Source organism: Streptomyces sp. NPDC050145, from assembly GCF_044460245.1.
In the GTDB taxonomy this organism is placed as follows: domain Bacteria; phylum Actinomycetota; class Actinomycetes; order Streptomycetales; family Streptomycetaceae; genus Streptomyces.
Genome location: NZ_JBITJS010000012.1, coordinates 152,418 through 209,853, shown reverse-complemented (window position 1 = coordinate 209,853; position 57,436 = coordinate 152,418). Strand labels below are relative to the sequence as shown.

Genomic DNA, 57,436 nt, shown 5'->3' with positions numbered 1-57,436 from the left:
CCAGGAGATGACGTCGGTGACGACCTCGATCGGGATGTCCTGCGGGATGACGACCAGTCCGCCGCGGCGGGCCATGGTCTCGGCCATCCGGCGCCCGGCGATCGCCGTCATGTTGGCGACGACGAGCGGGATGGTGGTGCCCGTGCCGTCCGGCGCGGAGAGGTCCACGGCCTGGCGGGAGCCGACTGCGCTCCGGCTCGGCACCATGAAGACGTCGTCGTACGTCAGGTCGTACGCGGGCTTGATGTCATTGAGGAAACGCACGTGCGGACATCCCAGTCGGTAGAAGGGGGCTCCGGAAGGTTGCCGCCGGAGCGCAAAGCACGTACTTCATTTTCCCACGCGGGCCCGCGGCACGTCTCCGGGCCGAACGTCCCAAGGTCAGGGGCCCTGCCTTGGATGATCGTCCGAGCCGCCGAGGGACAGCAGTACGGTGATCGCCGCGGCCTGGTCGAAGACCTCGACGGCGGTCGCCCACTCCCCCGCGTTGCGTGCCTCGAAGTCCCGCCAGCCGGACACGACGAGGACGGCCGCGCCCTCGGGCATCAGCTGGTGGTCGCCGAGGACGTCGGCGAGGGCGTCCCAGTTCCGGCCGAACCAGGAGGGCAGCGCGAGCGCCCCGGCGATCCGGTCCATGAGCCCGGCCTTGTCCGCCACGCCGCCGAGGTCGAGGGCGCGCACGGTCCAGTCGGCCGGGGACGCGGGGAGCCCGCTCATCGCAGCACCGCCTTGAACGACTCGTAGTGGTCATCGGTGTAGTACGTCTCGCCGCCGTCCCCGGTGACGATGCGCCGGGCGCCGCGGTCGCGCTCGCCCGGGGTGCGCACGGTGTACTCGTGGTAGTAGCCGCGCCGCTCCTTGGGCAGCTCCCCCTCGAAGTTCCCGAAGACGGTCCCGTCCTTCTCGTACGGGAAGGGACCGCCGGCGTCGATCAGCCGCAGAGTGGAGCGTGCCTCGGCGGGCAGGTCCGCCTCCCGCACGGTCGCCATGCCGGCGGCCCAGGCGGGCGCGGACGCCTTCGACGGGGCGGAGGGGTCCGCCGCGGTCGTGTCCGTGCCGGACGAGCAGCCGGAGACGAACAGACCGAGGCAGACGAGGAGCACGCCGAGCATCCGGGACAGCATGGTCCGATGCTGCCACGGAGCGGGCGGGCCCGCCGGGATGCGGCCCCGGTCAGACCCCGTCGGGATCGGCGCGCTGCAGTGCGGGCCGCGGCGCGGGTCCTGCGGTCAGCAGGAAGTCCGCGGCGGCGGTGTCGGTGACCAGGCTCGTGACCAGGCCCGAACGGAGCACGGCGTCGATGGCGGAAGCCTTGCGCTGGCCGCCCGCGATCGCCACGACCTCGGGTATACGGCGCAGCCGGTCGGCCTCGACCGTGATGCAGCGCTCGCCGAGGTCCCGGCCGACGCGCCGGCCCTGTGCGTCGAAGAGGTGCGCGGACATCTCGGCGGCGACACCGAGCGAGGCGTAGTGCGCGCGCTCCTCGTCGCTGAGCATGTCGTGCACGGTCGAGATGCCGGGCTCCCAGGAGCCGATCGACACACAGGCGACGGTGACCTTGTCGAAGTACTCGAAGGCGCGGGCGATGCCCGTCTGGTTGCGCAGCGCCGCGGCGGTCGCGGCGTCGGGCAGCAGCATCGGGGCGTAGATGGGGTGGGCGTCGCCGCCGGAGACCTGCGCGGCACGGCGCACGGCCTCCACGGAGCCGCGCTCCGCGGTCCCGGCGTCGTAGACACCGGTCAGCTGCACGACGGTGCACGGCGGCAGCCGGTCGAGGGCGGCGGCCATGTGGATCGTGGAGCGGCCCCAGGCCAGGCCCAGGACGTCGCCCTCGGTCACGAGCTCGCCGAGCAGGTCGGCGGCGACCTCGCCCAGGTTCTCCGGGTCGGTGGACTCCTCGGCCTCGGCCGGGGACTCGACCACGACCGCGTGCCGCAGCCCGTAGCGGGCACGCAGCGCGTCGGAGCGCTCCGCGTCCAGCTCGGCCGGCACCCGGATCTCGATGCGCACGAGGTCCCGCTCCAGGGCGGTTTCGAGGACGCGGGCCACCTTGAAGCGGCTCACGCCGAACTCCTCGGCGATCTGGATCTTGGACTTGCCCTCGAGGTAGAAGCGACGGGCCATGGCCGCCGCCTGCACCAGCTCCGCGGGTCCCATCCGCAGGGCTGCGCGTCCTGCCGATGATGCGGACACGGCGATCTCCTCACTGCTCTTCTTCACGAATTGCACGTCTTCACGACTCGCACGGCACACGCTGCTGTTCACAACTGGATTTGCTGTTCATCCTTGCAGATCCAGAGCGGTCGATCAGCCCCGATGGCCGCCGTTCACGTATCCGTGGCTCAGTGGCCGCACGCCCAGGCCGCGGAAGCGGTGGCGGTGTCCGCCTGGCTGCGCAGTGCACGGACCGCCTCCGCCGGATCCTCTGCGCCGTATACCGCCGAACCGGCGACGAACACGTCCGCGCCCGCCTCCGCGCACCGCTCGATCGTCGAGGCCGACACCCCTCCGTCCACCTGCAGCCACAGCTCGAGCCCGTGCTTCGCGATCAGCTCACGGGTGCGGCGGATCTTCGGCAGCATGATGTCCAGGAACGCCTGCCCGCCGAAGCCCGGCTCAACCGTCATGATCAGCAGCATGTCGAGCTCGGGCAGCAGATCCTCGTACGGCTCGATCGGCGTCGCCGGCTTGAGGGCCATGGAGGCGCGGGCGCCCTTGGCCCGGATCTCGCGGGCGAGGCGGACCGGCGCCTGCGCGGCCTCCGCGTGGAAGGTGACCGAACCGGCGCCCGCCTCCACGTACTGCGGAGCCCAGCGGTCCGGGTTCTCGATCATCAGGTGGCAGTCCAGCGGGGTCGAGGTCGCCTTGGCCAGCGACTCGACGATCGGAACGCCCAGGGTCAGGTTCGGGACGAAATGGTTGTCCATGACGTCGACGTGGAGCCAGTCGGCGCCCTGGACCGCCTTCGCCTCGTCGGCGAGACGGGCGAAGTCGGCGGACAGGATGCTGGGGTTGATCTGCGCGGCCATGCCCCAAGACTGCCATGCCCGGAGGCCGTTGCCCGCCCCGGTCCAGACCACATCCGGATCCGGAACCTTACGAAACGATCACGAGGTGCGACGGATCAGCGCCAGGTACATCGCGTCGGTCCCGTGCAGGTGCGGCCACAGCTGGACGTCCGGGCCCTCACCGAGCCCCGGGACGCCCTCCAGCATCGGGCGCGCGTCGATCAGCTCGGCCCCGGCGAAGCCCTTCAGGACGTCGTCCACGACGGCCCGGGTCTCGGCCAGGTGCGGGGAGCAGGTCGCGTAGCCGACGACGCCGCCGACCCGCACCGACTCCAGGGCGGTGCGCAGCAGGGAGCGCTGCAGCGGGCCGAAGCCGTCCAGGTCCTCGGGGCGGCGGCGCCAGCGGGCCTCCGGGCGGCGGCGCAGGGCGCCGAGTCCGGTGCAGGGGACGTCCATCAGGACCCGGTCGAAGACTCCGGGGCGCCACGGCGGGCGGGTGCCGTCGGCGGCGATCACCTGGTACGGGCCCGGGTTGCCGTCGAGGGCCTTGGCGACGAGACCGGCGCGGTGCGGCTGCTTCTCGGAGGCGAGCAGTGTCGCGCCGCGCTGCGAGGCGAGCCCCGCGAGCATGGCGGCCTTGCCGCCGGGACCCGCGCAGCCGTCCAGCCACTTCTCGTCGGGGCCGTCCAGCGGCGCGTTCGCGAGTGCGAGGGCGACCAGCTGGCTGCCCTCGTCCTGGACGCCGGCCCGCCCGGACCGCACCACGTCGAACGAGCCCGGCTCGCCGCCCTCGGCGAGGCGCACGGCGTACGGGGACCAGCGGCCCGGGAGCCCGGACTCCTCTCCGACCTCGGCGAGGATCGCCTCGGCGGTGGTCCGGCCGGGGCGCGCGACGAGGGTCACCTCGGGCCGCTCGTTGTCCGCCTCGAGCAGGTCCTCGATCCCGGCCCGGCCGCCGCCGAGGGAGTCCCACAGCGCCGAGACGACCCATCGCGGATGCGAATGGACGACGGCGAGATGGTCCTCGGGGTCCTCGTCGTACGGCGGCGCGACGCGCTCCACCCAGGCGTCGAGATCGTGCTGCGAGACCTTGCGCAGCACGGCGTTGACGAACTTGGCGCGGCCGTCGCCGAGCACGACGCGGGCCAGCTCGACGGAGGCGGAGACGGCGGCGTGCGTCGGGATCCGGGTGCCGAGCAGCTGGTGCACGCCCAGGTTCAGCACGTCGAGCACCGGAGGGTCGACCTCGCGCAGCGGCCGGTCGATGCAGGCCGCCACGATCGCGTCGTACGTGCCCTGGCGGCGCAGCGTCCCGTACACCAGCTCGGTCGCGAGCGCCGCGTCGCGGTTGTCGAAGTCGCCCTTCGCGCGGGCCTTGCGCAGGAGCGGGGGCAGCACGAGGTTCGCGTACGCGTCCCGCTCGTCGACCGCGCGCAGCGCCTCGAAGGCGAGGATCCGTACGGGGTCCTTCTTCGGGCGGCGGTGCGGCTTGCCCGGCTTGCCCTGGGTGCCCTTGGTGCGGGGGCTGTTGCTCGACGAGGCCGGCTGGTCGTTCAAAGGTGCTCCGCTGATGCGAGGGGTGACGATCGCTTCCAGCGTACGTGGGGCGCGGGTCCGCCTTCGCCGTGGGGGCGAAGGTCGTATCGCGGCCCCGGCCCGGTGGGGCTTCTCGCGCCCCGCGGCGGAGCCGCTGATGACACAGCCCCGCGCCCCTGAAATGCACGCCCTGCGGGCGGCATTTCCCCGATGAGGCGCAGCCTCATCAGGGGCGCGGGGAACTGCGCGGCCAGCCCCCACCGGACCCGGACCCGGCGACGAACCGGACCGGCCGAGCTGGAAGCCGGATCAGCCCAGCCGCTCGCCCTCGGCGATGCGGACACCCCGGGCCCAATCGGCGGCAGCCATCGGCTTCTTGCCCTGGGCCTGGACCCAGAGCAGCTCGACGGCGAACGACCCCGTCCCGACGTACAGGTTCTTCTTGCCGACGCTCAGCTCACCCGGCGCCAGATCCGTACGGTCCGGGACCGGCACGGCCGACCGCACCTTGAGCCGCTCGCCCCGGAACTCCGTCCAGGCCCCCGGCGCCGGAGTGCATCCGCGCACCACCCGGTCGACGCGGAGCGCGGGCGCCGCCCAGTCGATCCGCGCGTCCTCCACCGTGATCTTCGGGGCGAGCGAGATCCCGTCGGCCGGCTGCGGAACGGCCGTCAGCGCACCGTCCTCGATGCCGTCCATGGTCGCGGCGAGCAGCCCCGCCCCCGCGAAGGCGAGCCGGGTCAGCAGGTCGCCGCTGGTGTCGGCGGGACGGATCGCCTCGGTCACCGTGCCGTACACCGGGCCCGAGTCGAGCCCCTCCTCGATGAGGAAGGTGGACGCGCCGGTGATCTCGTCACCGGCCATCAGCGCGTGCTGGACGGGCGCGGCACCGCGCCAGGCGGGCAGCAGCGAGAAGTGCAGGTTGACCCAGCCGCGGGCCGGCACGTCGAGGGCGATCTTGGGGAGCAGCGCGCCGTAGGCGACGACGGGGCAGCAGTCCGGCGCGATCTCGCGCAGCCGGGCCAGGAAGTCCTCGTCACGGGGCCGGACCGGCTTGAGCACCTCGATGCCGGCCTCGGCGGCGCGCTCGGCGACGGGGCTCGCGACCATGTGACGGCCGCGCCCGGCAGGGGCGTCGGGCCGGGTCACGACGGCGGCGACCTCGTGCCGGTCGGAGGCGATCAGGGCGTCCAGAGCGGGAACGGCGACCTCGGGGGTGCCGGCGAAGACGAGCTTCATCAGTGGCTAACGGCCTCTCGGGGCGGGGTCACGGGCGACACACCAGTCTATGGGCGGCGGATGACGCCCGCGCATGGGGCGCACGTCCCGCCGTGCGCCCCGCGCATATGCGGATACGCCGGATCAGCGTGACCCCTCACCGGATGGCGCGTTGGTCAAGAAAGAGTTGACCAATCCACGGGCCGGGATCACTCGCGATCGTCACCGGTGAGTCGCCTGAATCGCCGTTCGGCGTGAGCTCGGCCCGATCCTTCTTCATCGCCGGTTCGAGAGGCTTGTAAATGGCCGACCACGCAACCCACGACGCCCAGGCACGGGCCAGCCTGCACCTCCTTGTGCGGGACATCGAGCGGGTCCGGCGGCAGGTGGACGCACTGCGCACCCTCACCGCACAGCTCGGCAACGTCTACCGTCCGCGCCGCTCCGGCCCCTCCGCCGGCTTCGTCGTCTACGGGCGGGCCCCCGCCCCGACCGTCCGTCTGGCCCAGGAGCTGCGCGACAGCGTCGAGACCCTGGTGACCGCCGCAGTGGACTTCGACCGCTCCCTGGGCTTCTCGTGGGACGCGGTGGGCTCCGCGCTCGGCGTGACCAAGCAGGCGGTGCACCGCCGGTACGGGGCGCGCCGGGCGGCCGCGCAGGCCGCCGCCGACGCGGAGCGGGCCGGTGACACCTCGGCCCGGCCGCCGGTGCCGCTCGGAGCGGGTCCGCTGCCCTCGGTGCCGGCCGCGCGGTCCATGCCGACGCAGCCGACCGCGGGCAGCGCGGGCCTGCGCGAAGAGCCCCGCCCCGGGGTCTTCCCCGGTCCCCGCAACGGCTGAGGCCGGCCACGCGGTTCCCCGCGCCCGACGAAGGCTGAGCAGCATTGCTGCTCAGCCTTCGTCTATGAGGTGCGCCCGAAGGGCATGCACCTCAGGGGCGCGGGGCTGTGTCTGTCAGCGGCTCCGCCGCGGGGCGCGACGAGACCCCACCGGGCCCGCAGCAGAAATGCGTCCGCACCGCCCGCTCACCCGATGTCCGGCGGATCGATCCGCACCCGCACCGGATCCGTCCCGGCCCCCCGGGCCATCCGCGCCGCCTGAGCCCGCTTCAGGGCCCCCGCCAGGGCCGCCCCGCTCCCCGGCGGCACCCGGACGAGCGCCCGCTCCCCCGCAGGCTCGGCGCCCCGCCGCGGCCCACCGGGCTCGACGATGGGCACCGGCCCCAACACCTCCGCGTCGCCCGGCAGTTCCACGGCCCGCAGGAAGTCGGCGAGGGCCTCCGGCGCACCGCTGACCGAGGCCATCCGGGACACCGGTGGAAAGCCCAGCTCGGCCCGGTCCGCGAGCTCCCGCACCGCGTGCCCGACCGGGTCCCAGCGGACCAGCGCCTGCACGGGCCGCAGCGTGGGCTCGGCCACGACGACGACCGTGCCGCCCGCCTCCTGCGGCCGCACGAGCGCGGACGCGGCGATCCAGCGCCGCAGCGCGTCCTCGCCCGCGCGCAGATCGGGCCGCCCGAGCATGGCCCAGCCGTCGAGCAGCAGCGCGGCCGCGTACCCGCCCTCGGCGACGGGCTCCGCGCCGGGCGTGCTGACGACGAGCGCGGGCCCGCCGGACACCGTGTCGAGCACCTGCTCCCGCCCCGAGGTCCGCACGGGCACGGCGGGGAACGCTCGGCCCAACTCCTCAGCGGTGCGCCGCGCGCCGACCACCTGGGCCCGCAGCCGGTTGCCGCCGCACTCGCCGCAGTGCCAGTCGGCCTCCTCCCGGCCGCACCACGAGCAGGCCAGGACCCCGGCCGCCTCCCGCGCCTCCAGCGGGCCCGCGCAGTGCCGGCAGCGGGCCGGCTCCCGGCAGCGCTGGCAGGCGAGCCGGGGCACGTATCCGCGGCGGGGCACCTGGACCAGCACCGGTCCGTCCCGCAGCGCCGTCCGCGCCACCTCCCACGCGACGCTCGGCAGCCGCGCCGCGCGCGCCGCCTCGTCCCGCGCGAGGTCCAGGTCGCCGACGGTCCGCACCCGGGGAGCCGTCCGCCGCACCTGCTCGCGCGGGGCCGCGATCGCCGCCGCCCAGCCACTGCGCACCAGCTGCGCCGCCTCGACCGTGCAGCTCCAACTCCCGAGCAGGAAAGCGCACTTGTCCCGCCCCGCCCGCAGTTCGAGCACCTCCCGCACATGCGGGAACGGCGCGTGGTCGTCGCTGTGGTGCGCGTCCCCGTCGTCCCAGACCACGACCAGGCCGGGATCGCGTACGGGGGCGAACATCGCGGCCCGGGTCCCGACCACGGCCCGCACCGCGCCACGGCGGACGGCGAGCCATTCCGAGTAGCGCCGCTGCTGGCCCGCCTCGGCGGTCAGCAGCGCGTGCTGCCCTTCGCCCAACTGCTCGCGCAGCGCCGCGTCGACGCGCGCGGCGAGCCGCACGGTGGGCACGACGACGAGCGCGCCGCGCCCCGACGCGAGGGTCGCGCGGACGGCCCGGGCGATCTCGTCGGCCCACTCGGGCCCGGGCAGCGCGGTCCACACGGCGCGCGGGGCGCCGCCCGCCGCGAGCGAGCCGAGAAAGCCCGCCCCGCGCTCGTACCGCTGCCAGGACCCGGGCTCGGGCGCGGTCGGCGGGGCGGGCGGCTCGGGGAACGCCCGGGCCTCCGCCTTGGCGTGCCGGGGCGGTATCGCGAGCTGCAGCACGTCGGCGAGGCTGCCCGCGTACCGGTCGGCGACGGCGCGGGTCAGTCCGAGGAGCTCCTCGTCGAGCACCGGCTCCGGCGACAGGACCTGGGCGAGCGCGGCCAGCGGCCCCTGGTACTCGGCCTCGGCGACGCGCTCCACGAGGTACCCGTCGATGAGCCCGCCGCCCTCGCGCCGGCCGTCCCGCACGTTCTTCGACCCGGCGCCGAACCGGACCCGGACCCGTACGCCGGGCTGCGCCACCGCGTCCAGCTCCTCCGGGACGGCGTACTCGAAGTACCGGTCGAGGTGCAGTACGCCCTTGTCGACGAGAACGCGGGCCACGGGCAGCTCCTTGGCCAGCGCGGCCCCCCGCCAGGTGCGTGGCTTGGCCTTCGGGGCCTTGTTCTTCCGTACCGTCTCCCGGATGAACGCGAGCTGCTCCGGCTCGGGACTGTCGTTCTGGCTGCTCACGCTGCCATTCCTACCAGAGGGGTCCGACAACGCCCTCGCCGCCGGAAACGAAACCGGGGCCCGGCTCCCCCCGAAGGGAGAGCCGGACCCCGGTCGGGCCGAGAGGCGGACCTACAGGCCCGCGGCCTTGCGCAGAGCGTCCACGCGGTCGGTCTTCTCCCACGTGAAGTCGGGCAGCGCCCGCCCGAAGTGACCGTAGGCGGCCGTCTGGGCGTAGATCGGGCGAAGCAGGTCGAGGTCGCGGATGATCGCGGCGGGGCGGAGGTCGAAGACCTCCGTGATCGCGGCCTCGATCTTGTCCGTGTCGACCGTGTTCGTGCCGAAGGTCTCGACGAAGAGACCGACGGGCTCGGCCTTGCCGATCGCGTACGCGACCTGGACCTCGCAGCGTGAGGCGAGACCCGCGGCCACGACGTTCTTCGCGACCCAGCGCATCGCGTAGGCGGCGCTGCGGTCCACCTTGGACGGGTCCTTGCCCGAGAAGGCGCCGCCACCGTGACGGGCGTAGCCGCCGTACGTGTCGATGATGATCTTGCGGCCGGTGAGGCCGGCGTCGCCCATCGGGCCGCCGATCTCGAAGCGGCCGGTCGGGTTGACCAGCAGACGGTAGCCGTCGGTCTCCAGCTTGATGCCGTCCTCGACGAGCGCCTTGAGCTCCGGCTCCACGACGAACTCGCGGATGTCGGGGGCGAGCAGCGAGTCGAGGTCGATGTCCGAGGCGTGCTGCGAGGAGACGACGACCGTGTCGAGACGGACGGCCTTGTCGCCGTCGTACTCGATGGTGACCTGGGTCTTGCCGTCGGGACGCAGGTAGGGGATCGTGCCGTTCTTGCGAACCTCGGAGAGGCGGCGCGACAGGCGGTGCGCGAGGTGGATCGGGAGCGGCATGAGCTCCGGCGTCTCGTCGCACGCGTAGCCGAACATCAGGCCCTGGTCGCCCGCGCCCTGCTTGTCGAGCTCGTCGTCGTCACCCTCGACGCGCTTCTCGTACGCCGTGTCGACGCCCTGCGCGATGTCGGGCGACTGCGAGCCGATGGAGACCGAGACGCCGCAGGAAGCGCCGTCGAAGCCCTTCTTCGACGAGTCGTAGCCGATCTCGAGGATCTTCTCGCGCACGAGCTGCGCGATCGGCGCGTACGCCTTGGTGGTCACCTCGCCGGCCACGTGCACCAGGCCGGTGGTGATCAGCGTCTCGACGGCGACGCGGGACGTGGGGTCCTCGCGGAGCAGCGCGTCGAGAATGGTGTCGCTGATCTGGTCAGCGATCTTGTCGGGGTGACCCTCGGTGACAGACTCCGAGGTGAAAAGGCGACGGGACACAACGCTCCCTGTGGTTGCAGCGGCTGCTGGCTGATCATTGACGGACGGCCGGGGGCTGCGCCTGGCGTCGTCCGAGAACAGTTTATCGGTCGGCTCGGCTGCCGGGTCACGCGTCTCGCCCCTTGGGAGGGCTGTGACCTGCGACACCGCATTGTCCGACACGAGGATCGGTCTCCGGAAGGGTACCGGTCGAGCGTGAATCCGGCGCCCCTACCGGCGCGGATCGGCGTGTGCGGGGGTCACGCGGCGCACGACCTCGTCCCAGATCCGGTCCGCGAGCGCCTCCTTCGGGCCGTACGGGACGGGCGTCTCGGCGCCGTCCGAGGCGAGGATCACGGCCTCGTTCTCCTCGGAGCCGAAGGTCTTGCGCTCCCCGACCTCGTTGACGACGAGCAGGTCACAGCCCTTGCGGGCGAGTTTGGCGCGGCCGTTGGCGAGGACGTCGTCGGTCTCGGCGGCGAAGCCGACGACGATCTGGCCGGGGCGGGCCCGCTCGGCGGAGATCTCCGCGAGGATGTCCGGGTTGCGGACCAGCTCGACGGTCGGCGCTCCGCTGTCGCCCTGCTTCTTGATCTTGCCGGGCGCGTAGACGGCCGGGCGGAAGTCGGCGACGGCGGCGGCCATGACGACCGCGTCGGCGTCGGCCGCGGCCTTGAGCACGGCCTCGCGCAGCTGGACGGCGGTGCCGACGTGGACGACGTCGACGCCGGCCGGGTCGGGCAGCTCCGCGTTGGCGGAGAGCAGCGTGACGCGGGCGCCGCGGGCGGCGGCGGTGCGGGCGAGCGCGTAGCCCTGCTTGCCGGAGGAGCGGTTGCCGAGGAAGCGGACCGGGTCGAGGGGCTCGCGGGTGCCGCCGGCGCTGACGACGACGTGTGTGCCGGCCAGGTCGGTGGTGGCCGCGTCGGCGCCGCGGGCCAGGACCCGGCGCACGTACTCGAAGATCTCGACGGGGTCGGGGAAGCGGCCCTTGCCGGTGTCGACGCCGGTGAGGCGGCCGACGGCGGGCTCGATGACGAGGGCGCCGCGGCGGCGCAGCGTCGCGACGTTCTCCTGGGTGGCGGGGTGCTCCCACATCTCGGTGTGCATGGCCGGCGCGAAGACGACCGGACAGCGGGCGGTGAGGAGTGTGTTGGTGAGGAGGTCGTCGGCGAGGCCGTGGGCGGCCTTGGCGAGCATGTCGGCGGTGGCGGGCGCCACGATCACGAGGTCGGCGTGCTGGCCGATGCGCACGTGCGGGACCTCGTGGACGGAGTCCCAGACCTCGGTGGAGACCGGGTTGCCGGACAGGGCCGACCAGGTCGCGGCGCCGACGAAGTGCAGTGCGGAGTCGGTGGGGACGACGCGGACGTCGTGCCCGGACTCGGTGAGCCTGCGCAGCAGCTCGCACGCCTTGTAGGCGGCGATGCCACCGCTGACTCCCAGAACGACCTTCGGCTTCGACACCGGCTCTCCCCTGAAATCCGCTGCGTACGGGGACCCGTACGACTCCGTACGCCTCCATGACACACCACAGGCCCGGCAGTCGTACTGCCGGGCCTGTGATGACGACGAAAAACGGGTGTTACTGAGCCGGGCCCTCGATGGCCTCGGACGTCAGCAGGCCCGCGTTGATCTCGCGCAGGGCGATCGACAGGGGCTTCTCGTGGACGTGCGTGTCCACGAGCGGGCCGACGTACTCGAGCAGGCCCTCACCGAGCTGGGAGTAGTAAGCGTTGATCTGACGCGCGCGCTTGGCGGCGTAGATGACCAGGCTGTACTTCGAGTCGGTCGCTTCGAGCAGCTCATCAATCGGCGGGTTGATGATGCCCTCGGGCGCGGTGATGGAAGAGGACACTCTCTGCCTTCCGATGGGGTCCGGGACCTGGGTCCCGGACCGGGTTAAACCAGGGTAAAGATCAAAGAACCTTCATCAAGGCTAGCAGCTCGCGCGCTACGTCCTCGACGGAGGTGTTGACAAGGGTCGTGTCGAACTCGGCCTCGGCGGCGAGCTCCACCTTGGCGGCCTCGAGCCGGCGCTCGATGACCTCGGGCGCCTCGGTCCCTCGGCCGGTGAGCCGGCGGACCAGCTCGTCCCAGCTCGGCGGGGCGAGGAACACGAGCTGAGCCTCGGGCATCGACTCGCGGACCAGGCGTGCGCCCTGGAGGTCGATCTCGAGCAGCACCGGCTCGCCCGCGTCGAGGCGGTCGAGCACGGCGCTGCGCGGGGTCCCGTAACGGTTCCCCGCGAACTCGGCCCACTCGAGGAGCTCGCCGTTGGCGATCAGCTTGTCCATCTCCTCGTCGGTGACGAAGAAGTAGTGGACACCGTGCTTCTCGCCGGGGCGTGGCTTGCGGGTCGTCGCCGACACCGAGAGCCAGACCTCGGGGTGTTCCTTGCGCATATGAGCGACGACCGTGCTCTTGCCGACCCCGGAGGGGCCGGAGAGCACGGTCAGCCGCGGACGTACGTCCGGGGGCTCGGGGGTCGTCCCCCGGGATGTTGCAGCCATGCAGCGATTATTCCAGTTGTTCCGGAGTGCCGGGACCAGCCCCCGGGGGCCGGTTCGTCACTCAGGCGCCGGTGCTGCCGAACTCGCGCTCCAGGGAGGCGATCTGGTTGGAGCCGAGACCACGGACTCGACGGGATTCGGAGATCCCGAGACGCTCCATGATCTGCTTGGCGCGGACCTTGCCCACGCCCGGCAGGGACTCGAGCAGGGCGGAGACCTTCATCTTGCCGATGACGTCGTTCTCCTGGCCCTGCTTGATGACCTCGTGAAGCGAGGCGCCGGAGTGCTTGAGTCGATTCTTGACCTCGGCCCGCTCCCGGCGAGCCGCGGCGGCCTTTTCGAGCGCGGCTGCGCGCTGTTCAGGGGTAAGGGGCGGAAGAGCCACGCCTACGTCACCTCGGATGTCGAACTGTCGGATACGGACCGGCGAGGGACCTGAGCGCCCCTCACCAGGTGAGCTACGAGCGGCGCGGCCGGCCGCGGTCACCCGTTCACTCCCGACGGAGACTAGCGGCCATGGCCGCCAGAGTCAGCGAGAACAGCGGAAAAGTCCTGGTCAGACTCGCGAAGGCTGGACATTTCGGGCAATTCGACCGGGAAATCGGTCAGGATGCGGGGGCAAAGACAAAGGTCGGCACGGAGTGCCACCCCTCTCGGGGTGCCGTGCCGACCTCCGTCGGGGCTTTCCGGACGTCAGACGGCGCCCGCGACCGCCTCGCGCACCTCGTCCGCGAACCGGACCGCCGCGTCCCGCAGCGCGGTGACCGAGGGACCGGCCTTCAGGACGCCTCGGCTGACGTTCGGCACCACGTTGCGCACGGCCGCGCCGAAGACCGCCGGGAGGTCGGCGGCGGTGGCACCCTGCGCACCGATGCCGGGCGCGAGGAGCGGACCGTTGATGTCCAGCTCGTACGAGGACAGGTCGCCCAGGGTCGCGCCCACGACCGCGCCGAAGGAGCCCATCGGGGTCTCTCCCGCATTCTCGTCGGCCAGGTGCGCCAGCATCGTCGCGCCGACGTTGCGCCCGTCCGCGCGGACCGCGTGCTGCACCTCGCCGCCCTCGGGGTTCGAGGTGAGGGCGAGGACGAACAGGCCGGCGCCGGACTCGCGCGCGAGGTCCACGGCCGGCTTCAGCGACCCGTAGCCGAGGTACGGCGACACGGTGAGGGCGTCCGAGAACAGCGGGGAGTCCTTGTGCAGGAAGGTCTCCGCGTACGCGGCCATGGTGGAGCCGATGTCGCCGCGCTTGGCGTCCATGACGACGAGCGTGCCCGCGGCGCGCAGGTCGGCGACGGCCTTCTCCAGGACCGCGACGCCGCGCGAGCCGAACCGCTCGAAGAACGCCATCTGCGGCTTGACCACGGCGACCGTGTCGGCCAGCGCCTCGACCGAGGTGCGCGTGAAGGACTCCAGGCCGGCGATGTCGTCGTTCAGGCCCCAGGAGGAGAGCAGGGCGGCGTGCGGGTCGATGCCGACGCAGAGCGGGCCGCGCTCGTCCATGACGCGGCGCAGACGCGCGCCGAAGGGCTCCAGAACCGTCATGCGGACACCTTCTTCACATCGGCGCCGACCGCGTCGGCGAGCGTGGCGTACGGGGAGTTGTTCAGGCGGGCGGCGAGACCCTTGTGGATCGCGCGGGCGTAGAACGGGCCCTCGTAGATGAAGGCGCTGTAGCCCTGCACCAGGGTGGCGCCCGCGAGGATGCGCTGCCAGGCGTCCTCCGCCGTCTCCACGCCGCCGACGCCCACGAGGGTGATCCTGTCCCCCACGCGCGCGTAGAGGCGCCTGAGGACCTCCAGGGAGCGTTCCTTGAGGGGCGCGCCGGACAGGCCGCCCGTCTCGTTCACGACGTCGCCCTGGGTCTTGAGGCCCTCGCGGGAGATCGTCGTGTTCGTGGCGATGATGCCGTCCAGGCCGAGCTCGACGGCCAGGTCGGCGACCGCGTCGACATCCTCGTCGGCCAGATCGGGGGCGATCTTCACCAGGAGCGGGACGCGGCGCGAGCGCACGGTGCGGTCGGCGGCCTCGCGGACGGCGGCGAGCAGCGGGCGCAGCGCCTCGGTGGCCTGGAGGTTGCGCAGACCCGGGGTGTTCGGCGAGGAGACGTTGACGACGAGGTAGTCCGCGAAGGCGGCGAGCCGCTCGGTGGACTTCACGTAGTCGCCGACGGCCTCGGCCTCGGGGACGACCTTGGTCTTGCCGATGTTGACGCCCACCGTGGTCCTGAAGACCGGGTTGCGGGAGGCCAGGCGGGCCGCCACGGCGAGGGAGCCCTCGTTGTTGAAGCCCATGCGGTTGATGAGCGCGCGGTCCTGCACGAGGCGGAAGAGGCGCTTCTTCGGGTTGCCGGGCTGCGGCTCGCCGGTGACGGTGCCGATCTCGATGTGGTCGAAGCCGAGCATCGTCATGCCGTCGATCGCGACGGCGTTCTTGTCGAAGCCGGCGGCGAGGCCGAAGGGGCCGTGCATCCGCAGGCCGAAGGCCTCGGTGCGCAGCTCCTTGTGGCGCGGCGCGAGGGCGGCCGCCACGAAGGTGCGCAGCACGGGGGTGCGGGCCGCGAGGCGGATCCAGCGGAAGGCGAGGTAGTGGGCCTTCTCGGGGTCCATGCGCTTGAAGACGAGGTTGAAGAACAGCTTGTACATGGCTGAAGTCCTAGTAGGTGCTCGCGAGGCGGTGGGCTCATGAAGAGGGGGACACCGTCCGGTGTCCCCCTCCAGGGCCTGTGTCGGGTTCCCCGTCTGCGCCCCGACGCCCGGCACGCACCGACCGCCGCTGCGCCTGACCTCCGGCCAGACGACGGGGAACCCGACACAGGCCCTGGGGCTGCTAGTCGCGGGCCGCGGTCAGGTGTTCCGCGTGTTCCTGGAGCGAGCGCACGCCCACGTCTCCGTGATTGAGCGCGTCGATGCCCTGGACCGCGGCGGCGAGCGCCTGCACCGTCGTCAGACAGGGCACGGAGCGGGCCACGGCCGCCGTACGGATGTCGTAGCCGTCGAGGCGGCCACCGGTGCCGTACGGGGTGTTGACGATGAGGTCGACCTCGCCGTCGTGGATGAGCTGGACGATCGTCTTCTCGCCGTTCGGGCCCTCGCCCTCGGACTGCTTGCGCACGACCTTGGCGTTGATGCCGTTGCGCTTGAGGACCTCGGCGGTGCCGGAGGTGGCGAGCAGCTCGAAGCCGTGGGCGACCAGCTCGCGCGCCGGGAAGATCATCGAGCGCTTGTCGCGGTTGGCGACGGAGATGAACGCGCGGCCCTTGGTGGGCAGCGGGCCGTAGGCACCCGCCTGCGACTTGGCGTACGCCGTGCCGAAGACCGAGTCGATACCCATGACCTCGCCGGTGGAGCGCATCTCCGGGCCGAGGACGGTGTCGACGCCGCGGCCGTGGATGTCGCGGAAGCGCGACCACGGCATGACGGCCTCCTTGACGGAGATCGGCGCGTCCATGGGGAGCGTGCCGCCGTCGCCCTTCTTCGGGAGCAGGCCCTCGGCGCGCAGCTCGGCGACGGTGGCGCCGAGCGAGATGCGGGCGGCGGCCTTCGCGAGCGGCACCGCGGTCGCCTTCGAGGTGAAGGGGACGGTGCGCGAGGCGCGCGGGTTGGCCTCCAGGACGTAGAGGATGTCACCCGCCATCGCGAACTGGATGTTGATCAGGCCGCGCACGCCGACGCCCTTGGCGATGGCCTCGGTGGAGGCGCGCAGGCGCTTGATGTCGAAGCCGCCGAGGGTGATCGGGGGCAGGGCGCACGCCGAGTCGCCGGAGTGGATGCCGGCCTCCTCGATGTGCTCCATGACGCCGCCGAGGTAGAGCTCGGTGCCGTCGTAGAGGGCGTCGACGTCGATCTCGATCGCGTCGTCCAGGAAGCGGTCGACGAGGACCGGGCGGGACGGGCTGATCTCCGTGGACTCCTCGATGTACGAGGACAGGCGGGTCTCGTCGTAGACGATCTCCATGCCGCGGCCGCCGAGCACGTAGGACGGGCGGACGAGGACCGGGTAGCCGATCTCGTCGGCGATGGCCTTGGCCTCGGTGAAGGTGGTCGCGGTGCCGTGCTTGGGCGCGGGCAGGCCGGCCTCGGCGAGCACGCGGCCGAAGGCGCCGCGGTCCTCGGCGGCGTGGATCGCCTCCGGGGAGGTGCCGACGACGGGCACGCCGTTGTCCTTGAGCGCCTGGGCGAGGCCCAGCGGGGTCTGACCGCCGAGCTGGACGACGACGCCCGCGATCGGGCCCGCGAGGGACTCGGCGTGGACGATCTCCAGGACGTCCTCGAGCGTGAGCGGCTCGAAGTACAGACGGTCGGAGGTGTCGTAGTCCGTGGAGACGGTCTCCGGGTTGCAGTTGACCATCACGGTCTCGTAGCCGGCGTCGCTCAGGGCGAAGGAGGCGTGGACGCAGGAGTAGTCGAACTCGATGCCCTGGCCGATGCGGTTGGGGCCGGAGCCCAGGATGATGACCGCGGGCTTCTCGCGCGGGGCGACCTCGGTCTCCTCGTCGTACGAGGAGTAGAAGTACGGCGTGTTCGCGGCGAACTCGGCGGCGCAGGTGTCGACCGTCTTGTAGACCGGGCGGACACCGAGCGCGTGCCGGACCTCGCGGACGACGTCCTCGCGCAGACCGCGCAGCTCGGCGATCTGGTGGTCGGAGAAGCCGTGCCGCTTGGCCTCCGCGATCAGGTCCTTCGTGAGCTCCGGGGCGGCGGCCAGCTCGTCGGCCGTCTCCTTGATGAGGAAGAGCTGGTCGACGAACCACGGGTCGATCTTCGTGTATTCGAAGATCTCCTCCGGGGTGGCGCCGGCGCGGATCGCCTCCATGACGGTGTTGATCCGGCCGTCGGTCGGGCGCACGGCCTCTTCGAGGAGCGCGGCCTTGTCGCCGGTCTCGCCCACGAAGGTGAACTGCGAGCCCTTCTTCTCCAGGGAGCGCAGCGCCTTCTGGAAGGCCTCCGTGAAGTTGCGGCCGATGGCCATGGCCTCGCCGACCGACTTCATGGTGGTGGTCAGCGTGGAGTCGGCGCTCGGGAACTTCTCGAAGGCGAAGCGCGGGGCCTTCACGACCACGTAGTCGAGCGTCGGCTCGAAGGAGGCCGGCGTCTTCTCCGTGATGTCGTTCGGGATCTCGTCCAGCGTGTAGCCGACGGCCAACTTGGCGGCGATCTTGGCGATCGGGAAGCCGGTGGCCTTGGAGGCGAGCGCGGAGGAGCGGGAGACGCGCGGGTTCATCTCGATGACGATGATGCGGCCGTCGTCGGGGTTGACCGCGAACTGGATGTTGCAGCCGCCGGTGTCGACGCCGACCTCGCGGATGATCGCGATGCCGATGTCGCGCAGGCGCTGGTACTCGCGGTCGGTGAGGGTCATCGACGGGGCGACGGTGATCGAGTCACCGGTGTGCACGCCCATCGGGTCGAAGTTCTCGATGGAGCAGACGACCACGACGTTGTCGTTCTTGTCGCGCATCAGCTCCAGCTCGTACTCCTTCCAGCCGAGGATGGACTCCTCCAGGAGCACCTCGGTGGTCGGGGAGAGCGTGAGGCCCTGACCGGCGATGCGGCGCAGCTCCTCCTCGTCGTGGGCGAAGCCGGAGCCGGCGCCGCCCATGGTGAAGGAGGGGCGCACGACGACGGGGTAGCCGCCGAGGGTGTCGACGCCCTTGATGACGTCGTCCATGGTGTGGCAGATGACCGAGCGGGCGGACTCGCCGTGGCCGATCTTCCGGCGGACCTCCTCGACGACCTCCTTGAAGAGGTCGCGGTCCTCGCCCTTGTTGATCGCCTCGACGTTGGCGCCGATGAGCTCGACGCCGTACTTCTCGAGGACGCCCTGCTCGTGCATGGAGATGGCCGTGTTGAGGGCCGTCTGACCACCGAGGGTGGGCAGGAGCGCGTCGGGGCGCTCCTTGGCGATGATCTTCTCGACGAACTCGGGGGTGATCGGCTCGACGTACGTGGCGTCGGCGATCTCCGGGTCGGTCATGATCGTCGCCGGGTTGGAGTTGACGAGGATGACCCGCAGGCCCTCGGCGCGCAGGATGCGGCACGCCTGGGTGCCGGAGTAGTCGAACTCGGCGGCCTGGCCGATGACGATCGGGCCGGAGCCGATGACCAGGACGGACTGGATATCGGTGCGCTTAGGCACGCTGGCCCTCCATGAGCTTCACGAAGCGGTCGAACAGGTAGGCGGCGTCGTGCGGTCCGGCCGCCGCCTCGGGGTGGTACTGGACGGAGAAGCCCGGCTGGTCGAGCAGCTGCAGGCCCTCCACGACCTCGTCGTTGAGGCACACGTGCGAGACCTCGGCACGGCCGAAGGGGGTGTCGCTGACCTTGTCGAGCGGCGCGTCCACGGCGAAGCCGTGGTTGTGCGCGGTGACCTCGACCTTGCCGGTGGTGCGGTCCTGCACCGGCTGGTTGATACCGCGGTGGCCGTACTTGAGCTTGTACGTGCCGAAGCCGAGGGCGCGGCCGAGGATCTGGTTGCCGAAGCAGATGCCGAAGAGCGGCGTCCTGCGCTCGAGGACGGCGGTCATCAGGGCGACCGGTCCTTCGGCGGTGGCCGGGTCGCCCGGGCCGTTGGAGAAGAACACGCCGTCGGGCTGGACCGCGTACACGTCGTCGGGCGTCGCGGTGGCCGGCAGGACGTGCACCTCGATGCCGCGCTCGGCCATGCGGCGCGGGGTCATGCCCTTGATGCCGAGGTCGATCGCGGCGACGGTGAAGAGCTTCTCGCCGACCGCGGGGACGACGTACGCCTCCTTGGTGGCGACCTCCTCGTACAGCGAGGCGCCCTTCATGTGCGGCTGGGCCTGCACACGGGAGACCAGCTCGGCGTCGGTGGCCAGGTGCTCGCCGGAGAAGATGCCGGAGCGCATGGCGCCGCGCTCGCGCAGGTGGCGGGTGAGGGCGCGGGTGTCGATGCCGGAGATGCCGACGATGTTCTGCGCGACCAGCTCGTCGTCCAGGGAGCGCTTGGCGCGCCAGTTGGACGGGATGCGGGCGGGGTCGCGCACGACGTAGCCGGAGACCCAGATGCGGCTCGACTCGTCGTCCTCGTCGTTCCAGCCCGTGTTGCCGATCTGGGGGGCGGTGGCGACCACGATCTGGCGGTCGTACGACGGGTCGGTCAGCGTCTCCTGGTAGCCGGTCATGCCGGTGGAGAACACGGCCTCGCCGAAGGTCTCCCCCACGGCCCCGTAGGCGCGGCCGCGGAAGATGCGGCCGTCCTCCAGGACGAGTACGGCGGGAGCGTGCGCGGCTCCCCGGGTGGAGGTCGTCATCGTGCGGTGCCTTCCGTCGTGATGTGCGTGTCGGTCATGTCGTTGAGGGCGCTGACCCATGCGCCCTGCTCGGCGGCGTGGTCGGAGCGGAACCCGGAGTCGATCAGCTTGTCGCCGTGCGCCCAGGTGACGATCAGCAGACCGCCCTCCGTGAGGACCTTGCCGGCGATGCCCTTGTCGAGCCGGGCGCCGCGCAGCGCGGTCACCGGGACGAAGAAGTCGCTCGCCCCGGGGCGCTCGACCGCGAGCCCCGCGTCGGTCAGGGTCAGCTCGACGCGGCTGCGGGTGCCGAGGCCGTGCGCCACGATGCGGTCGAGCCACTGCCCCGCGGTGGTGGAGCCGTGGTACCGGCCGCTCATGGTCAGTCTGGGCTCACCCGGGGCTTCCGGCGACTGAGGCAGCGGCGGCAGGTCGCCCTGCAGGGTGCCGCGCCACTTCCAGCCCTGGCGCATCAGCCAGTAGACCAGCGCCACGAAGAGCAGCAGACCGACGACCCAGCCGATCCGGTCGGGCCAGTCCGTGACGTCCGCCGACTTCTGCTCGGCGGCCAGGCGGACCAGGGGGGTGGCCAGGGGGTGGAGAGGTGTCACGCGAGCTTCCCGTCGGCGAGGGTGGCCTTGCCCCGCAGCCAGGTGTGGGTGACGCGGCCCGGCAGCTCACGACCCTGGTAGGGCGTGTTGCGGCTGCGGGAGGCGAACCCCGCGGGGTCAACGGCACCACGGTAGTCCGCGTCGAGCAGCAGCAGGTTCGCCGGCTCGCCTGCCGAGACGGGGCGGCCGTGGCCGGTGGCCTGACCGATCTCGGCGGGCTTGACGGACATGCGGTCGGCGACGCCGGCCCAGTCGAGGAGACCGGTCTCCACCATCGTCTGCTGGACGACGGACAGCGCGGTCTCCAGGCCCACCATGCCCATGGCGGCGGCGGCCCACTCGCAGTCCTTGTCCTCCTGCGGGTGCGGGGCGTGGTCGGTGGCGACGATGTCGATCGTGCCGTCGGCCAGCGCCTCGCGCAGCGCCATGACGTCCTTCTCGGTGCGCAGCGGCGGGTTGACCTTGTAGACCGGGTTGTACGTGCGGACCAGCTCGTCGGTGAGGAGGAGGTGGTGCGGGGTGACCTCGGCGGTGACGTCGATGCCGCGGGACTTGGCCCAGCGGATGATCTCGACGGAGCCGGAGGTGGACAGGTGGCAGATGTGGACGCGGGAGCCGACGTGCTCGGCGAGCAGCACGTCGCGGGCGATGATCGACTCCTCGGCGACGGCGGGCCAGCCGCCGAGGCCCAGTTCGGCGGAGACGGTGCCCTCGTTCATCTCGGCGCCCTCGGTGAGGCGGGGCTCCTGGGCGTGCTGGGCGACGACGCCGCCGAAGGCCTTCACGTACTCGAGGGCGCGGCGCATGATCACGGCGTCGTGGACGCACTTGCCGTCGTCGGAGAAGACGGTGACGCCGGCGGCGGACTCGTGCATGGCGCCGAGCTCGGCGAGCTTGCTGCCCTCGAGGCCGACGGTGACGGCGCCGATGGGCTGCACGTCGCAGTAGCCGTGCTCCTGGCCGAGCCGGTAGACCTGCTCGACGACGCCGGCGGTGTCGGCGACCGGGAAGGTGTTGGCCATGGCGAACACCGAGGTGTAGCCGCCGGAGGCGGCGGCGCGGGTGCCGGTGAGGACGGTCTCGGAGTCCTCGCGGCCGGGCTCACGCAGGTGGGTGTGCAGGTCGACGAGGCCCGGAAGGAGGATCTTGCCGTCGGCCTCGACGATCTCGGCGCCCTCCGCGGACAGGCCGGTGCCGACCGCCTCGATGAGCTCGCCGTCGATCAGCACGTCCTGGGGCTCGCCGCCGAGGACCTTCGCACCGCGGATCAGAATCTTGCTCATGGTTACTTGTTCTCCTCGGTACGAGAGTGGCTGACGGCGGGCTCGTTGCCGCCCAGAAGCAGGTAGAGGACGGCCATCCGGGTGTGCACTCCGTTGGCGACCTGTTCGACGACCGTGCAGCGCTCGGAGTCGGCGACCTCGGCGGAGATCTCCATCCCGCGGACCATCGGGCCGGGGTGCATGACAATGGCGTGCCCGGGCGCCTTGGCGAGGCGGTCGGCGTCCAGGCCGTAGCGGCGGGTGTACTCGCGCTCGGTCGGGAAGAACGCGGCGTTCATGCGCTCGCGCTGGACGCGGAGCATCATCACGGCGTCGGTCTTGGGCAGCGTGGCGTCCAGGTCGTACGAGACCTCGCAGGGCCAGGAGTCGACGCCGACCGGCAGCAGGGTGGGCGGGGCGACGAGGGTGACCTCGGCGCCGAGGGTGTGCAGCAGGTCCACGTTCGAGCGGGCGACGCGGCTGTGCAGGATGTCGCCGACGATGGTGACGCGGCGGCCGTCGAGGCCCTGGCCGATCCCGGCGTCGGGGCCGACGAGGCGGCGGCGCATGGTGAAGGCGTCGAGCAGCGCCTGGGTGGGGTGCTGGTGGGTGCCGTCGCCCGCGTTGATCACCGGGGCGTCGATCCAGCCGGAGTTCGCGAGGCGGTACGGGGCACCGGAGGCGCCGTGCCGGATGACGACGGCGTCGACGCCCATGGCCTCCAGGGTCTGCGCGGTGTCCTTGAGGGACTCGCCCTTGGAGACGCTGGAGCCCTTGGCGGCGAAGTTGATGACGTCGGCGGAGAGGCGCTTCTCGGCGGCCTCGAAGGAGATCCGGGTCCGGGTGGAGTCCTCGAAGAAGAGGTTGCACACGGTGCGGCCGCGCAGGGCGGGCAGCTTCTTGATGGGCCGGTCCGCGACGCGGGCCATCTCCTCGGCGGTGTCGAGGATGAGCACGGCGTCGTCGCGGGTGAGGTCGGCGGCCGAGATGAGGTGTCGCATCATCTGGGGAGCTCCGTAGCGAAGTCAGGAGAAGATCAGGAGATATCGGGGCATTCAGGCGCGCGAGGGCGCACGTTCGCGGACGTACGCCCGCGGGGCGTACGCCGTACGAAGGTGGCTACTGCTCGGCCGCCTTGGCGTCCGGCTTGGCACCGAGCAGCACGGCGTCGCGGCCGTCCTCCTCGGCGAGCTGGACCTTGACCGTCTCCCGCAGCGACGTGGGGAGGTTCTTGCCGACGTAGTCGGCACGGATCGGGAGTTCGCGGTGGCCGCGGTCGACGAGGACCGCGAGCTGCACGGCACGCGGACGCCCGATGTCGTTCAGAGCGTCGAGGGCGGCCCGGATGGTGCGGCCGGAGAAGAGCACGTCGTCGACGAGGACGACGAGGCGGCCGTCGATCCCCGCGGAGGGGATCTCGGTGCGGGCGAGCGCACGCGGCGGGTGCATGCGCAGGTCGTCGCGGTACATCGTGATGTCGAGGGACCCGACGGGGATGCTCCGGCCGGTGACCTCGGCGAGCTTCTCGGCCAGGCGGCGGGCGAGGAAGACGCCTCGCGTGGGGATGCCCAGGAGGACCACGTCCTCGGCGCCCTTGGCGCGCTCGACGATCTCGTGGGCGATGCGGGTCAGTACCCGCTCGATGTCAGGGCCTTCGAGTACGGGCCGGGCATCGGTGGTGTTGCTCGTGTCCATAAAAAACGGACCTCCTTCTCCGCCTCACGGGACGGACCTTAAAGGACGTCGAAATTGCGCCACCGAGTCTACCAGCCGCCGAACACCGCTGATCACCCACCCGGCCCTGCTCTGGAGGTGCGGAACGCCCGGATTCACGAGAAGGTCGGTACGGACCATTCGGCTTGACGCGGCCAAGTAACGCTGCGTAACCTCACAGTGAGTTACCAGCCACGCGGCGGAGCCGCACAGTGATGCAGTGTCCGGGGAGCTATATGTCCAGCGAATACGCCAAACAGCTCGGGGCCAAGCTCCGTGCGATCCGCACCCAGCAGGGCCTTTCCCTCCACGGCGTCGAGGAGAAGTCCCAGGGACGCTGGAAGGCGGTCGTGGTGGGGTCGTACGAGCGCGGCGACCGCGCCGTGACCGTGCAGCGTCTCGCCGAGCTGGCGGACTTCTACGGCGTCCCGGTGCAGGAGCTGCTGCCGGGCACGACCCCCGGCGGCGCCGCCGAGCCGCCGCCGAAGCTGGTCCTGGACCTGGAGCGGCTGGCCCACGTGCCGCCGGAGAAGGCCGGCCCGCTGCAGCGCTACGCGGCGACGATCCAGTCCCAGCGCGGCGACTACAACGGCAAGGTGCTGTCGATCCGCCAGGACGACCTGCGCACCCTCGCGGTCATCTACGACCAGTCGCCCTCGGTCCTGACCGAGCAGCTGATCAGCTGGGGCGTCCTCGACGCGGACGCGCGCCGCGCGGTGGCCCACGAAGAGGCCTGACCCAGCAGAAACGTCACGGCCCGAGGGGCGGAACCATCCGGTTCCGCCCCTCGGGCCGTTTCCGTGTCCGGATCGGTGTACGCGCGTCGACAGCAGCGCGTGACCCTGCGGGGCTTTGGCCGGTTTTTCGGCGAACCCTTCGGTGGGGGCTGGTCGCGCAGTTCCCCGCGCCCCTGAAATGCATGCCCTTCGGGCGCTTTTCCCCGATCAAGGTGCGGGGCGCCTGTTATCGGGGGAAGGCGCGGGGAACTGCGCGACCAGCCCCCACACACCGGCACCCGGCGACGAAGAGACGAAGCAACGGCGCCGCCCCGGAAACGCGCCGGGGCCCGGAGCCGAACCCGTACAGGTTCGATTCCGGGCCCCAAAAACTGGCTCGGCGCCGGAGGCGTTACGCCTCGTCGCGCCGCAGCAACGAGGGTTTCAGGTCCTTGAAGCGGCCCAGAAGCCCGTTGATGAACGCCGGGGACTCGTCGGTGGAGAACTCCTTGGCCAGCGAGACGGCCTCGTCGAGCACCACGGCGTCGGGGGTCCCGTCGACCCAGACCAGCTCGTAGGCGCCGATCCGCACGATGTTGCGGTCGACGACCGGCATCCGGTCCAGGGTCCACCCGACGGCGTACTGCGAGATGAGCTCGTCGATCCGGTTCGCCTTCTTGGCGTACCCCTCGACCAGCTCCATCGTGTACTCGCTGACGGGCGGCTGCCGCGTGTCGCTGCGGGAGTGCCGGATCCAGTCCGCGAGGACCGTCAGGACGTCGGCGCCGCGCTGGTCTGCCTCGAAGAGGATCTGGAAGGCGCGCTTGCGGGCCGTGTTACGGGCAGCCACGGTTAGCTGTTCACCCGGCCGAGGTAGCCGCTGTCACGGGTGTCGACCTTGATCTTCTCGCCCGTGGTGATGAAGAGCGGGACCTGGATCTGGTGGCCGGTCTCCAGGGTGGCGGGCTTGGTGCCACCGGTGGAGCGGTCGCCCTGGACACCCGGCTCGGTCTCCTGGATGGTCAGCTCGACGGCGGCCGGCAGCTCGACGAAGAGCACCTCGCCCTCGTGCTGGGCGACGGAGGCGGTGAAGCCCTCGATCAGGAAGTTGGCGGCGTCGCCGACGGCCTTGCGGTCGACGTGCAGCTGGTCGTAGGTCTCCATGTCCATGAAGACGAAGTAGTCGCCGTCCATGTAAGAGAACTGCATGTCGCGCTTGTCGATCGTGGCCGTCTCGACCTTGACGCCGGCGTTGAACGTCTTGTCGACGACCTTGCCGGAGAGCACGTTCTTCAGCTTGGTGCGCACGAAGGCCGGGCCCTTGCCGGGCTTGACGTGCTGGAACTCGACGACGGACCAGAGCTGGCCCCCGTCGAGCTTGAGCACCAGGCCGTTCTTGAGGTCGTTCGTGGAAGCCACGGTTGCGGAATCTCCTGGACTGACGTGGACGACCCCGGGGCACAGCGCGTAGCCGTCGGCTACAGCGCGAGCAGCTCCTTGGTCGTGATGGTGAGTAGCTCGGGTCCGCCGTCCGCCTCGGGGCGGACGACGAGCGTGTCATCGATCCGGACGCCGCCCCGGCCCGGGAGGTGAACCCCCGGTTCGACGGTGACCGGCACACAGGCGTCCAGTTTACCCATGGCGGCGGGGGCCAACTGCGGGTCCTCGTCGATTTCGAGCCCCACCCCGTGTCCGGTCAATTGCGCGAGCCCGTCACCATACCCCGCCGAGACCAGTACGTGCCGGGCGGCCCGGTCCACCTCACGGCACTCGGCGCCGGGCACGAGGCTCTCCCGTCCGGCCCGCTGAGCGGCGAAGACGAGGTCGTAGAGCTCGATCTGCCAGTCCGCGGGCGTGGTCCCGATGACGAAGGTGCGGCCGATCTCGCACCGGTATCCGCGGTACGTCGCGCCGAGGCACACGGAGAGGAAATCTCCTTCCTCGACCCGCCGGTCGCTGGGCCGGTGCCCGCCGCGGCCGGAGTTGGGCCCGGTGCCCACGGAGGTCGGGAAGGCCGGACCGTCGGCGCCGTGGTCGACAAGTCGACGTTCCAGTTCCAGGGCGAGGTGCCGCTCGGTGCGGCCGACGAGGATCGACTCCAGGAGTTCGCCGAGCGCCTGGTCGGCGATCTCGGCAGCCATCCGCAGACAGGAGATCTCCTCCTCGTCCTTGACGAAGCGAAGCTGCTCGACGGCCCGGTTGAGGTCCGTCAGCTGGAGCCGGGGCGCGACGGAGGCGAGCGCCCGGTGCCGGGAGACCGTCAGGTCGTGCTCCTCGACGGCGAGCGAGTCGGCGCCCTGTGCGGCCGCGACGTCGGCGGCGGCGACGGCCGGATCGGCCGCGGGGGCGGCGAGGACCTGCACCCGCAGGCTCTCGTCGGCCCGGCCCTCGGAAATCTGCCCGCTCGGCGGACTGGCGCACAGGAGCGCGTCGCCCCCTCCGCCGGGTTCTCGGCCGAGCAGCAGCACGGCGCCCCGCGGGGCCGCACCGGCGAGATATCGGACATTGGCAGGCCGCGACACGAGGGCGGCGGCGCTGCCGCCCGCCGTCGCGCGCTCTCGGAGCCGGTCCCGACGGGCCGCGTACACCTCTGACATGAGACCGAGCGTACGAGCGTGTGCGCGGCCCGGCCGGTTCAGCGCGTCCGGACGGGCGTCGGACCCCTGCGACCTGCCGCGGAGGCCGCCGTGCGGGCCCGTGCGAGGCCGGGTGTCACCACTTGGGCGGGCTGGCGATCGCGCGGGCCAGGACGTCGTCCAGAACCTGGGCGGTGCCGGGCACGTCCAGCTGCGAGTTGTCGATGATGGGCAGGCCGGAGCCGTACCAGCCGGCCATGCGGCCGTGGATGCGGGCGACCTCTTCGTCGGTCAGCCGGCGATTGCCGCTGCGCCGCGCGTTGCGCTCCAGGACGATCTCCAGGCCCGGGAGCAGGACGACGGGCAGCAGGCCGGGGCCGACGTGCCGCTTCCAGCCGCCGAGGCCGACGACGGGCCGGTCGGGGAAGACCGCGTCGTCGAGGATGCAGGAGATCCCGTTGGCCAGAAAGTTGCGCGCGGCGAAGCCGCAGGTGCGGCGGGCGAGGCGGTACTGCGCCTCACTGTGGTCGTTCCACCCCGTCTGGGGGTCCGCGAAGCCGGAGCGCACCCATTCGCGGACGTCGTCCAGGCTGATGTGGGCGGTCGGGACGCGGCGGCGCTCGGCCCAGAACTTGGCCACGCTGGTCTTGCCGGCGCCGGCGGGGCCTATGAGGAGCACGGCCAGGGTCGTGGCGGAGGGGTCCGCGGGGGCCTGGGCGGGCGGCGGGCTCGGCACGGCGACGGGGCCGCCGGGCGGGAGCGCCACATGGCCCGTGGTGTCACGCAGCGGCGGAGGCCCGGCGACAGGTGGCGGGCCCTGCGGATGCGGGTGCGGTCCCTGGGGGGCCTGCGGGTGCGGTGGCACCGGCGGATGGTGCGGGGCACCGGTGAAGCCGGGCGCGCCCGGGGGCTGCTGCGCCTGCCGCGCCTGGGTCCACGGGCCGGCCGGCCCGTGCCCCGGGCGATGGGGCGGTGGCAGCGGGGACCCCACTGCGTGCTGCATCCGGTGCCACTCCATCTCGTACAACGGTCACTGGGACGCCGAACAGGGCGCTACCGAACGGTACCGCCCCCGGCCGACCTTGTGTGAACGGCCGGGGCGGTCACAAAGTGCCCGAAGCTGAACGAGCGGCGTTATTCGGCCACTTCGCCGTACGCGGCGAGCAGGACGGCCGGGTCGGGGCCCTCCAGCACGGTGGGCTTGCCGAGGCCGTCGAGGACGATGAAGCGCAGCAGGTCGCCGCGGGACTTCTTGTCGACCTTCATCGTCTCCAGGAGCTTGGGCCACTGGTCGTAGCGGTAGCTCAGGGGCAGGCCGACGGACTCGAGGACCGTGCGGTGCCGGTCGGCGGTCGCGTCGTCGAGACGGCCGGCGAGACGGCCCAGCTCGGCGGCGAAGTGCATGCCCACGGACACGGCGGCGCCGTGGCGCCACTTGTAGCGCTCGTTCTTCTCGATGGCGTGCGCGAGGGTGTGGCCGTAGTTGAGGATCTCGCGGCGGCCGGACTCCTTGAGGTCGCTCGAGACGACCTCGGCCTTGACCTGGATGGAGCGCACGATCAGCTCGGCCGTGTGCGGGCCGGCCGGCGTGCGGGCCGCCTGCGGGTCGGCCTCGACGAGGTCGAGGATCTTAGGGTCGGCGATGAAACCGGCCTTGATGATCTCGGCCAGACCGGACACGTAGTCGTTGACCGGCAGCGAGTCCAGCGCCGCCAGGTCGCACAGGACGCCGGCCGGCGGGTGGAAGGAGCCGACGAGGTTCTTGCCCTCGGCGGTGTTGATGCCCGTCTTGCCGCCGACGGCCGCGTCGACCATCGCGAGGACGGTGGTCGGGACGGCGATCCAGCGGACCCCGCGCAGCCAGGTGGCGGCGACGAATCCGGCCAGGTCCGTCGTCGCGCCACCGCCCACGCCGACGATCACGTCGGAGCGGGTGAAGTTCGACTGGCCCAGCGCCTTCCAGCAGTAGGCGGCGACCTCGGCGGTCTTGGCCTCCTCCGCGTTCGGCACCTGGATCGCGACGGCCTCGAAGCCCTGCTCGGCCAGATCGGCACGCAGCGCGTCACCGGTCTCGGCCAGCGCCTCCGGGTGCACGATCGCCACCCGCTTCGCCTTGTCACCGATCAACGCGCCCAGCTCGCCCAGGAGCTGACGGCCCACCAGCACCTCGTACGGGTCCGTCCCGGCCGTGCCGGCGATCTGGACGCGCGTGATCTGATCCGTCATGCCTGCTTCAACTCCAGTGCGTCGAGGACCTCTTCGGTGACCTCGTCGGGTGTGCGGCCGTCGGTGGCCACGACCACCCGGGCGACCTCGGTGTACAAGTGCCGGCGCGCCTCCATCAACTCCCGCCACTGCTTGCGCGGGTTGACCGCGAGGAGCGGCCGGGCCACGTTCAGACCGGTGCGCCTGACCGCCTCCTCCACATCCATGGAGAGATAGACGACGGCGTGGCCGGCGAGGAGCGCGCGGGTGTCGGCGTCCAGGATCGCGCCGCCGCCCAGCGACAGGACCCCGTCGTGCTCGGCGAGCGCCGCCGCGACGGCGTCCTTCTCCAGGGCGCGGAAGTGCGCCTCGCCCTCGTCGACGAAGATGTCGGAGATCTCCCGGCCCTGCGCCGCGACGATGTCCTCGTCGGTGTCACGGAACGCGCAGCCGAGCCGCTCGGCGAGCTGCGCGCCCACCGTGGACTTGCCGACGCCCATGGGGCCGACGAGGACGACCTTCGGGCCGGTCACCGGATCTGGAGGTTGTCGAGGTACGAGCGCACGTTGCGCCGCGTCTCGGGCACGCTGTCGCCGCCGAACTTCTCCGCGACCGCGTCGGCGAGGACCAGCGCGACCATGGCCTCCGCGACGATGCCCGCCGCCGGAACGGCCGAGACGTCGGAACGCTGGTGATGGGCCTGCGCCGCCTCACCCGTCACCACGTCGACGGTCTGGAGCGCGCGCGGCACGGTCGCGATCGGCTTCATCGCCGCGCGGACCCGCAGCAGCTCGCCCGTGGACAGACCGCCCTCGGTGCCGCCCGCGTGCCCGGACACCCGGCGGATGCCCTCCGTCGTGTTCACGATCTCGTCGTGCGCCTTCGAGCCCGGCACCCGCGCCAGCTCGAAACCGTCACCGATCTCCACGCCCTTGATCGCCTGGATGCCCATGAGGGCGCCGGCGAGCCGGGCGTCGAGCTTGCGGTCCCAGTGCACGTGCGAGCCCAGGCCCACCGGCACGTCGTAGGCGAGGACCTCGACCACACCGCCCAGGGTGTCGCCGTCCTTGTGCGCCTGGTCGACCTCCGCGACCATCCGCTTCGACGCGTCCGCGTCCAGGCAGCGCAGCGGGTCCGCGTCCAGCTTCTCCACGTCGGCCGGCGTCGGGTAGACACCCTGCGGCGCCTTCACCGAGCACAGTTCGACGACGTGCGAGACGATCTCGATCCCGGCCGTCTCCTTCAGGTACGACCGCGCGATCGCGCCCAGGGCGACCCGCGCCGCCGTCTCACGCGCCGAGGCACGCTCCAGGATCGGCCGCGCCTCGTCGAACCCGTACTTCTGCATGCCCGCGAGGTCCGCGTGACCGGGCCGGGGCCGGGTCAGCGGCGCGTTGCGCGCGAGGTCCTTGAGGATCTCGGGGTCGACCGGGTCGGCCGACATGACCTGCTCCCACTTCGGCCACTCGGTGTTGCCCACCATGACCGCGACCGGGGAACCCAGCGAAAGGCCGTGCCGGACGCCGCCCAGGAACGTGACCTCGTCACGCTCGAACTTCATCCGCGCCCCGCGCCCATACCCGAGCCGCCGCCGTGCCAGGTGGTCCGCCACCATCTCCGTGGTGATCGGAACGCCGGCGGGAAGCCCCTCCAGCGTCGCGACGAGTGCGGGGCCGTGCGACTCCCCCGCGGTCAGCCAGCGCAACCTGCTCAACGGTGCTCCTCATGCTCGCGCTCTCCGTGTCTCCCCCGATCCTCCCACGTCGGACGGGGCGACCGGCGCCGTGTCCGCCTTGCGGACGGCCCGTGAGACGGATCGGGGATCACGCAGGTCAGCCGAGGGCGCGCAGGCCCGCCTCGCGCATCGCGCCGAGCACCGGCCGACGATCGCCCGTGAACTGCTCGAACTGGAAGACCGCCTGGTGGACGAGGAGGTCCAGGCCGCTGAGCACGGGCCCGCCGCGGTGCTGCCAGGCCGCCGCGAGGGGCGTCGGCCAGGGGTCGTAGACCACGTCGAAGAGCGTCCCGACGCGCTCGGGCACGAGGCTCGCCAGGTGGTCCGTGCCGCCCTTGGGCGTCGTGGAGATCACCAGCGGCGCCGCGAAGGCCCGCTCGGCGTCGGCCCAGTCGGCGGTGCGCACCCGGACACCGAGCCGCTCGCCCCAGCCGCGCATCTCGTCGGCCCGCTGCTCGCTGCGCACGTACGCGACGACCTCGCCCGAGCAGATCCGGGCGAGCGCGGCGAGCGCCGAGGAGGCGGTGGCGCCGGCGCCGAGGATCGCGGCGGACTCGATCTTGTCGACGCCCTGCTCGTGGAGCGCGGCGACGAGCCCGGGGATGTCGGTGTTGTCGCCGGTCCGCCGTCCGTCGGCGTGGAACACGACGGTGTTCACGGCCTCCACCGAGCGGGCGGTGTCGGTGATCGAGTCGAGCAGCGGGATCACCGCCCGCTTGAGCGGCATGGTCAGCGACAGCCCGGCCCACTCGGGGCCGAGCCCTACGAGGAAGGCGGCCAGCGCGGCCTCGTCGACGTCGAAGCGGCCGTACGTCCAGTCGTCCAGGCCCAGGGCCGCGTAGGCCGCATTGTGCAGCTGCGGGGAAAGGGAGTGGGCGATGGGCGAGCCGAGGACGGCCGCCTTGTGCACGCCGGCCGCCGACACCTCAGTTGCCCTGGCTGTCATTGAACTTCGCCTTGAGTCGTTCGAATTCGGCGTTGGTCTTCGCGAACTCGGTCTTGTGCATGCCGTCCGTCGCGACGAAGTACATCCAGCCGTCCTTGGTCGGCTTCAGCGTCGCGGCGAGCGCCTCCTCGCCGGGGTTCCCGATGGGACCGGGCGGCAGACCCTTGCGCGTGTACGTGTTGTACGGGTCCATGTTGCTGTTGATCTCGCCCTCGCCGATGTTGATCTCGCTCTGGCCCTTCAGATAGTTGAAGGTCGAGTCGAACTGGAGGAGCTGGTTGGTCTCCGTGTTCGTCGGCTTGAGGCGGTTGTAGACGACCTCGGCCATCTTGCGGAAGTCGTCGTGCGTCTTGCCCTCGGCCTGGACGAGGCTGGCGACGGTCAGGACCTGCCAGGGCGAGTCGAGCTTGAGGGCCCTGGCCTTGCCCTCGAGATCGAGCCGCTTGTAGTTCTCGTTGGACCGCTCGACCATCTGCTTGAGCACGTCCTGGGGCTTCATGCCCTTGGCCGCCGCGTAGCTCGACGGGAAGAGGAACCCTTCCAGCGGGTCCTTCAGCTTGGCGTGGCCCTCGGCCCAGCCGGGCAGGCCCAGGTCCTTGTACTGCTTCTTCGCGACGCCGGCGGTCGTGCCCTTGTCGACATGGAGCTTCTTGTCGATCTCGGCGTAGACCCAGGAGTTGCGCCGGCCCTCGGGGATCGTGAGGTTGGCCCGGCTCTTCGGGTTGAGCAGCAGGTCGACGGCGCTGGACGCGGACATCTCCTTCTCCAGGACGTACGCGCCGTCCTGGATGGAGGTGCCGCTCTCGTTGGCCTGCTGGGCGGCGACGAAGGCGTCGACGCTCTGGACGACACCGGCGGCCTTGAGCTTCTGGCCGATCTCGTAGCCGCCGGCGTTCTTCGGGATGACGACCGTGACCGTCTGGCCGTTGCCGTCACCCGCGTAGTCCGGGGAGGAGCCGAAACGATCCTGGTAGAACTCGTAGCCGAAATAGCCGACGCCGCCGACGCCCGCCGCGAAGACCAGGGTCAGGACGAGGCAGGCGCAGCCGCTGCGGCGTTTCTTCGGTTTCTTGCCACCGCGGCCGCGCCGCCCCGAGCGGCCGTCGTCCTCGAAGTCGTCGTCCTCGTCGTCCCCGTTGAAGAACGCGTGCTCGCCCTGATCGGGGCCCGCGTCCCACTCGGCCGGCTCGGGGTTGGCCTCGGGTGCGCGGCGGCGGCCCGGCGGCTCGGGCGGCGGGTAGGCACCGGGGGTGTTGTAGTAGTCGGGCTCCTCCGCGTTGTACGCGGCCTGCTGCCCGGTGCCGTACGGGTCCGCGGGGTCGTTGCCGTACGGCATCTGCCCGTGCGCACCGGTGTCCCAGCCGCCCTGGCCCTGACCGTGGCCCTGCTGCTGTCCGCCGTACTGCTGCTGACCGTAGGGGTCCTGCCCGTAGCCGGGCTGCTGACCGCCGTTCGTGCCCCAGTCACCGCCGTAGGACTGCTGCGGCTGGTGCTGCGGGTCGTACTGCCCCTGGCCGCCGTAGGCAGACTGGCCGTCACCGGCCTGCTGTCCCCATCCCTGGTCCCCGTACAACGGGTCCGCGGGATGCCACGGTTCGGAGCCTTGGCCCCGGCCATACTCAGTCATCGGTCCCCTACAAGCCGCGAGGCGGAGAGTGCCGCTGTCCGATCAGGCAGTGCGACCGTGTTCCGCCTCTTGATGCTGTGCGGCAGCTGTTCGAACGCCGCCGGTCGCGCGAGACGTTACCGTATCGCGATCAGATGACCACTTCGACGCCCTCGCCCGGAGCTTTACCCGACGCCCGTTCGGACTCCAGGGCCTGCTGCAGGATGATGACGGCGGCCGCCTGATCGATGACAGAGCGGCCCTTTTTGGACTTGACCCCGCTGGCCCGCAGGCCCTGACTGGCCGTCACTGTGGTCATCCTCTCGTCCACGAGCCGCACGGGGATCGGGGCGATCCCGCGCGCGAGCTCCTGGGCGAAGCCGCGGACCTTGACGGCCGCCGGGCCCTCGCCCCCCTTGAGGGAGCGAGGGAGGCCGACGACGACCTCGATCGGTTCGTACTCCTGAACGATCGCCTGGAGCCGCCGGTGGGCGGCCGGGACGTCGCGTCCCGGCACGGTCTCCACCGGCGTCGCCAGGATCCCGTCGGGGTCGCAGGACGCGACCCCGATCCGGGCGTCTCCGACGTCGATCGCCAGACGGCGGCCTCTGCGCATCAGTTCGCGGTCTCCCCGACGAGGCGCTCGACGGCGTCGATGGCGTCACCGATCGCGGCCGGGTTCTGGCCGCCGCCCTGGGCGACGTCCGGCTTGCCGCCGCCACCGCCACCGAGGGTCTTGGCGGCCGCGCGGACGAGGTCGCCGGCCTTGAGGCCGCGGTCACGGGCGGCGTCGTTGGTCGCGATGACCGTCAGCGGCTTGCCGCCCACCGTCGTGAACAGCGCGACGACCGCGGGGCGGCCGCCCTGGATGCGGCCGCGCACGTCGAGGACCAGCTTGCGCAGGTCGTCGGCGGTGGTGCCGTCCGGGACCTGGCCGGTGACCAGGGCGATGCCGCGGACGTCCTTGGCGGAGTCGGCGAGCCCGGCGGCGGCCTGGAGGACCTTCTCCGCGCGGAACTTCTCGATCTCCTTCTCGGCGTCCTTCAGCTTGCCGAGCATGGCCGAGATCTTCTCGGGCAGCTCCTCCGAGCGGCCCTTGACCAGCTCCTGGAGCTGGGCGACAACCGTGTGCTCCTTGGCGAGGAAGTTGTAAGCGTCGACGCCGACCAGGGCCTCGATGCGGCGCACGCCGGAGCCGATGGAGGACTCGCCGAGCAGCTTCACCAGGCCGAGCTGGGCCGTGTTGTGCACGTGGGTGCCGCCGCACAGCTCCTTGGAGAAGTCGCCGATGGTGACGACGCGGACGCGCTCGCCGTACTTCTCGCCGAACTCGGCGATGGCGCCCTGCTTCTTGGCGTCGTCGATCGACATGACCTCGGCCTGCACGTCGAGCTCGCGCGCGAGGACCTCGTTGATCTTCTGCTCGACGTCCGTCATCACGGCCGTGGGCACGGCGGACGGCGAACCGAAGTCGAAGCGGAAGCGGCCCGGCTGGTTCTCCGAACCGGCCTGGGCGGCCGTCGGGCCGAGCGCGTCGCGCAGCGCCTGGTGCGTCAGGTGCGTCGCGGAGTGGGCGCGGGCGATGGCGCGGCGGCGGGACACGTCGATGATCGCCTGGGCCGTGGCGCCGACGGTGACCTCGCCGACCTGGACGGTGCCCTTGTGGACGTAGACGCCCGGGACCGGCTTCTGGCAGTCGCGGATCTCGACGACCGCGCCGTTGTCCAGCTTGATGCGGCCGGTGTCGCCGATCTGGCCGCCGCCCTCGGCGTAGAAGGGGGTGCGGTCGAGGACGACCTCGACCTCGTCGCCCTCGGTGGCGGCCGGCGAGGAGACGCCGTTGACCAGCAGGCCGACGACGGTGGACTCGCCCTCGGTCGACCAGTAGCCGATGAAGTCGGTGGCACCGGCGGCGTCCGCGATCTCGCGGTAGGCGCCGACGTTGGCGTGACCGGTCTTCTTGGCCTGGGCGTCGGCCTTGGCGCGCTCCCGCTGCTCCTTCATCAGGCGGCGGAAGCCGTCCTCGTCCACGGACAGGCCCTGCTCGGCGGCCATCTCGAGGGTGAGGTCGATCGGGAAGCCCCAGGTGTCGTGGAGCAGGAACGCCTTGTCGCCCGCGAGGACGCTCTTGCCGGCGGCCTTGGTCTCCTCGACCGCGGTGTCCAGGATGTTCGTGCCGCCCTTGAGGGCCTTGAGGAACGCGGCCTCCTCGGCGAGGGCGACCGTCTCGATGCGCTTGCGGTCGGTGATGAGCTCCGGGTACTGCAGGCCCATCGTCTCGATCACGACGTCGACGAGGTCCTTGACGACCGGACCGGTGGCGCCCATGAGGCGCATGTTGCGGATGGCGCGGCGCATGATGCGGCGCAGGACGTAGCCACGCCCCTCGTTGCCGGGGGTGACGCCGTCGCCGATGAGCATGACGGACGTGCGCATGTGGTCGGCGACCACGCGCATCGAGACGTCGGTGCCGTGCTGGTCGCCGTACTGGACACCGGTGAGTTCGGTGGCCTTGTCCATGACGACACGGAGGGTGTCCGTCTCGTACATGTTCTGCACGCCCTGCAGGATCATCGCGAGGCGCTCGAGGCCGAGGCCCGTGTCGATGTTCTGCGACGGCAGGTCGCCGAGGATCTCGAAGTCCTCCTTGCCGATGCCGGCGCCGCGCTCGTACTGCATGAAGACCAGGTTCCAGATCTCCACGTACCGCTCGTCGTTGACGGCCGGGCCGCCCTCGACGCCGAAGTCGGGGCCGCGGTCGTAGTTGATCTCGGAACAGGGACCGCAGGGGCCCGGGACGCCCATGGACCAGAAGTTGTCCTTCTTGCCCAGGCGCTGGATGCGCTCCTTGGGTACGCCGACGACCTCGTGCCAGATGCGCTCGGCCTCGTCGTCGTCCAGGTAGACGGTGATCCAGAGCTTCTCGGGCTCCAGGCCGTAACCACCCTTGTCCTGGGGGCTGGTGAGCAGCTCCCAGGCGTACTTGATGGCGCCTTCCTTGAAGTAGTCGCCGAAGGAGAAGTTGCCGCACATCTGGAAGAACGTGCCGTGGCGGGTGGTCTTGCCGACCTCTTCGATGTCCGGCGTGCGCACGCACTTCTGGACGGAGGTGGCGCGCGGGGCGGGCGGCTTGACCTCGCCGAGGAAGTACGGCTTGAACGGGACCATGCCCGCGGGCACGAGCAGCAGAGTCGGGTCGTCCGCGATGAGCGACGCCGAGGGCACGACCTTGTGGCCACGCTCCTCGAAGAAGCTCAGCCAGCGACGGCGGATTTCAGCCGACTCCATCAGTGGTCCTCATTCCGGTTGTTGCTCGAGTACCTGGTGTTCTCGAGGTACTTGGGTTGCTTGGTGTGCGTACTGAAGGTGTTCTCGATGACGGCGAAGCCGCGCTGTGCGGGCAGTTCGCGGTCCACCGGGTCCTTGAGACCCAGCGCGTCACCCAGCTGTGCCTCGCGCTCGGCCATGTTGTCCCGGACGTCGAGGGCGAAGTCCTTGAGTCTGTGGCCCGCCTCGACCGCCTTGTTGGCGGCCTGGGCGGCGAGGCTCTCGGGGGTGAGCTGCTTCAGCTTGCGGTTGACCTTGGTGGTGGCCCACACGCCGGCGGCTGCGCCCGCGGTGAACCAGAACGTACGGCGGAACATCGCTCGGTCAGTCCCTCTTATTCCGGTCGGCCCGCCTGGCACGGCGCGAGGCCGGGACCGTGCGGCCCACGATCACGGTACGTCGGTCCTGCTTGGCGGGCACGTCCTTGCCCCGGCCGCCGATGGCCCGGCGCACGCCGTACCCGAAGGCGGCCACCTTGACCAGCGGGCCGCCGAAGGTGGAGGCCACGGTGGAGGAGAGCGCCGACGCGTTCGACGTGACCTCCTGGACGTCGGAGGCGATCGCGTCGACCCGGTCGATCTGGGTCTGCGCGGAGCGCACCGCGGCGGAGGCGTCGGCGAGCAGGGGTACGGCCTGCTCGGTCACGTCCGCGACCAGCTTGGTGGTCGCCTTGAGCGTCTGGGCCAGCCTCACGAGTGCCACCGCGAGGAAGGAGACCAGGATCGCCCAGAAGACAGCCACCAGGATCCCGGCCACCTCTCCACCGGACACCTGTCACCACTTTCTGAATCGACACTGCCTGAATCAGCACTGCCTGAATCGGCACTGCCTGATGCGCCATCGCTGAACCGCTGAACATCGAAAAGTCGTCCCCGAGCCTATCGCGCCCGGCCCCGCGCTCCGCACCCAGTTCCGCCTTCGCGCGGCCCCCTCTTCAGCTCGACCGATTGTACGGACCGCGCACGGATGAGTACGCTCCGTTCTCCATGCGACGCACTCCGCAGCCCGACGCCCCGTCGTCCGGTCCCCCGCGCCCCGGAAACCTCCCCCACGAACTGAACCGTTTCGTCGGTCGCGCCGCCGAGCTGTCCGCGCTGCTGCGCGATCTGGAGACGGCGCGACTGGTGACGGTGACCGGCGTCGGCGGCGTCGGCAAGTCCCGGTTCGCGGCGCACGCCGCGGCCCGTGCCCCCACACCGCTGCGCCGGGACGGGGTGTGGCGGGTGGAGCTGACGCCGGTGCGCGGCGGCGAGCTCGTCGAGCACGCGCTGGCCCAGGCGCTCGGCCTGACCGACCACACGACCCGCCCGCCGCGCCAGGTCCTGGTCGACCATCTCGCGGAGCGGCACCTGCTCCTCGTCCTGGACGGCTACGAGCATGTCGTGGACGCCTGCGCCTCCCTCGTACGCGATCTGCTGCGGGCCGCGCCGCATCTGCGGGTGATCGCGGTGGGCCGCAGGCCGCTGACGCTGGCCGGCGAGCGGCTGTTCCCGCTGGCCCCGCTCACGGCGCAGGACGCGGCGGAGCTGTTCGCGGACCGGGCGCGGGGGCTGCTGCCGGGGTTCGGCGCCGGGGCCGGGCCGGACGTCCTGGAGCTGTGCCGGCGCCTGGACTGTCTACCGCTGGCGGTGGAGCTGGCGGCGGGCCGGCTGCGGGCGCTGTCGCCGGCGCAGCTCCTGGAGCGGCTCGACGACCGGTTCCGGCTGCTGACCGGCGGCGGGCGGGACGCGCTGCCCCGCCATCAGACGCTGCGTACGACGATCGGCTGGAGCCATGAGCTGTGCACGGCGCCGGAGCGGCTGCTGTGGGCGCGGCTCTCGGTGTTCTCCGGCCCCTTCGACCTGGAGGCCGCCGAGTACGTGTGCGGCGGCGACGGGCTGCGCCACGACGAGATCCTCGACGTGCTCGACGCGCTGCTCGCCCAGTCCGTGGTGCTGCGCGAGGAGGGTCCCGGCGGGGTCCGCTACCGGCTGCTCGACACGGTGCGTGCGTACGGCGCCGAGTGGCTGGATTCGCTCGGTGACACCGGGCGGATGCGGCGCCGGCACCGGGACTGGTACCTGGGGCTCGCGACCTGGTGCGAGCTGGACTGGTTCTCGCCGCGGCAGAGCGAGGTCGCGGCGCGGATCGACGCGGAGCTGCCGAATCTGCGGGCCGCGCTGGAGTTCTGCCTCTCCGAGCCGGGCGAGGGGCATCTGGGCCGGTACCTGGCGGGCACCCTGTGGTTCTACTGGGCGGGCTGCGGGCGGCTCGCGGAGGGCCGGCACTGGCTGGACCGCAGCGTCGGGCCCGACGGCGACCCCGGCGAGGAGGACGCGGACCCCGACGAGTACCGGGACGCCCGGCTCAAGGCGCTGTGGGTGCTCGGGTACGTGGCCGTGCTCCAGGGCGACGTGGTGGCGGCGCTGGCCGCGCTCGAGGAGTGCCGTGAGGACGCCGAGTGCGCGGGCCACACGACGGCGCTCGCGTACGCCGTGCACCGGACGGGGTGCCTGGCCCTGGTCACCGACGACCTGCCGCGCGCGGAGCGGCTGCTGCGGGCCGCGCTGGAGCGGTACCGCGAGATCGGCGAGCTCAACAGCAACGTGCTGATGGGGCAGGTCGAGCTGGCGATGGCGGTGGCGTTCCAGGGGGATCTGCCGCAGGCCGTGGAGCTGTGCGAGGACGTGCGGGACATCTGCGCGGACCACGGGGAGCGCTGGACGCTGGCGTACGCGCTGTATGTCCTGGCGTTCGCGGCGTGGAACGCGGGCGATCTGCCGAAGGCGCGCGGGCTGCTGGTGGAGAGCCTGGTCATCGACCACGAGTTCCACGATCTGCTGGGCCTGGTGCTCACGGTGGAGCTGCTCGCCCTGGTCACGGTCGCGGAGGGCGACGCGGCCGAGGGGGCGGTGCTCCAGGGGGCGGCGGGGCGGATCTGGCCGTCGGTGGGGCTGCCGCTGTTCGGCTCCGCGCAGTTCAACGGGCCGCACGAGTGGTGCGCGGCGCGGGCGCGGGCGGCGCTGGGTGACGCGCGGTTCGACGAGCTGGCGCGTGCGGGCGAGCGGCTCGGCTCCGACGAGGTGGTGGCGCGGGTGCTGGCGCGGGGCGAGCGGCAGTGGACGACGGTGCCGGCGCCGCGTCACGCCCGCGACGCGGAGAACGGCCCCGGAACGCGCGAACCCGCCGCCTCCCCCACCGCGAACGGCGGGGAGACGACGGGCTGAAACGCAGGTGGTACTACGTCCGCTCTCCCGTGAAGGAGACTCCGGTGAGGGAGATCAGCGGGCGTAGTACTCGACGACGAGCTGCTCGTCGCAGATCACGGGGATCTCCTTGCGGTTCGGGTCACGGTCCAGGCGGAAGGCCAGGGCCTTCAGGTTCACCTGGAGGTAACGCGGGGTCTCGCCCTCGGGGGCGAAGCCACCCTCACGCGCGACCTCGAACAGCGGCTTCTTGCGGCTGCGCTCGCGGACCATCACGACGTCGTCGGGACGGACACGGAACGACGGCTTGTCGACCTTGCCACCGTTGACCTCGATGTGGCCGTGGACGACCATCTGACGGGCCTGGTAGATCGTGCGGGCGATGCCCGAACGGAGAACCAGGGCGTCCAGACGACGCTCGAGCTCGACGACGAGCGCCTCACCCGTCTTGCCCTCGACCTTCTTGGCGCGGTCGTAGGCGCGGGCGAGCTGCTTCTCGCTGATGTCGTACTGAGCGCGCAGGCGCTGCTTCTCCATCAGACGGACCTTGTAGTCCGAGTTCTGCTTGCGGCCGCGGCCGTGCTCGCCCGGCGGGTAGGGGCGGGCCTCGAAGTACTTGACGGCCTTCGGGGTCAGCGCGATGCCGAGGGCACGCGACTTCTTGACCTTGGGGCGGGACTGGTTCGCCATGAACCAAACACCTCGTGTCTCTGATGCGAATACGGCTTCACCAGGGTTTTGGGAGGTCGCATCCGCAGCCCGGGAAACCCACGGTGTCCCTGGGGACGAGTGGGCAGCCGCTCCCGGAGCTGGGCACGTACGTGCAGCACGCGAGTGGCCCACCGACCTGTTCCGGAGATCCGGGAGGTGGTGGGCTGCCCGCGACACCTTCGAAGGTGCGCGACGCTCCTGGATCCCCTGTGCCTCGCGGTTCGGGGGATCCGGCTGGATGTTCCGCTCTGGTGATGCCCCGTCTCCCTTTCGGGACACCGGGCACGGAACACAGCACTGCGCGGAAGTCTACCGGATCTCTCGGAGGCGGGACGACCGGGCCCCGCGTCCAGGCTCCACGCCCGGACTCCGCGCGCGCCTCAGGGTCCGCCTTCCGGGGCCTCTCAGCCCTTGGTGTCCCCGCGCAGCCGCTCTCGGACCCGCTCCACGACGTCCGCGTACCGCGCCTCCGCGCCGTACCGGGTCGGCTCGTAGTACCGCCGGCCCGCGATCGCGTCCGGCGCGTACTGCTGCGCCGCGATACCGCCGGGGACGTCGTGCGGGTACACATAGCCCTGCGCGTGGCCGAGCTTGGCGGCGCCCTTGTAGTGCCCGTCGCGCAGGTGGGGCGGGACGGGGCCGGCGAGGCCCTTGCGGACGTCCTCCATGGCGGCGCCGATCGCGGTCGTCGCCGCGTTGGACTTCGGGGCCAGGGCGAGGGCGATCGTGGCGTGGCTCAGGGTGAGGGCGGCCTCGGGGAAGCCGATCATGGCGACGGCCTGGGCGGCGGCGACCGCGGTGGGCAGGGCCGTCGGGTCGGCGAGGCCGATGTCCTCGCTGGCGGAGATCATCAGGCGGCGGGCGATGAAGCGGGGGTCCTCGCCGGCCTCGATCATGCGGGCCAGATAGTGCAGGGCCGCGTCCACGTCCGAGCCGCGGATGGACTTGATGAGGGCGCTGGCGACGTCGTAGTGCTGGTCGCCGTCGCGGTCGTACTTCACCGCCGCCCGGTTGACCGTCTCCTCGACGCTCTCCAGGGTGATGGTGTCCTCGCTCTTGGCGAGGGCGGCGCCGGCCGCGGCCTCCAGGGCGGTGAGCGCGCGCCGGGCGTCGCCGCCGGCCACCCGGAGCAGGTGCTCCTCGGCGTCGGCGGCCAGGGCGACCGCGCCGTCGAGCCCGCGCTCCTCGGTCAGGGCCCGCTCGAGCAGTCCCCGCAGGTCGTCGTCGGTGAGCGGCTCGAGGGTGAGCAGGAGCGAACGGGACAGGAGCGGGGAGATCACCGAGAAGTACGGGTTCTCGGTGGTGGCCGCGATCAGCGTCACCCAGCGGTTCTCCACCGCGGGGAGCAGGGAGTCCTGCTGGGCCTTGCTGAAGCGGTGGATCTCGTCGAGGAAGAGGACGGTGTCCTTGCCGTGGCCGCCCAGGGCGCGGCGGGCGCCCTCGATGACGGCCCGGACCTCCTTGACGCCGGCGGTGATCGCGGACAGCTCCACGAACCGCTTGTTCGTCGCCTTGGAGACCACGTAGGCCAGGGTCGTCTTGCCGATGCCGGGCGGACCCCAGAGGATCACGGACGAGGCGCCCGCGGGTCCGCCTCCGTCGCCGACGAGGCGGCGCAGCGGCGACCCCTGCTTCAACAGGTGCTGCTGGCCGACGACTTCGTCGAGGGTGCGCGGGCGCATCCGGACCGCCAGCGGACTCGCGGACGGGTCCTTCTCCTGGCGGTCTTCGGCTGCGGCGGTGAACAGGTCGGGCTCCACGACGAAAACCCTACGTCAGCCCACTGACAACGCCGTCGGCCCTGTCGGGGCGGGGGCTCAGGCCCAGAGCTTGTCGCCCCAGCGCGTGAAGATCAGCATGACGACGATGCCGATGTGCACGACCGGCAGGGCCCAGGTGAAGTCCTCGAAGAACGTCTTGAGCCAGCCGGGCGCGGGCAGGAAGCCGTTGCGCACGTTCGACGACGTGACGTACCAGAACATGAGGATCGTGGCGACCCAGGCCAGGCAGCACCACAGGCACAGCGCGTTGATCCGGTACAGGGACTCGAACTGCAGCCAGCTGACGAATCCGACACCGAACAGGCAGCCCGCGTTGAACGTCAGCCAGTACCAGCGCGGGAAGCGGGCGCGGGCCAGCAGGCTCATGCCGACGCAGATCACGACGGCGTAGGCGGCGAGTCCGAGCATCGGGTTCGGGAAGCCGAAGACCGAGGCCTGGTCGCTCTTCATGATGCTGCCGCAGGAGATGACCGGGTTGATCGAGCAGCCCGGCGTGAAGTTCGGGTCCTCGAGCAGCTTGAACTTGTCGAGGGTGATGATCCACGCGGCGAGCAGTCCCGCCGCTCCGGTGATCACCAGGAGCAGGCCGAATCCCCGGCTGCCGCCGACGGTCCTGGGCCTTCCTCCGTCCACGGTGTCGTCGGAGAGGCTGTCTCGTGCGGGGGTCGTCTGGCTCATCACGCCGATCCGTGGGTCAGAGGGCTTGCGGGCAGGGTCATTGTGCCGTACGCGCCTGTGAGTTCACCGTTCGTTGCGCACAAGCGGCGCCCCTGGAGGCCGCGCGCGCGGCGCGTGCCTCCAGGGGCGCGGAATCAGGCCAGCCGGGCGCGGAGCACGTCCACGATCTCGTCGGCGGCGACCGCGTCCTGCTCGCCGGACTCCATGTCCTTGAGCTGCACGACCCCCTCGGCGAGATCGCGCTCACCGGCGACGATCGTGAAGCGCGCCCCCGAGCGGTTCGCGTTCTTCATCGCGCCCTTGAGGCCCTTGCCGCCGAACGAGAAGTCCGCCGAGATCCCGGCGCGGCGCAGCTCGGTCACCTTGGAGAAGAGCACGCGCCGCGCCTCGTCGCCGAGCGGCACCGCGAACACGCTGGTGGTGGACGGGAGCTTCAGCTCGACGCCCTCCGCCTCCAGGGCGAGCACCGTGCGGTCGACGCCGAGCGCCCAGCCGACGGACGGCAGCGAGGGGCCGCCGATCATCTCGGAGAGCCCGTCGTAGCGGCCGCCGCCGCCCACCGCGGACTGCGAGCCGAGACCGTCGTGGACGAACTCGAAGGTCGTACGGGTGTAGTAGTCGAGCCCGCGGACCAGCTTGGCGTCGTCCTCGAAGGCGACGCCCTCGGCGACGAGCAGCTCGCGCACCTGCTCGTGGTACGCCTTGCAGGCGTCGCACAGGTAGTCGCGCAGCAGCGGCGCGTCCGTGAGCTGCTTCTGGACGTCGGGCCGCTTGTCGTCGAGGACGCGCAGCGGGTTGATCTCGGCGCGGCGCAGGGTGTCCTCGTCGAGGTCGAGGCCGCGCAGGAACGCCTGCAGCGCCTCCCGGTACACGGGGCGGCACTCCTTGTCGCCCAGCGAGTTCAGCAGGATGCGGAAGTTCTGGAGGCCCAGGGAGCGGTACGCCTGGTCGGCCAGGATGATCAGCTCGGCGTCGAGCGCCGGGTCCTCGGCGCCGATCGCCTCGGCGCCGACCTGCGAGAAGTGCCTGTAGCGGCCCTTCTGGGGGCGCTCGTAGCGGTAGTACGAGCCCGAGTACCAGAGCTTGACCGGGAGGTTGCCCGCCTTGTGGAGGTTGGCCTCCAGGGCGGCGCGCAGCACGGAGGCGGTGCCCTCGGGGCGCAGGGCGAGCCTGTCGCCGCCCTTGGTCTCGAAGGCGTACATCTCCTTGGTGACGATGTCGGTGGACTCGCCGACACCGCGCGCGAACAGCTCGACGTTCTCGAAGCCGGGGGTCTCGATGTAGCCGTAGCCGGAGTTGCGCAGCGGCGTGGAGATCGCCTCGCGCACCGCCAGGTAGGTGGCGGAGTCCGGGGGAAGCAGGTCGTACGTGCCCTTGGGGGCCTGGAAGGTACTCACGGGAGTCTTCTCGTCACATTCCTCGTCGGGGAGCCTCGGTGGAGGATCCCTGGCCGGCGGCCACCTGCCGCAGATACGGGTTGGTGGCGCGCTCCTGGCCGATGGTGGTCTGGGAGCCGTGCCCGGAGAGGACCACGGTCGAGTCGTCGAGCGGCAGGCACACACGGGCCAGCGATTCGAGCATGTCGTCCATGGAGCCACCGGGAAGGTCGGTGCGTCCGATGGAGCCGGCGAAGAGCAGATCGCCCGAGAAGAAGACGGACGGGATGTCCGTGGTCTCGGGCATCTGGAAGGCCACCGACCCCTTGGTATGGCCGGGCGCGTGGGCGACCGAGAAGTCGAGTCCGGCCAGCTTCAGCCGGGCGCCGTCGGTCAGCTCCCGCACGTCGCCGGGCTCCCCCACGGTCAGCTCGCCCATCAGCTGGGTGCCGATGGAGCGGCCGATGCCCTTCTCCGGGTCGCTCATCATGTAGCGGTCGGAGGGGTGGATCCACGCGGGCACGTCGTGCGCTCCGCACACGGGGACGACCGAGGCGACATGGTCGATGTGCCCGTGGGTGAGGATGACGGCGACCGGCTTGAGCCGGTGCTTCTTCAGCGCTTCCTCGACTCCCTCGGTGGCCTGGTGGCCCGGGTCGATGATCACGCACTCCTCACCCGCGGCGGGGGCAACCAGGTAACAGTTGGTGCCCCAGGCCCCGGCGGGGAACCCGGCAATCAGCACGATCGTCCTTCGTATGTCGTCGTCACAGCCGTCACGGTCGTCGCGACGGCGGAATGCGGCAGATCAGAGCCTACCGGCGCTGCCGTTTCCACAGCGAACCCATATACGGTACGGGGCACCAGCCGACGGCCCGAACCCAAGGTCACGAGACGTACGAGGAGAACACCCGGTGGTCAGCAAGGATCAGCGGCAGCGCCAGCTCGCCCGGGAGAAGTTCCTGCGCCAGCAGCAGCGGCGCGAGGCCGCCCGCCACAAGGCCCGCACCCGCAACATCGTGATCGCCTCCGTGCTCGCGGTCGCCGTCCTCGGCTCGGGCGCCGCGTACGCCGCCGGGGCGTTCGAGAGCGACGCCAAGAAGGACTCGGCGTCCGGCGCGGAGCCGAGCGCGAGCCCGTCGGCGTCGAAGGCCCCGGACCCGTGCGAGAAGCCGGCCGCGGGCAAGGCGAAGACGGCGACGTGGAAGAAGGAGCCGGCGCTCACCGTCGACCAGGCCGCGGACTACTCGATGAAGCTGGCGACCACCTGCGGCGACATCGACATCGCGCTGAAGACGAAGGCCGCCCCGCACACGGTGAACTCGTTCAAGTACCTGGCGGACAAGGGCTTCCTCGACCACACCAAGTGCCACCGTCTGACCACCGAGGGCATCTACGTCCTGCAGTGCGGCGACCCGACGGGCACCGGCCAGGGCGGCCCCGGGTACACGATCCCGGACGAGAACCTGAAGGACGCCTCGCTCAAGAAGGCGGAGAAGATGCAGGGTACGCAGCTGTACACGTACCCGGCGGGCACGGTCGCGATGGCGAACACGGGCCAGAAGCACTCCGGCGGCAGCCAGTTCTTCCTCGTCTACAAGGACAGCAAGCTTCCGGCCACCTACACCCCCTTCGGGACGATCTCCGACTCCGGGCTCAAGGTCCTGGACAAGATCGCGAAGGCCGGCGCCCAGCCCCAGGACCCGCAGACGGGCAACACGGCGCCGAACGCGACGGTGGTGATCGACAAGGGGACGGTCACCAAGTCCTGACCTGCCGACCGACAAATTTCGGTCGCGCGGGATGCGGACAGCCGCCCCGCCGGTCGCCTATGTTGGCCGTGACGAAACTGTGGACGATGCCCGGGGGCCGACGAGCCCCCGCAGGCATCATGTGGAGGAGGCGCTGTGAGCAGCGACCCGTGGGGCCGCGTCGACGAGACGGGGACCGTGTACGTGCGTTCGGCCGACGGCAGTGAGCGAGTGGTCGGTTCGTGGCAGGCAGGATCCCCTGACGAGGCCCTGGCCTACTTCAAGCGCAAGTACGACGGTCTGGTCGTCGAGATCGGGCTCCTCGAGCGCCGGGTGCAGACGACGGATCTGTCGGCCAAGGACGCGACGACGGCGATCGAGCACCTGCGGGACCAAGTCACGGAGGCGCACGCCATCGGTGACCTCGACGCGCTCGGCAAGCGGCTCGACAAGCTGGTGGAGAGCGTCGAGTCGCAGCGCGAGAAGCGCAAGGTGCAGAAGGCCAAGCAGTCCGACGAGGCCCGGCACGCCAAGGAGGCGCTGGTCACCGAGGCGGAGGAGCTGGCGCAGTCCGAGCAGTGGCGGGCCGCCGGTGAGCGGCTGCGGGCCCTGGTGGACACGTGGAAGGGGCTGCCGCGGCTCGACCGGAAGACGGACGACGAGCTGTGGCACCGCTTCTCGCACGCGCGCTCGGCGTTCTCGAAGCGCCGCAAGGGGCACTTCGCGTCGCTCGACGCGCAGCGCGAGGAGGCCCGCAAGGCGAAGGAGCAGCTGGTCGCCGAGGCCGAGGCGCTGTCGAACTCGACGGACTGGGGTGCCACGGCGGCCCGTTACCGCGAGCTGATGGCGGACTGGAAGGCGGCGGGCCGGGCGCAGCGCGAGCACGAGGACGATCTGTGGAACCGCTTCCGCGGGGCCCAGGACGTGTTCTTCGCGGCGCGCAGCTCGGTGTTCGCCGAGCGGGACGCCGAGCAGGGCGAGAACCTGAAGCTGAAGGAGGAGCTGGCCGGTGAGGCCGAGAAGCTGCTCCCGATCCAGGACCTGAAGGCGGCCCGGGCCGGCTTCCGCTCGATCAACGAGCGCTGGGAGGCCATCGGCCACGTGCCGCGGGACGCCCGGCCGAAGGTCGAGGGCCGGATGCAGGCCGTGGAGCGTGCGATCCAGGAGGCCGAGGAGACCGAGTGGCGTCGTACGAACCCGGAGGCGCGGGCGCGTGCCGCGGGTCTCACGGGGCAGCTGCAGTCCGCGGTCGACAAGCTCAAGGGGCAGGTGGAGCAGGCGCGTTCGCAGGGCAACAACGCGAAGGCGGACAAGCTGCAGCGTGAGCTGGACGGGCGGCAGGCGCTGCTCGACTCGGCGCTCAAGGGTCTCGAGGAGTTCGGCGGCTGACGCTCCGCTGAGCTGGACATGAGCGGGCCCGGGCTTCACAGCCCGGGCCCGCTTCTTTTGCGCCTTCACGCCCTACTCTGTCCGCCGCCGGGCGGCCGCGCCCCGGTGGGGCTTCTCGCGCAGTTCCCCGCGCCCCTCACAGGGCCCCGCCGTGGCTGCCCGGCCTCGTCACCGACTCCCGCGCCGTCGTGGCTGAGCGCGCAGTTCCCCGCGCCCCTGACGGGGCGCATCTGCCCCGGCGCCTGTTCGGGGCCCTCCCGGCCCCGAAGCTACGGGCGCCGGGCCGAGGTGACGCGGTAGACGTCGTAGACGCCCTCTACGCCTCGTACCGCCTTCAGGACGTGGCCCAGGTGCTTCGGGTCGCCCATCTCGAAGGTGAAGCGGGAGGTGGCGACGCGGTCGCGGGAGGTCTGGACGGCCGCGGACAGGATGTTGACGTGCTGGTCCGAGAGGACACGGGTGACGTCCGACAGGAGGCGGGAGCGGTCCAGGGCTTCCACCTGGATGGCGACCAGGAAGACCGAGGACTGGGTGGGCGCCCACTCGACCTCGAGGATCCGCTCGGGCTCACGGGACAGCGAGTCCACGTTGACGCAGTCGCTGCGGTGGACGGAGACCCCGCTGCCGCGCGTGACGAAGCCGATGATCGGGTCGCCGGGCACGGGCGTGCAGCACCGCGCCAGCTTGACCCAGACGTCGTCGACGCCCTTGACCACGACGCCGGGATCCGCGTTGGACCGCCGCTTGGAGCGGCCCCGCGACGGCGGCGCGCTCTCGGCGATGTCCTCGTTGGCCGCTTCCTCGCCGCCGAGGGCCTGCACGAGCTTCTGGACGACGCTCTGCGCGGTGACATGGCCTTCGCCGATCGCCGCGTACAGGGACGAGATGTCGGGGTAGCGCATCTCGTGCGCGAGGGTGACCAGGGAGTCGCCGGTGAGGATGCGCTGGATCGGCAGGTTCTGCTTGCGCATGGCCCGCGCGATGGCGTCCTTGCCCTGCTCGATGGCCTCCTCGCGGCGCTCCTTGGAGAACCAGGCGCGGATCTTGTTGCGCGCCCGCGGCGACTTGACGAAGCCGAGCCAGTCCCGCGAGGGTCCCGCGCCGGACGCCTTCGAGGTGAAGACCTCGACCAGGTCACCGTTGTCCAGGGTCGATTCGAGCGGCACGAGCCGCCCGTTGACCCGCGCTCCTATGGTCCGGTGGCCGACCTCCGTGTGGACCGCGTACGCGAAGTCCACCGGGGTGGCCCCGGCCGGCAGCGCTATGACGTCGCCCTTGGGGGTGAAGACGAACACCTCGTTGCGCGACAGGTCGAAGCGCAGGGACTCCAGGAACTCCCCCGGGTCCTCCGTCTCCTTCTGCCAGTCGAGCAGCTGGCGCAGCCACGCCATGTCGTTGAGGTGGTCGTCCTTGCCGGTGGTCCTGGGCGCGTCCGAGCGCACCTTGGAGGTGCCGGCGACGGCCTCCTGCTTGTACTTCCAGTGCGCGGCGATGCCGTACTCGGCGCGGCGGTGCATGTCGAAGGTCCGGATCTGGAGCTCGACGGGCTTGCCGTTGGGCCCGATGACCGTCGTGTGCAGCGACTGGTACATGTTGAACTTGGGCATCGCGATGTAGTCCTTGAACCGCCCCGGAACCGGGTTCCAGCGGGCGTGGACGGTGCCCAGTGCCGCGTAGCAGTCGCGGACGGTGTCGACGAGGACGCGGATGCCCACCAGGTCGTAGATCTCGGCGAAGTCGCGGCCTCGCACGATCATCTTCTGGTAGACGCTGTAGTAGTGCTTCGGGCGTCCGGTGACGGTGGCCTTGATGCGGGCCGCGCGCAGGTCGGACTGCACCTCGTCGGTCACTATGGCCAGGTACTCGTCGCGCTTGGGCGCGCGCTCGGCCACGAGCCGCACGATCTCGTCGTACATCTTGGGGTAGAGGATCGCGAAGGCGAGGTCCTCCAGCTCCCACTTGATGGTGTTCATGCCCAGGCGGTGCGCCAGCGGAGCGTAGATCTCCAGCGTCTCGCGGGCCTTCTTCTCCTGCTTCTCGCGCTTGAGGTACCGCATCGTGCGCATGTTGTGCAGGCGGTCGGCGAGCTTGATGACGAGGACGCGGGGGTCCTTCGCCATGGCGACGACCATCTTGCGGACGGTCTCCGCCTGCGCGGCCTCGCCGAACTTGACCTTGTCGAGCTTGGTGACGCCGTCGACGAGCAGGGCGACCTGGTCGCCGAAGTCCCGCTTGAGGGTGTCCAGGCCGTACTCGGTGTCCTCCACGGTGTCGTGCAGGAGCCCGGCCATGAGCGTGGCCGGGTCCATGCCCAGCTCGGCCAGGATCGTCGTGACGGCGAGCGGGTGCGTGATGTACGGGTCGCCGCTCTTGCGCTTCTGCCCGCGGTGCCAGCGCTCGGCGACCTGGTAGGCCCGCTCGATCTGGCGCAGGGTGGACGTCTCGATCTTCGGGTCGTTGCTGCGCACGATCCGCAGCAGCGGCTCGAGGACCGGGTTATACGGGTTGGAGCGCTGGACGCCGAGACGGGCGAGGCGGGCGCGGACCCGGTTGGAGGAGCCGGAGCGCGCCGGCGGGTTCGCGGCGGGCCGGATCGCGGGCGGGTTCGCCGCGGGGCGTGGCTTGTCGGCCGGGGGCTGCGCGCGGGGCTGCTCCGCCGCGGGCTTGCCGCCGGGCGGTGCGGGCTTGGCGCTCGTCGCGGGCCGGTCGTTCTTCGCGGGCGCGCCGGAAGCGGCCGCCGGGGCTGCCTGCTGGTCGGCCTTGGCGGCGGTGAGTGGCTTGGCCTCGTCTGGCAACGGCGCTCCTCGTGCGCGACGGGTCCCCCGTACAGGTCCCGGGGAGCCCATGGTATCGATCCTGCGGCCACCGAACGTATTCGGCCGGTGGGACAGTTTCGTACCCACAGAACGCGGCGGGCGGGCGCCTGATTCCTCAGGGCCCGCCCGTGCGGCTGTGACCTGCTGTTTCCGAGCTGTCTCAGACGACGAGCAGGGCGTCGAGCGGGGCGCCCTCGAGGGCCGGCTCCAGTCGCTCGCGGCCGGGCAGGAAGCCCAGCTCCATGAGGACCGAGACGCCCGCGACCTCGGCGCCCGCGCGGCGCACCAGGTGGACGGCGGCCTCGGCGGTGCCGCCGGTGGCCAGCACGTCGTCGACGATCATGACGCGGTCCTCGGCGGTCAGGTCCTCGGCGTGCACCTCGATCTCGGCGGAGCCGTACTCGAGGTCGTAGGCCTGCGCGAGGGTGGCCCCGGGGAGCTTGCCCGCCTTGCGTACGGGGATGAAGCCGAGGCCGGCGCGGACGGCGACGGGGGCGCCGAGGATGAAGCCGCGGGCCTCCAGGCCGACGACCTTGGTGGCGCCGGCGGCGATGCAGCGCTCGGCGAGGGTGTCGGTCAGGGCCGTGAAGGCCGCCGGGTCGGCGAGCAGCGGGGTGATGTCCTTGAAGAGGACCCCGGGCTCCGGGTAGTCCTGCACATCACGGATGCGGCTGAGGAGCAGCTCCTTGATGTCGGTCATTTCTGCACCTCAGCGTGTGGGTGATGGGCGTTCTACGGGTCTTCTGCGCGTGTTCCACGGGGGCGCTCGCGCGATCGACAACCCTAGCAGTCGGGTGGGCGGGAACGACGCGGGCGCCAGGAGCCTCGTCGGCTCCTGGCGCCCGTGTGCGCTGCGGTGGACCGCCGGGTCAGCGGCGCTTGCCCGAGGGACGGCCTCGGCCGCGGCCGCGGGACGTCGGCTGGTTGCGCGGACCGGCGCCCGCGGGAGCCGCGTCCTCCGGCTCGTCGGCGAACTCGCCCTCGGCCTGGTGGCCGACGACGGCGCCGCTGTCGGCCTGGGCCGACGCGGCGGCCCGCTTGGCGAGGACCCGCTTCTTGAGGGCCTTCATCTTCGGCTCGCGTTCCTTGAGGTCGGCGACCAGCGGGGTGGCGATGAAGATCGACGAGTACGCACCGGCGGCCAGACCCACGAAGAGCGACAGCGAGATGTCGTTCAGCATGCCGGCGCCGAGGAAGCCGCCGCCGATGAACAGCAGACCGGCGACCGGGAGCAGCGCCACGACCGTGGTGTTGATCGAGCGGACCAGCGTGCCGTTGATCGAGCGGTTGGCGATGTCGCTGTAGGTCCAGCGGGTCTGCTTCTCGATGCCCTTCGTCTGCTCCTTGAGGGAGTCGAAGACGACGACCGTGTCGTAGAGCGAGTAACCGAGGATCGTGAGCAGACCGATCACCGTGCCCGGGGTGACCTCGAAGCCCACCAGGGCGTAGATGCCCACGGTGATGGTGATGTCGTGGACGAGGGCGACGAGCGCGGCCAGCGCCATCCGCCATTCGAAGGCGATCGCCAGATAGATCACGACGAGGACCATGAAGATGGCCAGGCCCTGCCATGCCTTGTTGGCGATCGTCTCGCCCCAGCTGGGACCGACCAGATCCGCGTTGATCTTGTCCGCGGGGATGTTCATGTCCTTGGACAGTTCGGCCGCGACCTGGTCGGACTTGGCGGTGTCCACGCCGGCGACCTGGATGCGCAGGCCGCCGTTGCCCAGCTCCTGCACGATCGCGTCGTGCCCGGAGGCCTTCTCCGCGTACTCCTCCGCCTTGGCGGCGGAGACGGACGTCTTCGGGGTGGTGAAGACGGCGCCGCCCTCGAACTCGATGCCCATGTTCAGGCCGCGCACCACGAGGCCGACGATGGCCGTGATGGTGATCAGGATCGAGACGCCGTACCAGAGCTTGCGCTTGCCGATGAAGTCGTAGCCGACCTCACCGTTGTACAGCTTGGCGCCGAGAGTGCCGAGCTTCGACATCTCACGCCTCCTTCGGGTCGACAGGGCGGGCGGCGCGGCGCGTGCGGCGCAGCGGGGGCTGGACGCCGAGGCGCTTGGGATCGAGGCCGGACCACTTGTGTCCGCCGGAGAAGAACTTCCCGCGGGCCAGGATCGTCATGAGCGGCTTCGTGAAGAGGAAGACCACGACGACGTCGAGCAGGGTGGTCAGACCCAGCGTGAACGCGAAGCCCTGGACCTTGCCGACGGTCACGATGTAGAGCACCGCGGCGGCGAGGAAGGACACGAAGTCGGAGACGAGGATGGTGCGCCGGGCGCGCGGCCAAGCCCGCTCCACGGCGGGCCGCACCGTGCGGCCCTCGCGGATCTCGTCCCGGATCCGTTCGAAGAACACGATGAACGAGTCGGCGGTGATACCGATGGCGACGATCGCACCGCAGACCGCCGGCAGGTTCAGCGCGAAGCCGATGGCCGGGCCGAGCAGCGTCATCAGCGTGTACGTGAGGAGCGCGGAGGTCAGCAGCGAGGCGAGCGCGACGAGCGACAGGCCCCGGTAGTAGACGACCAGGTAGATCACGACCAGGGCGAGGCCGATGGCGCCGGCGATCAGACCGGCGTGCAGCTGCTCGCCGCCGAGCGCGGCGGTCACCGAGGTGACGCTCTGCTCGTGGAAGGTGAGCGGCAGGGCGCCGTAGGACAGCACGTTGGCCAGGTCCTGGGCGGACTGCTGGGTGAAGTTGCCGGAGATCTCGGCGTTCGAGCTGAGCGTCGTGCGGACGCTGGGCGCGGAGACCACGTCGCCGTCGAGGACGATGGCGAACTGGTTCATCGGGGACTGCTGCGCCGACAGCTTGCTGGTGATCGCCGCGAACTTCTTCGAGCCGGAGCCCGTGAACTCCATGTTGACGACCCACTGGGCCGACTGCTGGTTGATGACGGCCTGGGACTTCTTGACGTCCTTGCCGTTCACCTCGGACGGGCCGAGGACGTACTTCGACCACTGGCCGGGGTTGTCCTCGCCGCAGGCGATGATCGTGTCGGAGGGCTTGGCGCCCTCGTTGACCGTCGTGCGGGCGGCCTTGTCGGTGCAGTCCAGCTCGGTGAACTTCTTCTGCAGCGCGGCGGTGGCCTTGTCCGGCTTCGGGGAAGCGGCGGGCTTGTCGCTCGCCTTGGCGGAGGGCTTGTCGCTCGCGCCGGCGCTCGGCGTCGCGTCGGCCTTCAGGCCGTCGGTGACGGCGCGGCCCTGCGAGGTGGCGGAGGGCGTCGCGGACGCGGATCCTCCGTCGGTCGCCTTCTCCTCGGCCTTGTCGGTGGCCTTGTCGGTCGGCTTGCCGGTCGCCTTGTCGCCGGAGGAGGCGCTCGGGGACGGGCTCGCGGAGTTGTCCGCCGCGGGAGCTCCTGCGGCCACCGTCAGGACGGGGCGGAAGTAGAGCTGCGCGGTCGTACCGACCTGCTCGCGCGCCTGCTTCTGGTTCGTGCCCCGCGGGATGTTGACGATGATGTTGTCGTTGCCCTGCGTCTGGACCTCGGCCTCGGAGACACCCATGCCGTTGACGCGGCGGTTGATGATGTCCGCCGCGGTGTCCATGTTGGTCTTGTTGATCGCGTTGGGCTTGCCCGGCTCGTTCTTGGCCTGCAGCGTGATGCTGGTGCCGCCCGCGAGGTCGATGCCGAGGCGGGGCGTGAACGTACCGGAGATGAACATCCCACCGACGAGCGCGACCATGACGATCACGATCAGGCTCAGGGCGCGGCCCGGCTTGCTCTGCGCCCCCGCCCCTCGGCTCTTTTTAGGTGTGGCCACCTTCTCGTACTCCCTCTCCATCCGTCCGGCATCGGGATGCGTGTCCCGGACTGCCCGGACGGCCACGAAATGGTCGAGAATCCGCGCGGATCACGCACGAACCAGGACCGTGGGGCACGCGGTGGCGGGCCCCACGGAGGTGGTCGTGGCTACTTCGCGTCGGACTCGCCGTCGGTCTTCTTCGGCTCGGCGTCGGCGTCGTCGGCCTTGGGGGCCTCGTCGGCCTTCTCGGCCTCGACGGGCTCGTCCTTCTTGCCGAGGTCGATGCGCGAGTCGTCGGCGGCGGCGGTCTCGTCGGTCTCGGTGAGGGAGGACGCGTCGTCCGGCACGACGGCGTCGTCGGTCAGCTCGGTGTCGGCCTCGACGCCGTGCACGATGCGGTTGTACTCCTCGTCGGAGAGCACGGCACCGATCGCGTTCTTCGCGAACATGAGGTGGACGCCCGGGCCGGCGTCGAGGAGGACCGTGTCCTCGTTGACCTCCTTGACCGTGGCGTACATGCCCCCGATCGTGCGGACGCCGGAACCGGGCTGCATGTCGTTGCGCATGGTGGCTGCCTGCGCCTGCTTCTTCTTGGCAGACCGGGTCATCAGGAACATGGCCCCGATGAGCACAACGAACGGGAGGAGGGCTGCGAGACTCACGGGTGGGAACTTCCTTCAGGCGACCGCGCCGGGGTGCGGCCTTGTCGGTTTCGGGGGTCGGCCGTCGTCCGGAACCAGCGAAACCAGAAGGACGACGTCGGCGGAGTCTAAGCGAGTCCGCCATCTGGGAACAACGCTCAGCATCCCACCGGGGTTCCTGGCCCGGCGAGTACCCGCGCCGTCACGCCCCGAACAGGTCTCCTTGTCCGCTTGCACCCGATCTTGCCTGCGGCGGGGTGAGTCCGAGGTGCGCCCAGGCGGCCGGGGTCGCGACGCGTCCGCGCGGTGTCCGGGCCAGCAGCCCCTCCCGGACGAGGAACGGCTCGGCGACCTCCTCCACCGTCTCGCGCTCCTCCCCCACGGCGACGGCGAGCGTCGACAGGCCGACGGGCCCGCCGCCGAACAGCTTGAGCAGCGCCTCCAGGACGGCCCGGTCGAGCCGGTCGAGGCCGCGCCCGTCCACCTCGTACACCCCGAGCGCGGCGGCGGCGATGTCCTGGGTGATGTGGCCGTCGGCCTTGACCTGCGCGTAGTCGCGGACGCGGCGCAGCAGCCGGTTGGCGATACGGGGCGTGCCGCGGGAGCGGCCGGCGATCTCGGCGGCGCCGTGCGGGTCGATCTCCACGTCCAGCAGGTTCGCCGAGCGGTGGATGACGCGCTCCAGCTCGGTGGGCTCGTAGAACTCCATGTGCGCGGTGAAGCCGAAGCGGTCGCGCAGCGGGGGCGGCAGCAGGCCCGCGCGGGTGGTGGCGCCGACCAGGGTGAACGGGGGCAGTTCGAGGGGGATGGCGGTGGCTCCGGGGCCCTTGCCGACGATGACGTCGACGCGGAAGTCCTCCATCGCCATGTAGAGCATCTCCTCGGCGGGCCGCGACATGCGGTGGATCTCGTCGAGGAAGAGGACCTCGCCCTCCTGGAGGGAGGAGAGGATCGCGGCGAGGTCGCCGGCGTGCTGGATGGCGGGGCCCGAGGTGATGCGGATCGGGGCGCCCATCTCGGCGGCGATGATCATGGAGAGGGTGGTCTTGCCGAGGCCGGGGGCGCCGGAGAGCAGGACGTGGTCGGCGGTGGCGCCGCGCGCTCGGGCGGCGCGCAGTACGAGGTCGAGCTGCTCCCTGACCTTCTCCTGGCCGATGAACTCGCCCAGGTCCTTGGGGCGCAGGGCCGCCTCGACGGCCTGGTCCTCGCCGTCGGCGGCCGCACCGACGAGCCGGTCGGCCTGCGGCTCGGCGGCGTCGGTCGTCTCGTCCCAGTTCATGTTCTGTGCCTCGCGTTACGGGATCGGGGGCGGGCGGCGTCTTCTCGGGGAGTCTTTCGGGCTGCGGTGCTCAGCGCGTGCGATTGAGCGTCTGCAGCGCGGCCTTCAGGAGCCGGCCCACCTGCGGGGTGCCCTCGGCGGCCTCGGCCTGCGGGGCGACGGCGGCGACCGCCTCGTCGGCCTCTCTGGTCGCGTAGCCGAGCCCGATGAGCGCGGCGTGCAGCTGCTCGCTCCAGCCGCCGGCGACGGCGGTGCCGATCGCGGGACGCGCGGTGCCCAGGGGCGCGCCGAGCCGGTCCTTCAGCTCCAGGAGGAGCTTCTGGGCGCCCTTCTTGCCGATGCCGGGGACGGCCGTGAGTGCCTTCTCGTCGCCGGTGGAGACGGCGCGGCGCAGGTCGTCGGGGGTGTGCACGGCGAGCATGGCCTGGGCGAGGCGGGGGCCGACGCCGCTGGCGGTCTGGAGCAGCTCGAAGGTCTGCCGCTCGTCGTCGTCCGCGAAGCCGTACAGGGTGAGCGAGTCCTCCCGTACGACGAGGGAGGTGGCGAGCTTGGTCTGCTGCCCGATCCGGAGGCCGGACAGGGTGTTCGGCGTGCACTGGACGGCCATGCCGATCCCGCCGACCTCGACCACCGCGGCGTCGGGGGCGAGCGCGGCGACGGGGCCGCTCACGAAGGCGATCATGCGGTACGGCCTTTCGATGCGTGTGACGTGTTCGCTGCGTGCAGCGCCACGGCTTGCTGGAGTCTGTTCTGCGCGGGGGCGCGCCAGATGTGGCAGATGGCGAGGGCGAGCGCGTCGGCGGCGTCGGCCGGCTTGGGCGGTGCGTCGAGCCGGAGCAGCCGGGTCACCATGGCGCCGACCTGGGCCTTGTCGGCGCGGCCGCTGCCGGTGACGGCGGCCTTGACCTCGCTGGGGGTGTGGAGGGCGACGGGGATGCCGCGGCGCGAGGCGCACAGCATGGCGACGGCGCTGGCCTGCGCGGTGCCCATCACCGTGCGCACGTTGTGCTGGCTGAACACGCGCTCGACGGCGACGAACTCGGGCCGGTGCTCGTCGAGCCACTGCTCGATGCCCTGCTCGATGGCGACGAGGCGCAGGCCCAGCTCGGCGTCCGGCGGGGTCCGCACGACGCCGACGCCGCGCATGGTCAGCGGCCGGCCGGCGACCCCCTCGACCACGCCGACCCCGCACCGGGTGAGACCCGGGTCCACGCCCAGTACACGCACGCCACGCCCCCACTTTCGATCGCCTGTTTGCGCAGGCTATCGGGTGCCACTGACAAAGCGGCGGGGGGGGGGGGGGGGGGGGGGGGGGGGGGGCGGCCGGCCCCGGGGGGGGCCGGGGGGGGCGGCCCCCGCCCCCGGCGCCGACTGCGGCAAGAGCACAAGAAAGGACAAAGGAAGACACAGGCACGCC

52 protein-coding genes (1 of these 52 running past the window's edge) are annotated in these 57,436 nt (G+C 71.4%); 5 read left to right on the top strand and 47 right to left on the bottom strand.

Going from position 1 to position 57,436, the window contains the following annotated elements:
- From ACIBTU_RS24815 to fmt, 7 genes are all read right to left on the bottom strand, one after another.
- Positions 1–264: the 5' portion of a GuaB1 family IMP dehydrogenase-related protein gene (locus ACIBTU_RS24815; protein ID WP_399128588.1), read on the bottom strand. The gene continues 1,179 nt to the left of window position 1, outside the view; 264 of the gene's 1,443 nt are visible here — the first part of the coding sequence; the start codon lies at positions 262–264; the stop codon falls past the left edge of the window.
- Positions 265–381: 117 nt separating this feature from the next.
- A complete protein-coding gene (locus tag ACIBTU_RS24810; protein ID WP_399128587.1) occupies positions 382–717 on the bottom strand; it encodes a barstar family protein in 336 nt (111 codons plus the stop codon).
- Positions 714–1,124, bottom strand: a complete 411-nt coding sequence (locus tag ACIBTU_RS24805; protein ID WP_399128585.1) for a ribonuclease domain-containing protein — start codon at positions 1,122–1,124, stop codon at positions 714–716. Before ACIBTU_RS24805 ends, ACIBTU_RS24810 begins: the two co-directional genes overlap by 4 nt.
- Positions 1,125–1,173: 49 nt before the next feature.
- The gene (locus ACIBTU_RS24800; RefSeq protein ID WP_399128670.1) at positions 1,174–2,157 is read right to left on the bottom strand and encodes a sugar-binding transcriptional regulator; all 984 of its coding nucleotides are present in this window, start codon (positions 2,155–2,157) and stop codon (positions 1,174–1,176) included.
- A 185-nt stretch (positions 2,158–2,342) separates the two neighbouring features.
- Complete coding sequence (gene rpe / locus ACIBTU_RS24795) at positions 2,343–3,029, bottom strand: ribulose-phosphate 3-epimerase (protein WP_399128584.1); 687 nt, start codon at positions 3,027–3,029, stop codon at positions 2,343–2,345.
- A gap of 78 nt (positions 3,030–3,107) precedes the next feature.
- Positions 3,108–4,565, bottom strand: coding sequence for an RsmB/NOP family class I SAM-dependent RNA methyltransferase (locus ACIBTU_RS24790; protein ID WP_399128583.1), 1,458 nt, complete (start codon positions 4,563–4,565; stop codon positions 3,108–3,110).
- Between the two features lie 288 nt (positions 4,566–4,853).
- Positions 4,854–5,783, bottom strand: coding sequence for a methionyl-tRNA formyltransferase (gene fmt / locus ACIBTU_RS24785; protein ID WP_399128582.1), 930 nt, complete (start codon positions 5,781–5,783; stop codon positions 4,854–4,856).
- A 281-nt stretch (positions 5,784–6,064) separates the two neighbouring features.
- Between fmt and ACIBTU_RS24780 the strand changes: the two genes are divergently transcribed.
- Positions 6,065–6,601, top strand: coding sequence for a hypothetical protein (locus ACIBTU_RS24780; RefSeq protein WP_399128580.1), 537 nt, complete (start codon positions 6,065–6,067; stop codon positions 6,599–6,601).
- A 185-nt stretch (positions 6,602–6,786) separates the two neighbouring features.
- On the opposite strand, the gene ACIBTU_RS24775 is transcribed toward ACIBTU_RS24780, so the two are convergent.
- From ACIBTU_RS24775 to pyrR, 14 genes are all read right to left on the bottom strand, one after another.
- On the bottom strand, positions 6,787–8,901 hold the full coding sequence (locus ACIBTU_RS24775; RefSeq protein ID WP_399128579.1) for a primosomal protein N': 2,115 nt from the start codon (positions 8,899–8,901) through the stop codon (positions 6,787–6,789).
- 111 nt (positions 8,902–9,012) lie between these two features.
- Positions 9,013–10,221 carry a methionine adenosyltransferase gene (gene metK / locus ACIBTU_RS24770; RefSeq protein ID WP_188340038.1) on the bottom strand — a complete coding sequence of 403 codons (1,209 nt, stop codon included), beginning with the start codon at positions 10,219–10,221 and terminating at the stop codon, positions 9,013–9,015.
- Positions 10,222–10,431: 210 nt separating this feature from the next.
- A complete protein-coding gene (coaBC, locus tag ACIBTU_RS24765; RefSeq protein WP_399128578.1) occupies positions 10,432–11,664 on the bottom strand; it encodes a bifunctional phosphopantothenoylcysteine decarboxylase/phosphopantothenate--cysteine ligase CoaBC in 1,233 nt (410 codons plus the stop codon).
- 118 nt (positions 11,665–11,782) lie between these two features.
- Entirely contained in the window at positions 11,783–12,055 is a 273-nt protein-coding gene (gene rpoZ, locus ACIBTU_RS24760) for a DNA-directed RNA polymerase subunit omega (RefSeq protein ID WP_005319902.1), read from the bottom strand.
- 61 nt (positions 12,056–12,116) lie between these two features.
- Entirely contained in the window at positions 12,117–12,710 is a 594-nt protein-coding gene (gene gmk / locus ACIBTU_RS24755) for a guanylate kinase (RefSeq protein WP_399128577.1), read from the bottom strand.
- 61 nt (positions 12,711–12,771) lie between these two features.
- Positions 12,772–13,095: an integration host factor gene (locus ACIBTU_RS24750; RefSeq protein WP_026246651.1), complete on the bottom strand. Its 324-nt coding sequence runs from the start codon at positions 13,093–13,095 to the stop codon at positions 12,772–12,774.
- Positions 13,096–13,403: 308 nt separating this feature from the next.
- On the bottom strand, positions 13,404–14,252 hold the full coding sequence (gene pyrF / locus ACIBTU_RS24745; protein WP_399128576.1) for an orotidine-5'-phosphate decarboxylase: 849 nt from the start codon (positions 14,250–14,252) through the stop codon (positions 13,404–13,406).
- Complete coding sequence (locus ACIBTU_RS24740) at positions 14,249–15,352, bottom strand: quinone-dependent dihydroorotate dehydrogenase (RefSeq protein ID WP_399128575.1); 1,104 nt, start codon at positions 15,350–15,352, stop codon at positions 14,249–14,251. Before ACIBTU_RS24740 ends, pyrF begins: the two co-directional genes overlap by 4 nt.
- Positions 15,353–15,536: 184 nt before the next feature.
- Complete coding sequence (gene carB / locus ACIBTU_RS24735) at positions 15,537–18,845, bottom strand: carbamoyl-phosphate synthase large subunit (protein WP_399128573.1); 3,309 nt, start codon at positions 18,843–18,845, stop codon at positions 15,537–15,539.
- Positions 18,838–19,980 carry a glutamine-hydrolyzing carbamoyl-phosphate synthase small subunit gene (gene carA, locus ACIBTU_RS24730; protein WP_399128572.1) on the bottom strand — a complete coding sequence of 381 codons (1,143 nt, stop codon included), beginning with the start codon at positions 19,978–19,980 and terminating at the stop codon, positions 18,838–18,840. Before carA ends, carB begins: the two co-directional genes overlap by 8 nt.
- Positions 19,977–20,570: a hypothetical protein gene (locus ACIBTU_RS24725; RefSeq protein ID WP_399128571.1), complete on the bottom strand. Its 594-nt coding sequence runs from the start codon at positions 20,568–20,570 to the stop codon at positions 19,977–19,979. The genes carA and ACIBTU_RS24725 overlap by 4 nt, the downstream gene beginning before the upstream one ends.
- Positions 20,567–21,853, bottom strand: a complete 1,287-nt coding sequence (locus ACIBTU_RS24720) for a dihydroorotase (RefSeq protein ID WP_399128569.1) — start codon at positions 21,851–21,853, stop codon at positions 20,567–20,569. Before ACIBTU_RS24720 ends, ACIBTU_RS24725 begins: the two co-directional genes overlap by 4 nt.
- Before the next feature lie 2 nt (positions 21,854–21,855).
- Positions 21,856–22,836, bottom strand: coding sequence for an aspartate carbamoyltransferase catalytic subunit (locus tag ACIBTU_RS24715; RefSeq protein WP_399128568.1), 981 nt, complete (start codon positions 22,834–22,836; stop codon positions 21,856–21,858).
- A 115-nt stretch (positions 22,837–22,951) separates the two neighbouring features.
- A complete protein-coding gene (pyrR, locus tag ACIBTU_RS24710) occupies positions 22,952–23,527 on the bottom strand; it encodes a bifunctional pyr operon transcriptional regulator/uracil phosphoribosyltransferase PyrR (RefSeq protein WP_399128567.1) in 576 nt (191 codons plus the stop codon).
- A 254-nt stretch (positions 23,528–23,781) separates the two neighbouring features.
- Here pyrR and bldD point away from each other — a divergent pair, with 254 nt between their 5' ends.
- Positions 23,782–24,282: a transcriptional regulator BldD gene (gene bldD, locus ACIBTU_RS24705; RefSeq protein ID WP_093894511.1), complete on the top strand. Its 501-nt coding sequence runs from the start codon at positions 23,782–23,784 to the stop codon at positions 24,280–24,282.
- A gap of 391 nt (positions 24,283–24,673) precedes the next feature.
- On the opposite strand, the gene nusB is transcribed toward bldD, so the two are convergent.
- The 13 genes from nusB to ACIBTU_RS24640 form a co-directional block, all read right to left on the bottom strand.
- Positions 24,674–25,111: a transcription antitermination factor NusB gene (nusB, locus tag ACIBTU_RS24700; RefSeq protein WP_399128566.1), complete on the bottom strand. Its 438-nt coding sequence runs from the start codon at positions 25,109–25,111 to the stop codon at positions 24,674–24,676.
- A gap of 2 nt (positions 25,112–25,113) precedes the next feature.
- Positions 25,114–25,680, bottom strand: coding sequence for an elongation factor P (gene efp, locus ACIBTU_RS24695; RefSeq protein WP_399128565.1), 567 nt, complete (start codon positions 25,678–25,680; stop codon positions 25,114–25,116).
- Between the two features lie 59 nt (positions 25,681–25,739).
- On the bottom strand, positions 25,740–26,858 hold the full coding sequence (locus tag ACIBTU_RS24690; protein ID WP_399128564.1) for an aminopeptidase P family protein: 1,119 nt from the start codon (positions 26,856–26,858) through the stop codon (positions 25,740–25,742).
- A 115-nt stretch (positions 26,859–26,973) separates the two neighbouring features.
- Positions 26,974–27,840: a Pro-rich N-terminal domain-containing protein gene (locus ACIBTU_RS24685; protein ID WP_399128563.1), complete on the bottom strand. Its 867-nt coding sequence runs from the start codon at positions 27,838–27,840 to the stop codon at positions 26,974–26,976.
- Between the two features lie 131 nt (positions 27,841–27,971).
- A complete protein-coding gene (gene aroB, locus ACIBTU_RS24680; protein WP_399128562.1) occupies positions 27,972–29,063 on the bottom strand; it encodes a 3-dehydroquinate synthase in 1,092 nt (363 codons plus the stop codon).
- The gene (locus tag ACIBTU_RS24675) at positions 29,060–29,542 is read right to left on the bottom strand and encodes a shikimate kinase (protein ID WP_399128669.1); all 483 of its coding nucleotides are present in this window, start codon (positions 29,540–29,542) and stop codon (positions 29,060–29,062) included. Before ACIBTU_RS24675 ends, aroB begins: the two co-directional genes overlap by 4 nt.
- A 29-nt stretch (positions 29,543–29,571) precedes the next feature.
- Entirely contained in the window at positions 29,572–30,756 is a 1,185-nt protein-coding gene (aroC, locus tag ACIBTU_RS24670; protein ID WP_399128561.1) for a chorismate synthase, read from the bottom strand.
- Between the two features lie 118 nt (positions 30,757–30,874).
- Positions 30,875–31,723, bottom strand: a complete 849-nt coding sequence (locus ACIBTU_RS24665) for a shikimate dehydrogenase (protein WP_399128560.1) — start codon at positions 31,721–31,723, stop codon at positions 30,875–30,877.
- Positions 31,704–33,350 carry an endolytic transglycosylase MltG gene (gene mltG / locus ACIBTU_RS24660; RefSeq protein WP_399128559.1) on the bottom strand — a complete coding sequence of 549 codons (1,647 nt, stop codon included), beginning with the start codon at positions 33,348–33,350 and terminating at the stop codon, positions 31,704–31,706. The genes ACIBTU_RS24665 and mltG overlap by 20 nt, the downstream gene beginning before the upstream one ends.
- Positions 33,351–33,480: 130 nt before the next feature.
- Positions 33,481–33,945 (bottom strand): Holliday junction resolvase RuvX, encoded by a 465-nt coding sequence (gene ruvX / locus ACIBTU_RS24655; protein ID WP_384623348.1) that lies wholly within the window; start codon positions 33,943–33,945, stop codon positions 33,481–33,483.
- Positions 33,945–36,617 (bottom strand): alanine--tRNA ligase, encoded by a 2,673-nt coding sequence (alaS, locus tag ACIBTU_RS24650; RefSeq protein WP_399128558.1) that lies wholly within the window; start codon positions 36,615–36,617, stop codon positions 33,945–33,947. The genes ruvX and alaS overlap by 1 nt, the downstream gene beginning before the upstream one ends.
- Positions 36,617–36,973 (bottom strand): DUF6167 family protein, encoded by a 357-nt coding sequence (locus tag ACIBTU_RS24645; RefSeq protein WP_399128557.1) that lies wholly within the window; start codon positions 36,971–36,973, stop codon positions 36,617–36,619. The genes alaS and ACIBTU_RS24645 overlap by 1 nt, the downstream gene beginning before the upstream one ends.
- A gap of 7 nt (positions 36,974–36,980) precedes the next feature.
- A complete protein-coding gene (locus ACIBTU_RS24640) occupies positions 36,981–37,427 on the bottom strand; it encodes a DUF948 domain-containing protein (protein ID WP_399128556.1) in 447 nt (148 codons plus the stop codon).
- A gap of 215 nt (positions 37,428–37,642) precedes the next feature.
- Between ACIBTU_RS24640 and ACIBTU_RS24635 the strand changes: the two genes are divergently transcribed.
- Positions 37,643–39,862: an ATP-binding protein gene (locus ACIBTU_RS24635; RefSeq protein ID WP_399128555.1), complete on the top strand. Its 2,220-nt coding sequence runs from the start codon at positions 37,643–37,645 to the stop codon at positions 39,860–39,862.
- Positions 39,863–39,916: 54 nt separating this feature from the next.
- Here ACIBTU_RS24635 and rpsD read toward each other — a convergent pair whose 3' ends face one another.
- The 5 genes from rpsD to ACIBTU_RS24610 form a co-directional block, all read right to left on the bottom strand.
- Positions 39,917–40,531, bottom strand: a complete 615-nt coding sequence (gene rpsD / locus ACIBTU_RS24630; RefSeq protein WP_399128554.1) for a 30S ribosomal protein S4 — start codon at positions 40,529–40,531, stop codon at positions 39,917–39,919.
- 425 nt (positions 40,532–40,956) lie between these two features.
- On the bottom strand, positions 40,957–42,312 hold the full coding sequence (locus ACIBTU_RS24625; protein ID WP_399128553.1) for a replication-associated recombination protein A: 1,356 nt from the start codon (positions 42,310–42,312) through the stop codon (positions 40,957–40,959).
- A gap of 57 nt (positions 42,313–42,369) precedes the next feature.
- Entirely contained in the window at positions 42,370–43,011 is a 642-nt protein-coding gene (locus ACIBTU_RS24620) for a vitamin K epoxide reductase family protein (protein WP_399128552.1), read from the bottom strand.
- A 134-nt stretch (positions 43,012–43,145) separates the two neighbouring features.
- Positions 43,146–44,408: a histidine--tRNA ligase gene (gene hisS / locus ACIBTU_RS24615; protein ID WP_399128551.1), complete on the bottom strand. Its 1,263-nt coding sequence runs from the start codon at positions 44,406–44,408 to the stop codon at positions 43,146–43,148.
- Positions 44,409–44,421: 13 nt separating this feature from the next.
- Positions 44,422–45,132, bottom strand: a complete 711-nt coding sequence (locus ACIBTU_RS24610) for an MBL fold metallo-hydrolase (RefSeq protein WP_399128549.1) — start codon at positions 45,130–45,132, stop codon at positions 44,422–44,424.
- Positions 45,133–45,301: 169 nt separating this feature from the next.
- Between ACIBTU_RS24610 and ACIBTU_RS24605 the strand changes: the two genes are divergently transcribed.
- Positions 45,302–46,159 carry a peptidylprolyl isomerase gene (locus ACIBTU_RS24605; RefSeq protein WP_399128548.1) on the top strand — a complete coding sequence of 286 codons (858 nt, stop codon included), beginning with the start codon at positions 45,302–45,304 and terminating at the stop codon, positions 46,157–46,159.
- Positions 46,160–46,294: 135 nt separating this feature from the next.
- Positions 46,295–47,527, top strand: a complete 1,233-nt coding sequence (locus ACIBTU_RS24600; RefSeq protein WP_399128547.1) for a DUF349 domain-containing protein — start codon at positions 46,295–46,297, stop codon at positions 47,525–47,527.
- A gap of 269 nt (positions 47,528–47,796) precedes the next feature.
- Here ACIBTU_RS24600 and ACIBTU_RS24595 read toward each other — a convergent pair whose 3' ends face one another.
- The 8 genes from ACIBTU_RS24595 to ruvC form a co-directional block, all read right to left on the bottom strand.
- On the bottom strand, positions 47,797–50,322 hold the full coding sequence (locus ACIBTU_RS24595; RefSeq protein ID WP_399128546.1) for a RelA/SpoT family protein: 2,526 nt from the start codon (positions 50,320–50,322) through the stop codon (positions 47,797–47,799).
- 181 nt (positions 50,323–50,503) lie between these two features.
- Complete coding sequence (locus ACIBTU_RS24590; protein WP_399128545.1) at positions 50,504–51,043, bottom strand: adenine phosphoribosyltransferase; 540 nt, start codon at positions 51,041–51,043, stop codon at positions 50,504–50,506.
- A gap of 169 nt (positions 51,044–51,212) precedes the next feature.
- Positions 51,213–52,334, bottom strand: coding sequence for a protein translocase subunit SecF (gene secF, locus ACIBTU_RS24585; RefSeq protein ID WP_399128544.1), 1,122 nt, complete (start codon positions 52,332–52,334; stop codon positions 51,213–51,215).
- Between the two features lies 1 nt (position 52,335).
- A complete protein-coding gene (gene secD, locus ACIBTU_RS24580) occupies positions 52,336–54,117 on the bottom strand; it encodes a protein translocase subunit SecD (RefSeq protein WP_399128668.1) in 1,782 nt (593 codons plus the stop codon).
- A gap of 149 nt (positions 54,118–54,266) precedes the next feature.
- Positions 54,267–54,761, bottom strand: a complete 495-nt coding sequence (gene yajC / locus ACIBTU_RS24575) for a preprotein translocase subunit YajC (protein WP_399128543.1) — start codon at positions 54,759–54,761, stop codon at positions 54,267–54,269.
- 181 nt (positions 54,762–54,942) lie between these two features.
- Positions 54,943–56,019 (bottom strand): Holliday junction branch migration DNA helicase RuvB, encoded by a 1,077-nt coding sequence (gene ruvB / locus ACIBTU_RS24570; RefSeq protein ID WP_399128541.1) that lies wholly within the window; start codon positions 56,017–56,019, stop codon positions 54,943–54,945.
- Positions 56,020–56,089: 70 nt separating this feature from the next.
- Positions 56,090–56,701 carry a Holliday junction branch migration protein RuvA gene (gene ruvA / locus ACIBTU_RS24565; RefSeq protein WP_399128540.1) on the bottom strand — a complete coding sequence of 204 codons (612 nt, stop codon included), beginning with the start codon at positions 56,699–56,701 and terminating at the stop codon, positions 56,090–56,092.
- Complete coding sequence (ruvC, locus tag ACIBTU_RS24560; RefSeq protein WP_399128539.1) at positions 56,698–57,246, bottom strand: crossover junction endodeoxyribonuclease RuvC; 549 nt, start codon at positions 57,244–57,246, stop codon at positions 56,698–56,700. Before ruvC ends, ruvA begins: the two co-directional genes overlap by 4 nt.
- Between the last annotated feature and the right edge of the window lie 190 nt (positions 57,247–57,436).

Bases quoted from the DNA above. Each gene is read 5' to 3' on its own strand.
- rpsD (WP_399128554.1), bottom strand. From the start codon at position 40,531: ATGGCGAACCAGTCCCGCCCCAAGGTCAAGAAGTCGCGTGCCCTCGGC.
- ACIBTU_RS24685 (WP_399128563.1), bottom strand. From the start codon at position 27,840: ATGCAGCACGCAGTGGGGTCCCCGCTGCCACCGCCCCATCGCCCGGGG.
- ruvA (WP_399128540.1), bottom strand. From the start codon at position 56,701: ATGATCGCCTTCGTGAGCGGCCCCGTCGCCGCGCTCGCCCCCGACGCC.
- rpe (WP_399128584.1), bottom strand. From the start codon at position 3,029: ATGGCCGCGCAGATCAACCCCAGCATCCTGTCCGCCGACTTCGCCCGT.
- ACIBTU_RS24720 (WP_399128569.1), bottom strand. From the start codon at position 21,853: ATGAGCAAGATTCTGATCCGCGGTGCGAAGGTCCTCGGCGGCGAGCCC.
- ACIBTU_RS24620 (WP_399128552.1), bottom strand. From the start codon at position 43,011: ATGAGCCAGACGACCCCCGCACGAGACAGCCTCTCCGACGACACCGTG.
- ACIBTU_RS24805 (WP_399128585.1), bottom strand. From the start codon at position 1,124: ATGCTGTCCCGGATGCTCGGCGTGCTCCTCGTCTGCCTCGGTCTGTTC.
- ACIBTU_RS24810 (WP_399128587.1), bottom strand. From the start codon at position 717: ATGAGCGGGCTCCCCGCGTCCCCGGCCGACTGGACCGTGCGCGCCCTC.
- bldD (WP_093894511.1), top strand. From the start codon at position 23,782: ATGTCCAGCGAATACGCCAAACAGCTCGGGGCCAAGCTCCGTGCGATC.
- ACIBTU_RS24740 (WP_399128575.1), bottom strand. From the start codon at position 15,352: ATGTACAAGCTGTTCTTCAACCTCGTCTTCAAGCGCATGGACCCCGAG.
- ruvX (WP_384623348.1), bottom strand. From the start codon at position 33,945: ATGCGCAGAGGCCGCCGTCTGGCGATCGACGTCGGAGACGCCCGGATC.
- ACIBTU_RS24690 (WP_399128564.1), bottom strand. From the start codon at position 26,858: ATGTCAGAGGTGTACGCGGCCCGTCGGGACCGGCTCCGAGAGCGCGCG.
- gmk (WP_399128577.1), bottom strand. From the start codon at position 12,710: ATGGCTGCAACATCCCGGGGGACGACCCCCGAGCCCCCGGACGTACGT.
- ACIBTU_RS24675 (WP_399128669.1), bottom strand. From the start codon at position 29,542: ATGGGCGTCGGCAAGTCCACGGTGGGCGCGCAGCTCGCCGAGCGGCTC.
- carA (WP_399128572.1), bottom strand. From the start codon at position 19,980: ATGACGACCTCCACCCGGGGAGCCGCGCACGCTCCCGCCGTACTCGTC.
- aroB (WP_399128562.1), bottom strand. From the start codon at position 29,063: ATGACGGATCAGATCACGCGCGTCCAGATCGCCGGCACGGCCGGGACG.
- mltG (WP_399128559.1), bottom strand. From the start codon at position 33,350: ATGACTGAGTATGGCCGGGGCCAAGGCTCCGAACCGTGGCATCCCGCG.
- alaS (WP_399128558.1), bottom strand. From the start codon at position 36,617: ATGGAGTCGGCTGAAATCCGCCGTCGCTGGCTGAGCTTCTTCGAGGAG.
- ACIBTU_RS24800 (WP_399128670.1), bottom strand. From the start codon at position 2,157: ATGGGACCCGCGGAGCTGGTGCAGGCGGCGGCCATGGCCCGTCGCTTC.
- ACIBTU_RS24645 (WP_399128557.1), bottom strand. From the start codon at position 36,973: ATGTTCCGCCGTACGTTCTGGTTCACCGCGGGCGCAGCCGCCGGCGTG.
- ACIBTU_RS24635 (WP_399128555.1), top strand. From the start codon at position 37,643: ATGCGACGCACTCCGCAGCCCGACGCCCCGTCGTCCGGTCCCCCGCGC.
- fmt (WP_399128582.1), bottom strand. From the start codon at position 5,783: ATGAAGCTCGTCTTCGCCGGCACCCCCGAGGTCGCCGTTCCCGCTCTG.
- ACIBTU_RS24590 (WP_399128545.1), bottom strand. From the start codon at position 51,043: ATGACCGACATCAAGGAGCTGCTCCTCAGCCGCATCCGTGATGTGCAG.
- ACIBTU_RS24780 (WP_399128580.1), top strand. From the start codon at position 6,065: ATGGCCGACCACGCAACCCACGACGCCCAGGCACGGGCCAGCCTGCAC.
- pyrF (WP_399128576.1), bottom strand. From the start codon at position 14,252: ATGACGGTTCTGGAGCCCTTCGGCGCGCGTCTGCGCCGCGTCATGGAC.
- ACIBTU_RS24715 (WP_399128568.1), bottom strand. From the start codon at position 22,836: ATGATGCGACACCTCATCTCGGCCGCCGACCTCACCCGCGACGACGCC.
- ACIBTU_RS24665 (WP_399128560.1), bottom strand. From the start codon at position 31,723: ATGACAGCCAGGGCAACTGAGGTGTCGGCGGCCGGCGTGCACAAGGCG.
- pyrR (WP_399128567.1), bottom strand. From the start codon at position 23,527: ATGGACACGAGCAACACCACCGATGCCCGGCCCGTACTCGAAGGCCCT.
- ruvB (WP_399128541.1), bottom strand. From the start codon at position 56,019: ATGAACTGGGACGAGACGACCGACGCCGCCGAGCCGCAGGCCGACCGG.
- secF (WP_399128544.1), bottom strand. From the start codon at position 52,334: ATGTCGAAGCTCGGCACTCTCGGCGCCAAGCTGTACAACGGTGAGGTC.